Source organism: Chromatiaceae bacterium (assembly GCA_024235395.1).
In the GTDB taxonomy this organism is placed as follows: domain Bacteria; phylum Pseudomonadota; class Gammaproteobacteria; order Chromatiales; family Chromatiaceae; genus Thiosocius.
Genome location: JACKMK010000001.1, coordinates 807,401 through 863,172 on the forward strand (window position 1 = coordinate 807,401; position 55,772 = coordinate 863,172).

Here is a 55,772-nt window from a genome sequence, read left to right on the forward strand (position 1 = left end):
CAGCATCATCGTCGGTTATTACGCCGGCCAGTATTGGCAGCGGCGGCCACTGGAGGGTCTGTCGGTGCAGGTCTTCGACCAGGGGCGCCCGATCACCTACCCAGAGCAGTTCGGGATCGGGTTTGACAACCGACATTGGCGCCTGTTTCTGGCGGTCGACACGCGCCAACCGGCGTGTCGTGAACTGCTGCGGCATTTTGCGTTGGTCGTCAATCGCCTCGCCGCCTGGCCCAAGGTTCAGGCGAAGCTGCGTCTCACGCTGTTGGCCTACGATCGACCGGGGAGCGACGCGATCGCGGCGTTCACCGGCGGCGTGAACTGGGTCGACGTGGTGACTGCGGATGCCGGGTCCTTGGATGCGGTCACGCAACAGCTTGATATCCAGCCGCACGGCACCATCTGGTGCTCCGAAGGGACCGCGGGCGGCGTCCTGGTCGCGCCAAAGCACCGTGCCTGGGCGCGGATCCCGATGGAACCGGCCGCTGTCATGGCACGCAACATCGCCGGTGTCGTCGGCTTCGTGGAATAATTACCCAATGTCATCCTCCAAACCACCCGGTCTGCTCGACCATCTATCGACCGCGTTGTTGCGGGTCCTGCCACAACACCTGCTTGCTGCCGGGATGTACCGCCTCGCACGGGCACGCACGCCGTGGTTGAAAAACCTGCTCATTCGCCAGATCGGCCGCCGTTACGGTATCGACACGCAGGAGGCCGAGCAGCCGGATGCCACCGCCTACCCAAGCTTCAATGCGTTCTTCACGCGCGCGCTGAAACCGGACACGCGGCCGCTCGCCGAGGGGATGTTGATGTCGCCGGCCGACGGCAAGGTGAGCCAGATCGGCCCGATCGACGGCGTTTCGCTGCTGCAGGCCAAGGGGCATAGGTTCGACCTGTTGGCGCTGCTGGCCGGTGACCGCAGCATGGCGGCCTCATTTCAAGACGGGCTGTTCGCGACCATCTACCTTTCGCCGCGCGACTATCACCGGGTGCACATCCCGTTCGCGGGGACGCTCGAGTCGATGGTCTTCGTACCCGGCGATCTGTTCAGCGTCAGCGAGGCCACGACCCAGCTCGTTCCCGGCCTGTTCGCGCGCAATGAGCGCGTGATCTGCTATTTCCAGACCGATCTGGGCCCGATGGCGGTGATTCTGGTCGGCGCGATCTTCGTCGGCAGTATCGAGACCGTTTGGCATGGCGAGGTGCGGGAGCGCCGCGGGCAGCCGACCCGATGGGTCTATCAGGGCGCGCAGCGCCGGCACTTCGCCGCCGGCGAGGAGATCGGTCGATTCAACATGGGCTCGACGGTGATCGTCCTGCTACCGCGCGACGCCGCGAACTGGTCGGCCGACATCGGACCCGGAAGCAGCCTGCGCATGGGCGAAATGATCGGCGAACCGATCCGCAACGACTGAGCACCCGTCACAGCAGGGCGGCGATTTCCGGATGACCCTGGGCTGCCGCCCAGGCTTGCGCGGTACGGCCGTCGCGGTCCCGTACACGGCGATCAGCACCCAGTTCCAACAGCGCCTGTACCGTCTCCCGATGTCCGTTGACACTGGCCCAGATCAGCGCGGTCCAGCCACGTGTCGTTTCGACCTGATCGATCGCGGCGCCTGCCGCCGCTAGTTGGCGCACCACCTCGACGTGACCGCTGCCGGCCGCCAACATCAACGCGGTATATTCGCCGTGCTCGCGCAGATCGACACCTGCCCCGGCGGCCAGCAGCTGAGTGACGGTGTCGCGATGGCCATACTGAGCTGCCAGCATCAGCGGTGTGCGCGCGCAGACATCGCGGTGGTCGACCGGGTGTTCCGGATCGATCAACTGCAACAGCTGCTCGGTCTCGCCCTGTTGCGCCAGATCGTGCATGGAAAGCGGCGCCTGCGCGGGTGGCGTTTCACCGCATGCCGCCAGCGTCGCAACAAGGAAGATCGAGAGATATCGCAACATGCGCGAATGATCGCGCGGCCCGCCGTTCCAATGCATTGACGATCCGCATGCGACGCGGCTGGCGGCCGCCTGGCCAGCCGCTAGCAGCGTTGCAGGGAGAAGCTGATCACCTCGTCGATGTCCGTCCCGTCGATCCGCAGCAGCAGCACGCGGTCCAGGCCGACGGCAACGCCGGCACAGTCGGGTAGCCCGTGCTGCAGCGCGGCCAGCAGGCGCCGATCGACGACGACGGGTGGCCGCCCACTACCCCGCCGGTGGCAGTTGTCGGCCTCGAAGCGCGCCGCCTGTTCGTCGACATCGCTGAGTTCGAGGAAGCCGTTGGCCAGTTCGACGCCGCGGTGGAACACCTCGAAGCGTGCGGCGGTGCGACCGTCGGGATTGAGTTGCGCCAGCGCCGCCTGGCTGGCGGGGTAGTCCGTCACGAAGGTGAGACAGGTGCGACCGAGGTGCGGCTGGACCAGGTGGCTGAACAGCAGATCGAGCCAACCGTCGGCGTCCAGCTGCATGGACTCGGCACCGAGGATGTTGCGTTGCAATGCCACACCGCGCAGTTGTTCGGCGGTCGCCGCGAGCGCGTCGCAACCGGCCACCTCGCCGAGCAACTGGTCATAGGGGTGTCGTTCGACTGCCAGCTCGGGTTGTGCCAGCGCCAGGCGCAGCACACCGGCCACCTCGTCCATCAGGTCGCCGACACCGAATCCGGGGCGATACCACTCGAGGATCGTGAACTCCGGATTGTGCAGACGTCCGGCCTCGCCGTTGCGAAACGCCTTGCAGACCTGGTAGATCGGTCCGCTGCCGGCGGCCAGCAGACGCTTCATCGCGAACTCCGGCGAGGTCTGCAGATAAAGCTCTTTGCCTGCCGGATAAAGCGGTCCGCGATATTGCAGGGTCAGTGGCTCCAGCGACGGATCGGTCCCGGCGCTGGCACCCGCCAATGGCGTCTCCACCTCGAGCACCTGGTTCGCAGCGAAGTACCGGCGCAGCTCTGCAAGCATCGTGGCGCGCGTGCGCAGCGTGCGCAGGTCCGCGCCGGGACGCCACTCGCCATTGGTCAGGAGATTATTCGTCCTTGACGCGGCTGACATACTCGCCGGTCCGGGTATCGACCTTGATCTTTTCGCCGCTCTGGATGAACAGCGGCACGCGCACGACGGCGCCGGTCTCCAGCGTCGCCGGCTTGCCGCCACCACCCGAAGTGTCGCCCTTCAGCCCCGGGTCGGTCTCGGTGATCTCCAGCACCACGAAGTTCGGAGCCTCGACCGCGATCGGAGCGCCATTCCACAGCGTGACCATGCACAGGTCCTGCTCTTTGATCCACTTCACCGCATCACCCAGCGCATTCGCGTCCACCTGGTATTGTTCGAAGCTGCCGGTATCCATGAAGTGCCAGAATTCACCGTCGTTGTACAGGTACTGGAGATCGCGATCGACGACATCGGCCGCCTCGACGGTCTCGCCCGAACGGAAGGTCTTTTCGAGCACCCGACCGGTCTTCAGATTGCGAATTTTCACGCGGTTGAACGCCTGGCCTTTGCCGGGCTTGACGAATTCGTTTTCAATAATGGTGCAAGGGTCACCGTCGAGCAGCAGCTTGAGACCACCGCGGAATTCGTTCGTGCTGTAAGTCGCCATTCGATCCTCATCAAACGCTGAAACAACAAAGCCCACAATGATAAACCCTTCGCCCCTGCGCTTGGAAACAGAACCCTGGCAGCGCGAACTCGCCGACGCTGTCGGCGATCCCAGTGAACTGCTGAGACTGCTGGAACTCGTGCCGGACCAGCTGCCCGGCGTCCGCCTCGACCGGGCCGATTTCCCCCTGCGCGTCCCACGCCACTATGTCGGACTGATGCGCCGGGGCGACCCCGCAGACCCGTTGCTCGCCCAGGTGCTGCCGCGGGAGATCGAACAGCGAACCACGGCGGGTTACCTCGCCGACCCGGTCGGCGACTTGGCCGCCTCACGCGATCACGGTGTGCTGCACAAATACAACGGACGGGCATTGCTCGTGACCACCGGCGCCTGCGCGGTGCACTGCCGCTATTGTTTCAGACGGCACTTCCCGTACGCCGAACTGTCTGCGCTCGGCCAGTGGCAGCAGGCGCTGGAGACCTTGCAAGGCATGCCGGATGTCCGCGAGGTGATCCTGAGCGGAGGCGACCCGTTGAGTCTCTCCGACAGCCGGCTGGAGCAACTGGTCGACGGGCTGCGGGCCGTCCCGCACCTCCGCCGGTTGCGTATCCATACCCGTCTCCCGGTGGTCCTGCCGAATCGGGTCACCGAGCGGCTGGTCGCGACGCTGGCGGGCACACGACTGACGCCTGTGTGCGTGATTCACGCCAACCACCCGAACGAGATATCGCCGGAACTTGGCGACGCGATGCGGCGTCTCAAAGAGGCCGGCGTCACCCTGCTGAACCAATCGGTTTTTCTCAAGTTCATCAATGATGATGCCGATACGCTGGTGAATCTGAGCGAATCGTTGTTCGGCATCGGCGTGCTGCCCTACTACCTCCACCTGCTCGATCCGGTGGCCGGTGCGGCGCATTTCGACGTCCCCCAGGCACACGTGGCGCCGATCTACCGGGAACTGCGCGCGCGTCTGCCGGGTTACCTGGTGCCGCGTATCGTGCGCGAAACGGCCGGCGAGCCGTTCAAGGTTCCGATTTGACGTACCCGGGAGCTTGGCCGGGGCTGCATTAATCGGCGGCAAGTGGCTAGAATTGAGCGGTAGCAGAGACTTATGTCGCCGGACACTGCGGTGACATGATTTCGACGCAGCAGCACACCGGGCCGGATAAGACAATCAGATACCCAGTGTTGGCGGCCAATTTGACCGAAATCGACGAAAAACCTAACTCACCGGCATCGGCTCAGTCGTCCGATGCTGCGGCACGCCCGTTGCTCGGACTGCAGATCCCGCGACAGTCCGCTGCCAAACCTGACAACCTCTTGCTCGACCCCAAGGAGACCGAGGCCTGGTTCGAGGCGCTGCCGATGGCCAATATCGGCGAGACCGCGCGGCGCGTGTTCAGCACACTGGTCGAATTCAACCGCATCGAGGTGCCCGACCTGCTGCGCGCCAGGACCGTCGAAAAGTTCCGACCACCGGTGGAATACATCACCAGCAATCTCCAGAAGTATTACGTGGATGTCGGTCTACCACTGTCACCCAAGGGTGCAAAGACCTCGTCGCTGGCGCGTGAACTGCAGAAGGAGCTGGCGATATCGTACAAGGTGATCGTCGAGCGGATGATCTCCGGGGACAGCGCCAACTTCGATCGCCGGCTGCTGGTGATCGCGCTGCATCGAACGCTGACCTATCTTGGCCAGATCCTGTATCAGAACGCGCTGGTCTATGCGGGATGGCCGGAGGGCATCTGGCGCGAGATCAACAGCGTGTATGCCTACGCGTCGCAAAACCATATCCACGACATACCGGTCAAACCCGACGACGGCAGAAACGCTCAGGGCAGCACGACCATCGAAGACCAGTTCAAGGCGTTGATGCTGTTTGCGAGTGCGACACCCCATCGCCTGCGACAGAGCCACGCGCAGCTGCTGTTCTCACATCTGGCGGAGTGGTCACAGTACACCGTGATCCTCGACCGCGACGACGGCGGTACCAGCCTCGGCCGGTTCAACGTCGATCTCTGGGCCGATTCCTCACCGATGCACAATTCCCTGCGCACGCCGGTGCCGGGGAAACGGATCGCCATTCTCGACGTCCGCGAACTGTTGAAGAAACTGCGCAGCGACTTCGAACAGGCCCCCTGGGACAATCGCTCCGGGCTGCAAACCGGCAAGCAGGTGTTGACGCGGCCGCTGATTCGCCTGCTGATCATGGCCTGGAGCCGCCCACCGGATCGGCGTTTCGTGCGTACGAAACTGAACTTCGACCTGCACGTGGTAGCCGGACTGCACGCGATCTATGGCAACCTCCAGGCAGAGGACCAGCCCCCGTACGCCACGACCCGTGCGCCCCTGTTCACGTTGGAAGAGTCGGAGCCGCGCCCAGCCACGCCGCGCAATCGGCTGAAATGGTCCAGCGGCAGCCTCGAGAATGCGTCCCTGGCCCCGCTCGACAGCGAATTCGTCAACGACGAGATGTTTCACGACAGCTTCCTTGTCGGTAGCCGCGGGCCGGTGGTCCCACCACCCCAGCCGGAGGTCCGCCGGGAGCCCGATCCTCAGCCGGAAGCACCAGCGCCGGAGGAAAACCGCCACGCGGTGAAAACTGTGAACGAGAGCGCGGGCGGTTACTGCATACGCTGGCAGGGAGAGCAGATACCCAAGGTCAAGATTGGCGAACTGATCGGGGTCGAGTCACCCTCCGATCGGCGCCGTTATGGCCTCGGCGTCATCCGCTGGATGAAGCAGCAGCCTGATCAAGCCCTCGATCTGGGGCTCGAGGTGATCTCGACGCGCTGCGAGGCCGCCGACGTCCGCGAAGCAGGCAAGACGGCAGGACGCACCCGGACACCTTCTTACAAATGCCTGGTGATCAATGATACGGACCCCGCGAGCAATGCGACCGCCAGCCTGGTGATGAGCGCGATGAGTCTGGAAACCGGGGTTGATCTGTTGCTGTCGATGGCCGGCAGGGAACAACTGATCCGATTGACCAAGCTGGTCGAATTCAGCAGCGCTTTCGCGCGCTACCATTTCGAGCTGGTCCGCTTGGAGCAGGACGAAAACCAGGACGGTGACAGTCCGTTCGACGAATTCAGCGAACTGTGGAACAGTCTTTGATGCGATGCCCCGGCGCTGTTACCGTGGCCCGAAAGTTACTTTGCTGACCAGCAAGGACAATGGGATCTATGGCCGTCCACGCGGAACGCGCAATTCAAAGCTTTGAGAGCGGCGGTACGCCAGTCGAGATGCTGGTCGTCGGATGTCCGCTTAACGTGGCCGACGGATTTGCCAACGCGCTGCGCAATCAGGGCCAGGCCGCGCATCTGAAGACTGCCGACGACCTCGCCTCGCTCGACGAACAGCTGAGTGGCGAGATCTGCGATCTGGTCGTGGTGAATGCCGACTCCGCATCGGTTCCCGTCACTCAGGTGGTCGCGAAGGTACGGGCACTCAGCCCGCGGGCAAGCCTACTGTTGGTCGGCACCGACAGAAAGACGATGAAACCCCTGGCGCTCGACCACGCATTGCAGGATTTCATCGATATCGACGACCCGGACCATGTTGCCCTGGCGATACGCCGGGAGCACCAGAGCCATTTGTGGCAGCAGGAACTGGCGCGCCTGAAGCGCCAACTGAGCGAGGCGGAGGAACGCAGCAACCTCCTGGTGCAGAGCTCGCGCGATGCGATTGCCTATATCCACGAGGGCATGCACCTGACGGCCAATCATGCCTACCTGGAGCTGTTCGGCTACGAGACGGCCGACGAACTCGACGGCCTTCCGATCATGGATATGATCGACGCCGAATCCCGAACCCAGTTCAAAGCGGCACTGCGCAAGATCAACGAGACCGGTCGACACGCCGAGGAATTCCGTTGCGTCACAGCGGAAGGCGAGCCGTTCGATGCGCGGATGGAATTCTCCCCGGCCAGCATCGATGGCGAGCTCTGTACCCAGGTGATGATCCGCGACCAGAGCCAGAGCCTCGCGTTGCAGAAGAAGATCGAGGAACTGACCAGCCGCGACGCGCAGACCGGGTTTTTCAATCGCCAGTCGTTCATGGAACGCCTCGAGGCCATGATCAGCGGCCCGCAAGGCGTCGAAACAGGCCATTCGCTCGTGCAGCTGTCGATCACCAATTACTCGCATATGCGCGAGAACTGCGGTTTCGGCTGTGCCGAGCAGATGCTCACCGAAGTCGCCGGGGTCCTGTCTGCAACCGTAACCGACGCGCACACGATTGCCCGCTTCGGCGACCACGATTTCATGATTCTGTGCGACGACAATGAGCCGGCGCTGGAAGTCGCCGAGCGCTGCCTGCACAACCTGCGCAGCCATGCGTTCAAGAGCATTCAGGACTCACCGATCAAACCGGTCTATTCGATCGGCGTGACACGGTCCGAGAAAGGCACCGAGATCAGCGCACACGAATTGGTGAATCGCTCCTGCCGCGCGACCGGCATGGCCCGTGCCGAGGGTGAGAACCAGGTCGTTTTTTACAACGACCAGGTTCCGGGCGAGACGTCGCATCTCGGCGAAGCCGACGCCGCGGTGGTGAAACTGATCGACAATGCGCTGGCCAACGACGGCTTCCGACTCAAGTACCAGCCGATCGTCAGCCTGCAGGGCGACACGCGGGAGAACTACTCCGTGTACCTGCGACTGATCGACGAAGAGGGCCAGGAACTCGAGCCCGAAGGCTTTCTGTCACCGGCGCGCGATGCGAGCCGGCTCGCCGAGGTGGACCGCTGGGTGGTGCGCAACGCGATCCGCGAATTGGCCAATCATCGGCGTGACGGCAAGAAGATCATTTTCCACATCATCATTTCCCGCGCCGGTATCGAGGACGATTCGATGCTGTTGTGGATCTGTGACTGCCTGAGGGAATTCCGTGCCAAGGGCTCGTGGCTGGTGTTCCAGTTCCGTGAGGGAGACCTGCGCACCGCGCTGCAACCGGCCCGCGAGCTGATCACCGGATTGAAGAAGATCAATTGCCGCATCGCGGTGAGCAACTTCAACGATATCGAATCGGCCGACGCACTGCTGAAACACATGGAAGTCGACGTGGTCAAGCTATCACCAGATTTTATGCGCGACCTCGCGACCAACAATGCGCAACAGGAGCGCATGACCAAAACCAACACGACCCTGCAGGAAGCGGGCTACAAGACCATCGCCAGCGGCGTCGAGGATGCGGGCAGTCTCGCGATCCTCTGGAACATCGGGGTCAACTACATCCAGGGATATTTCCTGCAGGAGCCCTCGAGCACCATCTCGTTCGAAGGTGATCACGAAGAACAGGTCTGAGACGCCCGCGGCGGGGGCTCACGCAGCAATTGCCGTACGGTCCCGGGCGGCGCAGACCCTGTGTGCGCCGCTGTCCGCAAACCTGGGGAAATGAAAAGGGCCCGCACCGGGCCCCGCATGCCTGCCGACCAGATCGCGACCGGCTAGATCACCACGGCATGAACGCATTCATGAACGACATCGGTCGCCCGACGCTGTAGCTCAGGCGCCCCATGTCCGCCTGCATGTACTGAGTCGCCCGACCCATGGTGTGGGTCGCGTGGGTCATCGACTGGATCGCGCCGTCCATCGAGTCGAGATTCGCCAACATCGGCTCAAGGGTCGCCACCTTGTTGTCGATCGAATCCATGGTGACGGTCATCGCACGGATATTCGCGGTCAACTGACCCATGTTTTCCGAGACGTTCTGCATGTTGCCGGACAACGTGGTCATGTTCGAATCGACGCTGATCGCGAGGTAGTGGACGTCTTTGGCGAGGTTGTACACCAGATAGAAACCATATGCCGCGAGAATGATGAACGCGAACAGCGACGGGTAGACGATCAGCTCCCATCGTCTGGCACTGGATTCGAATACCTCGGACAGCTTTGCATATTCCGCGTTGGCATCGACGACGCCGTCCGCGACTTCTTCTGCGTTGCTCACGTCCACACCCTCTGGCACGTTTATCGGAACATGCTTAATTTACCATGAATACCTCAATGAAAGATATAAGCAGCGTTAATGAGCGCCCGTCGAGGCCAGGCGATGACTGTGGCCGGGACAGTCATTTCATTCCCTCAACTGTGCCGCGCGATCATCAGACTGTTCCTCCAAATAGCTGATAACCGCATGTAGTTTTTCGCTTTGCCCGGACAACTTGAGGCGCACGCCCGCCTCGTAGAACGCATCGCCGGCAGCTTGACGCCTGCCCATCGCGTGGTACAGGTTGCCAAGCTCCCCGAATGCATCGGCATCACCGGGAAAGTAGGTCAGCAGATCCATGTAAGTGGCTTCAGCGAGCTCGAATTCACCATTCCAGAAGGCGCGCCTCGCGGCCTGCACCAACTGCGCTCGATCCGGCATCGATGGGGCATCGGGCGTCTGTTCGCCCATGGGACGGAATCCGCTGTCCGGGTGCCGGCCCGCTGCTTCCTCCAGAGACCCGGCGCCATGGCGGTTTGACAGGCTGCCGCCTATCAGCTTCGGTTGTCTCGCAGCGGGCTCTCCCTTGTCGCCGGCGGCGCGCGATGCCGGCTCCGTGGTCACAACCGACGGTCGGTCTGGGCCCCGCAACACAGCGTGGGGGGCAATGTCTGTTTCGCCCGCCCCCTGCGATTGCCGCACCTCGGCGGGAAGGAACAGCGCGACACCGGCGAGCACGAACCCGAGCAGGGTCAATATCACCAGGTGACAGGCGAGCCAGTTCCCTACCCCGCCCAAAAAACTGCTGCCGCGCACCAACCGACTCACGAAAGCAGGTCAGCGTATAACACCGCCGCCAGGGCGTTCCATTCCGCAGCCCCTTTGCCGCGTGGTTCCTGTTCGAATACCGCCAGTCCCTCGCTGAACGCGCGCCGGTAGACGGTGCGCTGCGACAAACGAGGCTTGAGGTAGCGAATGCCGGGCAGAGACACCAAGGCGGCGGCCGCCTCGTCAGACTCCCTCACTGCACGATGAGTGTCGGCGCGGTTGATGAAACCCAGGACTTCGGGCCGGTCATTGCCGGTCAGGGAGTCCACGAAGCGGAGGAAACGCTGCGTCGACCAGATGTCGGCCTGACTCGGCGGTACCGGCACCAGCAGTCGATCGGCGATCGTCACCGCCTGCCTGAGGTTGTCCATCGACGCGGTACCCACGTCGATCAACACCTCGTCGCGTTCGTGCAGTTTCGAACGATCACCCATCATCGCCGCATCCAGGCTCTCGACCATGGGTAAATAACCCTCTTCGCGTCTGACCTCCAGTACATCGGTCAGGGTCGCCTGTGGGTCGGCGTCGATCACCGCGACGTCACGGTCGGCCATTGCCAGCCAGATCGCAAGATTGAAGGTGACTGTGCTCTTGCCCGATCCGCCCTTGAGAGTCCCGATTACCGTGATCATTCAGATCCTTAAAGACTAGATATCAAGTGCCCTCGCACCAGGCGCAACCAGCCGACACATCGGTCTCCTGATAGGTCGTCAACCAACCCGGCAGACCTTGCGACGCATCGCTCGAGCCGGCCAAGCGCGCGTTTCTGGCGGCGCTGCTTTGGCCGTAGCCAACCGGTCGAAACGAAGTGGAACGCCAGCCGACCTGGGTCGCAACGGGCTCGGGACGCCATTGCCCCGGGGCAGGACGCCCGACACTCGGCGCCGCTTGCGCATAATGCGGCACCGCCGTCGACCAACCGGTCCGATCGCCAGGCCTGAACGACGCCTGCCGACCAGCAGTATAGCCGGGCGCACGATAGCCGTAGGGTGCCGCCGGACCCGCGGTCGGCGTGCGCCAGCCGGCATACCCGGCCGGCGCATTGCTTGCAAAATCAGGCCGCAATGGATACCCGGTGGGCGGTGATGCGGCGTACGGTTGCCAGGCGGGCTGCATGGGCGGCATCGCATTCCCAGACCACGGCTGGGAATCCGCGGGGCGCCACGCGAACTGACGCGCAAACATCGGCACCTGCTCCTGCCAGACCTGAGCCATTCCGCTAAACGGCTGCGCCCATCCCGGTGCTCCGCTGGGCATGGGCATAGGCATAGGCATGACATAGGGTTGAGGCGGTGGCCCGTAGGCCGGGTATGCGGGTGCCGTGGCGTAACGTGGTGCCGCCATGGCCCAGTTCGGACGTGGCTCGGACCGCAAAGCGGCCACCCGATCACGATAGCGGTTGGGGCCAGATGCCGAATAGGGGCGGAATCTCGGTACATTCGCGATCCGCTGATAGGCCGCCGGCGTACCGGGGCCGCCTGCGGCGTAGCCGGTCGCCGGTCGCCATTCTGATCCGAACGCGAATGCCTGCCCGGAGACCAGCGACGAGCCGGTCAGCAGGAACGCGCCTCCTACTGCGAGTGCGTGTTTCTTCAAGTTCATGCGTCTTCTCTCATAGTCTGTTCATTAGAGGGCGTCGTGCAGACAGTCGCTGCCGACCCGCGGGACTCGTGGCAAACGCTCGACTCACCAGCGCGGCCAGAAGCCGCCTTGATAAGCCGTGACCATCGGTGCGCTCGACCAACCGTATGTCATCCCCGTCCCTGCGTGATGCGGCTGCCAACCCGATGAATAGGGGCTGCGGTACGCCGGTTTGCGCACCTGGGGAGGGCGGAATTGGGCGTGCAGGGCGTCGACCGAAACCGACTCTGTCGGCCGCTCGACACCTGACGACCTGTCCGTGCCCGAACGTTCGAGCGGCCGGAACCTGGCCGAACCTCGCGACACCGCTTCGCTGCGCGCGGCATTCGGAATCGGTGTCGTCGGCGCGACGATCAATCGGCTGTGCAAACGCGGCATCCCGGCAAATTGTCCCGGTACACTGCGTGACCTCGCGACAGCGATCGCGGCAGGCCGCCAACGCGCCGTTGTTGTCCTCTCCGAACGATGCACGGGTCGGAATTGCGGTCGATTGGCGGGCGCCGAATAGCTCGACCATCCCGGATACGCAGCCTGTGCCGAAGACAGCGGGGCGAGCGTGATGGCAGCCAGGTTTGTCAGCCCGAGCATCAATCCGAAGCCAAGCGTCCGCACCGCCACAGAACCCCCTCCAGGTCGCCCCACCCGCACGTATGTCCGGATCTGACCTTGAGGCACAATATATACGCTGTCCTTGGAGAGTCAACCACAATATCTTGTGTATAAAAGCTGTGGAAAACCGTGGGGAAACTGTTTGCGGTCTGTGGATTGTCAGGGATGGAATAAATTTCTATTTATTTTTCAGAAACTTATAATATTCGATTCGGCGGAAAGGACCTTGGTCACCCGCCCTCTGCCAGCCACAAAGTCGGGAATGCAACGCTGCTCGGCAGGCGCCGCACGACAGTGCGTCCAAATCTGCTCAGTTTGGCCAGAACGGAACGAACGCCGGCGGAGGCGGCAACGAGGGATAGGGCAATATCGGCGCCGGCATCGGCACCGGCTGGACATTTTCGGCCTGCATCTCCTCGTAGGTACGGCGGTGTTTCTTTTCGATCGGCCGAAACTGCGATTGCAGATCACGCGCGGCGGCGTCGCCCGGCGCATCGCCGGCATAGGGTGCGGGAACCGCATAGGGAGACTCGCGCTCATCCGGTCGAAAACGCAATCCCAATTCCTGTCCCCGCGTGATCGGCACTGCCTTGCGTGCACCGGCGCGCCGCTGCGGCAACGAGGACCGCGTATGCCCCACACCGCTGTCGCGCCGGACCGGCATCGGCGCGCCACGCAGGATGCGTGCGGCCTCAACGGGACGGAATGCGTGAGCGGTGCGCGCCCATTGCACCCCGCGATAAGCGGTGTGCGTGAGTGGCGCATGGTTCGCGAAAGCGGCTTCAGCGGGCAAAACCGCCCCCAGGCCCAGCATTACGAGCATCGAGCTTGCGTATCGGATAGCCAAGCTGTGTAGCTGCGCGAGCAAGGTGTGTCGCCTCCGCAACGTTTCCTGCCGCCAGCGTCTGGTGCGACGACATCGACGCCGACGGGCAAGACTCCACGCCTGCTCTTAGTTTAGACCGTCTCCGTCAGGTTTTCCCAGACTTTTCAACTGGATACCCCGCCTTCCGGAACCTTTTTTTCTAGTTGAGGGAATGCCGGTCTGAGTGGATGCCGGTGACGCCGCAGGTTTCTTGCCGGATGCCGACTCACGCGAAGGGCGCTTTGCCACCTGGGGCTCGTTGGCGTTGGCGCCGGAGGATTCCGGAGGCTGCTTTTTCAGCACGACGCGCGTACCGCCGGAACGCCGCGCAGTTGCTTTCTTCGCCGGCGGCTCAGTGCCCTTGGCCTTGCCAGCTGCGGGTTTGGCTCTGGACCTGGTCACTGCGGACCTGGTCGCTGCGGACTTGGCGGCAGTGGACTTGGCTGCGGACTTGGTCTCTGCGGACTTGGTCTCTGCGGACTTGGCCTTTGCGGATTTGGCCTCTGCGGACTTGGCCTCTGCGGACTTGGCCTCTGCGGACTTGGCCTCTGCGGATTTGGTCTCTGCGGATTTGGTCTCGACGGACTTGGTCGCTACGGATTTGGTCGCTGCGCGCTTGGTCGCGGTGGACTCGCCGGCAGCAGGCCTTGCGGCTGGCGCCTTGGTTTCCCCAGACCTGTGCACGGCGGCCGAGTCACCCGCCCGGCGTCCCGTTTGCACCTCGACACCCCGCGCCGCCGGCGGTCGTGCAGCCGACTCGGACGCAACGATAGCCTCTTTCGCCGCCTTGTCGCTCACCGGCTTTTTCCTGGAGCGCAACAATCGTGCAAGTCCGCCAAACAGCACCGCGAGCAGCCCGACCACGCCGAACAGCACGCTGGCGAATCCACTCCAGGCCTTCACCCAGAGCGGATCTCCGACCTTGGTACCGGCACCCTGTGGCCCGCCAGGGCCCCCTTCCGGACCTTGCCCTTCGGAAAACTTGCGGCACTTGTTGGTGCCGGCCACGGCGCAAAGCGAATCCGAGGCCGCCACGCAGCCCAGCGGAATCACGACCAGGGTCAACAGCGTGGAGACCAACACGCCTGAGGCGAGCGATATCGCCATACCCTGGAATATCGGGTCGAAAAAGATCACCGAAGAGCCACACACCAGCGCCAGCGCGGTGATCAGGATCGGCCGCGTCCGCGTCTTGCACGCGGAGATCACCGCATCGACCACCGAATCGCCTTCCTGGATGCGGTGGACCGAAAAGTCGACCAGCAGGATCGAATTGCGCACGATGATACCGGCCAGCGCGATCCAGCCGATCATCGACGTTGCGGTGAACTCGCCACCCCACCCCATCTGGAAGAACAGCGTGTGCGCCGGGATGATCCCGAGCAGGGTCAGCGGGATCGGAGCCATGATCAATGCGGGGATCCGGAAGTTGCCGAACTCCCAGACCACCAGGATGTAGATCAATATCAGTGCGGCACCAAACGCGATGCCCATATCCCGGAAGGTCTCATAGGTGACCGTCCATTCGCCCGCCCATTCGATCGCCGAATAGGCGTCGTCAGGGGGCGGGCCTGTATAGTAGATATGATCGCAGAGGTCGACCCCGTCGGGGGTACGGCAACCCAACTCGGCGAGCTTGTCCTCCACCTGCAGCATCCCGTAGATCGGCGCCGCGAGGCGACCTCCGACGTCGGCAACCACGTACTCGACCGGCCTCAGGTCTTTGTTGTAGATGATGTCGGCCTCGGTGCGCCGCTCGAACGCGCCGAGCTCGCGCAACGGCACACCGCCGCCGCTGAGTGGCGACTGAACGAGGATATCGCCCAGGCGGGAGATCTGCGAGCGCTCGGCGAGTGGCACCTGGATCACGATGTTGATCGGCTCGTGGCCCGCCCGCTGTTTGACATCGCCGAGGACATACCCGCCGAGTGCCATCGACAGCTCGCGGTTGATGCTCTCCACCGAGATACCGCGCCGCTGTGCCTTCTCCTGATCGACCTCGAAATGCCAATACTCGTAAGGCTCGCGCATGTAGTTGTCGACGTCGCGCAGGCTCTCGGTCTGGCTGAAGATGCTGGTCAGGTCCCGCGCGACCTGTCGACGGGTCTCCGGATCGGGGCCGTGCACTTCGGCGACCACGGATTGCAGCACCGGCGGACCAGGCGGCATCTCGACCACCGAATACTTCGCGCGTGTCCCTTCGACCAGTTGCTGGATCTGCTGACGCGCGTCGACCGCGATCTCGTGGCTGGACCTTTTGCGCTCGGTCTTGTCGAGGAGCTGCACCTGGATCTCGGCCTGCCAGGGGTGCTGCCGGAGGTAGTAGTGCCGGACCATGCCGTTGAAATCGAAAGGCCGCGCGGTTCCGACATAGATCTGTGCCGCCGTGACCTCCGGCATCCGCCGCAGCCGCTCCGCGATCACGTGCGCCATGTTGCCCGTGTCGGCAAGTGGCGTGCCTTCCGGCATATCGAGCACGACAGCAAATTCCGGTTTGTTGTCGAGTGGCAGCATCTTCACCGCCACCCATTTGAAATAAAAGAACGAGCACATCAGGATCAGCGCGCCCCACATCGCCAGCTTGAACAGGCGCGCCTTGTTGCGGTCGAGAATCATCGGCATCAGGACACGCCGGTAGAGCCTCTCGAGCCACTCGGCCTCCTTCAGCTCGCGAACCTCGGCGCTTTCCAGGTAGTGCATCGTCGGCCGGAACATGCCGTGGATAGCGAACCACGGGGTGAACACGAACGCCGCGAACAGCGAGATGCCCATCGCGACCGAACCCAGCACCGGGATCGGCAACATGTAGGGCCCCATCATGCCGGTGACCGCTCCCATCGGCAGTAGCGCGCCGATGACCGTCAGGGTCGCGAGGATGGTCGGGTTGCCGACCTCGCGCACCGCGTCGACCGCCGTGGCCATATCGGTCTGACCTTGTTCGAGCCAGCGCCGGTAGATGTTCTCGACGACCACGATTGCGTCGTCCACCAGGATGCCGATCGAGAAGATCAACGCGAACAGCGACACGCGGTCGATCGTGAAATCCAGCAGCATCGCGCACAGGATGGTGAACAGCAGCACGACCGGCACGACGAACAGCACGACGAACGCGGGTTTGAGCGCACGGAACGCGATCCACACCAGCAGGAATACGAACATGGTCGCGACGAACAGCTTGAAGATCAGTTCGTTGACCTTCTCCTCAGCGGTCTTTCCGTAGTTGCGCGTGATGCTGACGTGTACGTCGTTGGGGATCAGTCGTCCGCGCAGATTCTCGACCCGCTGGATGATCGCCTCCGCGACGTCCACCCCGTTGGTACCTTTCTTTTTCGCCACCGCGATGGTGACCGCCGGCACACTGATCGCCTGATCGGGATCCTCGGCCGCTGCGCCGGTGTAGTACGCGACCGTCTGTGTAGCGTCCTCGGGGCCCTGTCGCACATCGGCGACGTCATGCACATAGACAGGCGCACCGTTGTGGATCCCGACCTGGAGCCGGTTGATGTCTTCGACCGATTCGAGGAAAGCGCCCGACACGACCATCATGTGCGTGCCGCCCGACTCCACGTCGCCCATCTGCTGCTCGACGTTGGACGCGGTGATGGCCTGGGCGACCTGTGCCAGGCTGAGGCCAAATCCGGCCAGACGCTCGGGATAGACCTCGACGGTCACCTGTTCGGCGCGTCCGCCCACCACGAAGCTGTCGCCGGTGTCCGGTATCTCCTTGATGTGTTGCATGACCGATTGCGCCAGACGCCGCAACTGCGAGTCATCGACATCCGGCACGCCGTCGCCGTTGTAGTCCTTCTCCGACCACAGCGTCAGCGTGACTACCGGGACGTCGTCGATGCCCTTCGCCTTCACCAACGGCGGCATCACGCCCGGCGGGATACGGTCCATGTTCGATTCAAGTTTGTCGTTGACCTTGACCAGCGAGTTCTCCATCTCCTCGCCGACGTCGAACTGTACGGTCACGATACCCATGCCACGCTGACTCGCCGAGTAGACGTGGTCGACGCCCTCGATCTCGTACATGATGCGTTCTAGGGGCTGGACCGCGAGGGAGGCGACCTGCTCGGGTTCGGCGCCCGGGTACTGCACAATCAGATCGACCATCGGCACCGAGATCTGCGGATCCTCCTGGCGCGGCGTGGCCAGCAGCCCGAGGATGCCGAGCATCAACATCGCCAGATACAACAACGGCGACAACGGCGAGTTGATGAAGAAACGGGCCATGTTCCCGGCCAGGCCGAGACCGTTCGCCGGATGGCCGGTCGCCTCCGGGCCACCCGCTGGGGGACGCTGTTCAATGTCGCTCATGCGTTTCTGTCAATCCGTCAAGCCAGTACGGCACTGCCGCACGCCGCCGTAACCCGTGGGTCGCTGCCGTTCAGTCGCCGCGACTTCTGCTCATGATGTCGGGACCGGGATTGGGATACACCCGATCCCCGGGGGCGATGCCGGACAGGACCATCGTCATGCCGTTGTCCAGGCGCTTGCCCTGGCGAATCATGCGCAGCTCCGGCTCCCCCTGGTCGTTCTGGATGTACACCACCGGCAGGCTGCCCCGGTAACGGATCGCGGTGCTCGGTATAACCGGCAGCTGGTGCTTCGTCGGTCCCGTGATGTCCGGAATCTGCACCCTGGCGTACATGCCGGGTTTCGACACGCCCTGCGGAATGTCGAACTTCACCTTTATCGTGTGACGCTGCACATCCGCCATCGGGAAGATCTGCGCGACGCGCACCGCGACGGGTTCCGGATGATCATCGAAGGTGGCCGCATTCTGCAGAACGCCCATCGGCTGCAGGCCCTGTGCGAGGCGCGCCGGCACATCGACCTCGATCTGCAGCCAGGTCACGTCGGCGAGCTTGAGCATCGGCTGCCCCGGCTGCACGGTATCGCCCTCTTCGACGAATTTCTCGACGATCACCCCGTCGAACGGCGCCAGGCTCTTCGCATCCCGCAACTTCGCATCGATCGCCCTGATCTCCGATTGCGCCTGTAGCATCGCGCTGCGTGCCTGTTCCATGCGCGTGCTCGACGCATACAGATCCGCGCTGCGTTCGGCACCGCGATCGCGCTGGCCCATGAAATCCTCGGCCGGCCGGGTGAACATCTGGTCGAACAGGTTCGGGATCGCCATCCCGCCAGGGGCACTCTTCGACTGAGGCGACCAGAGTTCGCGCGAGTACTGTACCCCGGCGTTACGCAGCTGCGCATCGGCCGACGCCAACTGCGCATAGGCCGCACTGCGCTTGGCCAGCAACTCGTCTTCATCGAGCGCGATCAGCGTGGTGCCCTCCTCGAACGCCTCGCCCTCGATGCCGGCGATGAACTTGACCCGCCCCGGCAACTGCGCGGCCAGCGTCACCTCCTTGAAGGGGACGACGCTGCCGCTGACGACCACGGTGGGTATCTCGGTCGATTCCTTGACGACAAAAACATCCTGCACATCGCGGTCGCGCGCCGTGCTCGATGCAGCCGCGACGACGAGCGTTGCGGCAACGGTGGCGATCAGGGTCTTTCGCATTCTTTTTGCTAGCCTTTTAAAGCGTCTGACAACTCGAACGCCGGTGCGGCCGTACCGCCCGGCATAAAGTCGCTTCAGCAGGATTCGTGCGCGGAAGTGCCTGATTCGACGGATTCAACGACAAATCAGCGACCTCCCCGGATGCGCGTGCCGGCCGGCCTGGCCGCGTGGCATTCGATTCATTGACCATGCCACTTCAACTCCCTGATTACGCGCGATAATTTCGCTCGTTCGCATGTCGATTCGCAGCTTTCTGCGGACTGTCGCGAGCGTTTCTGAGTGGGACGATTATCTGCCAGCCGACACGTCGAATGCAATAAAGCAAAACCCTTTCCGAGGCATGCGAAGGGCCGTCCGGGCGGTGTCTGCAGGGACAGATGGAAGGCGATGGATTGTGTGCTCCGCAACCTACACCTCGCACCCCGCGAGGGGTACCATGCGCGAGACCGCCAAACATAAGGATACGAGGAGCAACGTCCAATGCGCGCCGCTGGGCCAGTCATAGAGACCCGTCTTAAACACCTCGAAGCCCACCTCGAGCAGGAGAACCCGGTGCTGCTCAATGCGGTGCAGAGTTTTCGCGAACTCGACACCGTCGCCTACAAGATGGGACTGTTCGATGCGGAACAGTCGTTTGCCACACAGATACCGTGGTGGCCCCTGATCTCGGTGCTCGGTACCTTTTCCGCCGGGAAATCGACGTTTATCAACCATTACATCGGCGACAGACTGCAGCGCAGCGGCAACCAGGCGGTCGACGACAAGTTTACGGTGTTGTGCTTCAGCAGCCACGCAACAACCCACGCCCTGCCCGGGGTCGCGCTCGATTCCGACCCCCGCTTCCCGTTCTACAAGATCAGCGGCGAGATCGAGAAGGTGGCGGCCGGCGAAGGATCGCGGATAGACGCCTACCTGCAGCTCAAGACCACGCCGAGCCAGGCGCTGCGGGGCAAGATCCTGATCGACTCCCCGGGATTCGATGCCGATGCACAGCGCACCTCGACGCTGAAGATCACCGACCACATCATCGATCTCTCCGATCTTGTGCTGGTGTTCTTCGATGCCCGCCACCCGGAACCCGGCGCCATGCGCGACACGCTCGACCACCTCGTCAGCAAGACGATCAGCCGGGCCGACTCTGGCAAGTTCCTGTACATCCTCAACCAGATCGACACCACCGCGCGCGAAGACAATCCCGAGGAGGTGGTGGCCGCCTGGCAACGCGCGCTCGGTGAACGCGGACTGACGGCCGGTCGCTTTTTCACGATCTACAACGAAGAGGCCGCAAACCCGATCACCGACGAGGCGCTGCGCCGGCGTTTCCGCGGCAAGCGCGACACCGACCTCGCCGAGATTCACGAACGCATGGAGCAGGTCGAGATCGAGCGCGCCTACCGGATCGTCGGGTCACTCGAAAAGACCGCGCGCAGCTTCGAGGAAAAGGCTGTACCCGCGGTCACGCAGATGATCGCGATGTGGCGCAAACGCACCCTGATCGGCGACCTGATCGCCGCGCTGCTGATCATCGGCGGGTTCGTGTTCGCCACGGTGCGTCTCGGGCAGTGGGATGGCCTGCATCTGAAGGCCGCCTGGTGGGACAAGATCAGCGAGTCACCGATGAGCCTCTATTTCACCGCCCTGGCGGTCTATCTCGTCTGGCTGGCGGTGCACTTCGGGGTGCGCCACCTGGCGGCGAAGTCGCTGTCTGGCACCGCCGACCGCCTGGCCCAGAAAATCGGTCTGCGCGGCAGTCTGCGCGACGCATTCCGACTCAACACCAAACCCTGGCACAGCATCTTCAGCCGCCAACCGGTGGGCTGGGGTCGGCGAAACCGGCGGCGTGTCCAGCAGGTGCTGGAGAACACCGACAACTACGTCCAGGATCTGAACGACCGTTTCACCGACCCATCGGGCCGCCCGACCCCGGAGATCTCTGCCACACCGGACGATGCGATCGATCCGCCGGAGGTACTGGACGAGACCGCGCCCGCCGCGGTACGCGCCGGCAGCAGCGACTGACACCACTGTCCGCATGCCGCGGATCGGGATCGACCTCGGTGGGACCAAGATCGAAGGGATCGTCCTGGAACGGGACGACCGGATCAGTCAGCGCCTGCGGATTGCCACCCCGGCCGGTGATTACCGTGCGACGATCGACGCGGTCGCCGGCCTGGTCCGCGACCTCGAGGTCGCACGCGGTGAACGCTGCAGCGTGGGCGTCGGGACCCCCGGCGCACCTTCACCGCAAACGGGCCGATTGCGCAACGCGAATTCGACCTGCCTGAACGACCGACCGATCGAGCACGATCTCGCGATGGCGCTCGACAGACCGATCCGTATCGCCAACGACGCCGATTGCTTCACATTGTCGGAGGCCGCCGACGGCGCCGCGGTCGATGCATCCTGCGTCTTCGGGGTGATCGTCGGCACCGGGACCGGTGGCGGGATCGTGGTGCGCGGCGAACTGTTGAACGGCCCCAATGCGATTGCCGGCGAGTGGGGTCACAACCCGCTCCCCTGGGCCGATCCCGATGAGACGCCCGGGCCACGCTGTTACTGCGGGAAGCACGGCTGCATCGAGACCTTTCTGTCCGGCCCCGGGATGGCACTCGACTTCGCACAGCACGGTGGCGAACGGCACTCGGCGATCGAGATCGTCCGCCTCGCGGATGCCGGCGATGCGCGCGCACTGGACTGTGTACGACGCTACGTAGACCGGATGGCGCGCAGTCTGGCCAGTGTCATCAATCTGCTCGATCCGGACGTGATCGTGCTGGGCGGCGGCATGTCGAACATCAGCCGGCTGTATCACAGCGTGCCGCAACGATGGGTGCGCTACGTGTTCTCCGACGTCGTCCGCACCCGGCTGATACCCCCGATGCACGGCGACAGCAGCGGCGTGCGCGGTGCGGCCCGCCTCTGGCCTGCTGAATGAATGCTCAGCGTGTCACGCGGCGCCGAGCGCGCCGGCGAGCGATGTCAACGCATCATAGCGGTTGAGAAAGGCGCCCGAGCGGTACTCGCATTGCGCCTCTTCCACGCCCGCGACGCGTAACGTCTCGACATGCCCGGCGGTAACGCCCACCACCCATTTGCGCGCCGCCCGCAGCATCCGAACCATCGGCGGATCGCTCGCCGCGGCCAGGGGGTCGCCGAGCCGGGTCACGCCCTCGGCGACGATCGCGGGCAGCTGCCAATGCCGCGCCAGAAAGGCGCCCGCAGCCCAGTGGTCGATTCCCATCAGGGCGCGTTCGGCCTCTTCGAGGCTGCCGGACGTACCGTCGGCGGTGAGTCGCAGCGCGGCGTCGAACTTGGTCGGCCACAGGTGCGCCATCAGCAGTTCGCCAAGATTGTGCAGCAGGCCGACCAGATAGGTGGCATCGGGGTCTGCCGACCGCGGCGGCGACGCGCTGCGCGCAAGGCCGCTCGCGAGGTCCGCGGTCCCCAGGGCGATCAACCAGTATTCGGTGAGGTCGAAACGTCGGCAGGCATCGGTCGACAAGGCCCCGGTCACCGCCATGCCGAACGCCATGTTGCGCACCAGATTGAGACCGAGCACGTGCACGATCGCGTCGTGCACGTTGACCACCGTCCGGCGTGGTGCGTAGAACACCGAATTGGCTATCCCTATGAGGCGCGCGGTCAACCCGGGATCACGCTCGATCGCCCGCGCGAGGTCACCGATCTCGACGTCGGGATCGCCGGCCAGCTTCAGCAAGGCGGCAGCCGTCACCGGCAGTGGCGGTATGGACTGCACACTGATCAGGTCGTGGTAGGTGGTGCTGTTCGAATCCAACGGCATTACCGAATGGAATGGGCCTTTCCCATAGATCGGCCGCGCGACCTAAAGCTTGACCGGGAAGAAGCGATACGCGGCCAGATCCGCGGATATCGATATTGAATTGGTGTACCGAAGACACTAGCATGAGTGTACCGACCACACTTACTAGAACGATGCGCGCACCGGAACAGACCTTCAGCTATCCCTACCCGCACCCCGCGGTAACCACCGACGTGGTCGTATTCACGATCCGCGAGGGGTGTCTGAGCATATTGCTGGTGAAGCGCGCCAACCCGCCCTACCAGGGATGCTGGGCGCTGCCAGGGGGATTCCTCGACGTCGACGAGGACCTGGACAACTGTGCAGCGCGCGAACTTCAGGAGGAAACCGGGATCGGCGGGCTGTACCTGGAGCAGCTCTACACCTTTGGCAAGACAGGTCGCGATCCCCGCGAACGGGTGATCAGCGTGACCTACTACGCGCTGGTCCCTTTGGATGCCATCGCGACACCACGCGCCGCCAGTGATGCGGCAGCCGTGGGTTGGCATGCATTCGATGCACTGCCGCAACTAGCATTCGATCACGCCGAGATCATCGCGATGGCCCACCGCCGGCTGGTCGCCAAACTGGACTACTCGACAATTGCACTGCAGTTCATGCCGGAGTCGTTCACGCTCGGCGAGCTGCAATGCGTCTACGAGTCGCTACTGAACCAACCGCTCGACAAGCGCAATTTCCGCAAGCGCATTTTGTCGTTGGAGTTGATCGAGGAAACCGGTAAACAACGCCGCAATGGCAAACACCGCCCCGCGAGGGAATATCGCGCACGGCACCCGAAACGGGTGGAGATCATCAAATGAGCGTACAACCCATTCATCCGCACCACAGGCTGCCGCACATCGAAGTGCCCAAGCATCCTGTATGGCCGATCCTCTCTGCAAAAGAGAAGGACGCCATCAAGGGCCGCATAAAGGACCTGCTGAAGGCCAACAACGCCGTGCTGGTCGCGCACTACTACGTGGATGGCGACCTACAGGAACTCGCCGAGGAAACCGGCGGTTGCGTCGCCGATTCGCTGGAGATGGCACGCTATGGTACGAAGACCGACGCCGATACGTTGGTGGTTTGCGGCGTGCGTTTCATGGGCGAGACGGCAAAAATACTCAATCCGGAGAAGCGTGTACTGATGCCCGACCTCGGTGCGACCTGCTCGCTCGACGAGGGTTGCCCGGCCGATCTGTTCAATGCGTTTTGCGACGCCCATCCGGACCACACCGTGGTGGTCTACGCAAACACCAGTGCCGCGGTGAAAGCGCGCGCGGACTGGATGGTCACTTCGGGGATCGCATTGCCGATCGTCCGTCACCTGCACGCGCAGGGTGAGAAGATCCTCTGGGCACCGGACAGGCACCTCGGGCACTATGTGCAGATGCAGACCGGCGCAGACATGCTGATCTGGAAAGGTAGCTGCGTCGTTCACGAAGAGTTCAAGGGCTTCGCGCTGGAACGCCTCAAGCGACTGCACCCGGATGCCGCCGTGCTGGTCCACCCTGAATCACCGCAGGAGGTGCTCGAACTGGCCGATGTCGTCGGCTCGACGACTGCGCTGATCAAGGCAGTCGCGCAGTTACCGAACGAGGAATTCATCGTAGCGACCGACGACGGCATCTTTTGGAAGATGCACCAGATGGCGCCGAACAAGAAACTGCTTTCCGCGCCAACCGCCGGGGCCGGTGCCACCTGTGAGTCGTGTGCACACTGCCCCTGGATGGCGATGAACGCACTGCAGAATCTGGAGCAGGTATTGATTGACGGCAGCAACACGATCAGCATCGACCCAGACGTGCGAAACCGCGCCGTGATGTCCATTCAAAGGATGCTCGACTTTGCCGCTGAACACGGCATCAGCGGCGCCCTTCCAAAAAAATAAGGAGATCCCATGTTCGCTACCGCCAAGATTGGCCGCACCCTCAGCAAGGAGGCCTACAAGGCCGAGGTGGATGATCTGCGCACCGCATTGCTGGAGGCGCAGATAGCGCTACGCGAGCGCAACATACCCGTGTACCTGATCATCGCCGGCATGGAAGGCGCCGGTAAGGGTGAGGTGGTCAACGCGCTCGACGAATGGCTCGACGCGCGTGGCGTGAACGTCTTTGCCTTCTGGGAAGAAAGCGACGAAGAAAGGCTCAGACCGCGGGCGTGGCGATTCTGGCGTGCCATGCCGCGTCGCGGTGAGATCGGCGTTTTCTTCGGCGCCTGGTATCTGCACCCCATCGAACAGCGATTCACCGGCAACTGGAACGACGCGAAGTTGGATCAGTGCCTGCGCGGTATCCGCGAACTCGAACGCATGCTCATCAACGACGGCGCGATGATCGTCAAGTGCTGGTACCACTTCTCGGAGAAGGATCAACGTCGCAGGCTGAAGGCCCTGGCGCGCAGCGATCGAAGCCGCTGGAAGATGCTGCCGAAGAAATCGAAGTTCAGCGAACAGTACCAGCGGTTCGAGGAGGTCGCCGACCGCGTGGTGCGCAGTACCGACATAGGCCGCGCGCCCTGGCACATCATCGAGGCAACCGACCATCGTTACCGCAACATGACCACGGGTCGGATCCTGTTGCGGGCCATGCAGGAAGCGATCGCCCAGGCGCCGCACGATGAACGGCGTGTCGAGGACACCCCCTCCGGCAACAATGGCGACATGTTGCCCAGCGCACCGGAGGCACGCATCTCACTGCTCGACCGGATCGATCTCGCTCAGACGATCGAACGGGAAGACTATCGAACAAAGCTGCGTACACTGCAGGCCGAACTCAACGAGCTGGCGTGGCACGCGTACTCGCAGAAGATCTCGACTGTGCTGGTATTCGAGGGCGTCGACGCGGCCGGAAAAGGTGGCGCGATACGCCGGGTGACCCAGGCGGTCGATTCGCGGTTGCGCGAGGTGATCCCGATCGCCGCGCCGACCGACGAGGAAAAGGACCACCACTACCTGTGGCGCTTCTGGCGACACATACCGCGCGCCGGAAGAATGACGGTGTTCGACCGCTCCTGGTACGGCCGCGTGTTGGTGGAGCGGGTCGAGGGATTCACCAATCACGCCAATTGGGCACGCGCCTACCTCGAGATCAACGACTTCGAGGAACAGATGACCGAGGCCGGGATCATCGTGCAGAAGTTCTGGTTGCAGATCAGCAATGAAGAGCAGCTGGCGCGCTTCAAGGCACGCGAGGACACGCCGTACAAACGCTACAAGATCACCGATGAAGACTGGCGCAACCGGGAAAAATGGGACCAGTATCGCGAGGCGGTCAACGAAATGCTGGCGCGCACAAGCGCAAGCCATGCGCCGTGGAATCTTATTGCCGGCAACGACAAGCGTTTCGCGCGCATCCAGGTGTTGGAGATCGTGACTGCGGCACTGCGTGAGGCGATGAAATCGAGCAAATGACGGCACCTCGCCACGCGTCGGCGTCACGCTGCCCGTGACGATCCCCGGGGGCGATCACCAGACGCTGCGAGTCATCCATCAGACGTGCGCGTTGCTGTCGATCGTAGGCTTCGCATGGCGCGGTGGATTGATGTTGGCGGGATCGTCGATGCTGACGCATCGCTGGATGCGTCGCTGGCCGCACCTGATCGATACGCTGCTGTTGCTCAGCGGCGTATGGATGGTGTTCGATCTGCATCTCCATCCAGGCAACAGCCCCTGGCTGGCCGCCAAGCTGGCAGCATTGCTCATCTATATCGCACTGGGATTCGTCGCGCTGCGCCTGGGCAAGACGTACCGGGTGCGCGCCGCCGCCTTCGTCGCAGCGATTTCCTGCTTCGCATTTATTGTTGCAGTGGCGGTCACGCGCACGCCCTGGCCGTGGTGATGGCTATTTCCGGTTCAGATCGTCGATCCTGATCGACACCTGCGGCACCTCGGGTTTGACCAGGCCCTCACGTTCGACACGGAAATAGCGGTGGCCGTTGATCATCGCCGAGGTATCGGCTGCCTGACCTCGCAGATCCTGCAACACCACGCTGTAGACGTGTGCCAGCGTCACGACGAACACCGCATTCGCCATCCACTGGTGCACGCGCGGCAGATAGAAAACCCCGACGACCGGTGTGTCCGGCATCAACCACCCGGTCAGCGCCGACAACGCCAGCAGCGCGAACCAGACCAGGTAGATCGGTTTCCACAGCGGGTTGTGGGCGTACCAGTTGGGCAGCGGGGCCTTACCGAGCGACAGATAAAACAGGGCGCTGTTCCGCAGGCCGGTCATCTCCGAAGGTTTCGGCACCAGGTGCTCCAGCCGTTCGGCGCCCTTGCCGGCAAAACCGAGAAACAGGCGCAGCGCCAGGCCGAACACCAACACAGCGGCCCCCAGGTAATGCACCTCGGCGGCCCCGGCAGCGACCGTCGGGGCATTGGCGATCAACCAGCCCGTTACCAGCATCAGCAGCGTGGCGCCGGCCAGCGCCCAATGCGCCACACGCAGCCAGCCGCTCCAAACCGGGACTCTGCGGATCTGTTCGGCCATCGGACGGTCCTCATTGGAAATCGGTGCGGCAGCATACCCCTTGGCGCCGAATCCGCAGCCATGACGGTTGTCAATCCCCTACCTTCCGCCGGGTCAAGCGCGGGTGGGGGCGTTACGTCGATGCCGCAGACTGCCGCGACATCCAGTCCGCAATGAAGGCCGTGACGTCTTCCGGCCGGTTCAGCGGCAACACCGGGATCGCCAGCGCGGGCTGTATTTCGGCGTCGGCCGCAACCGCGATGACATCCGGGTCGTGCCGGCACAACATCGGATTGCCGAGCGCCGGTCGACAGACCTCGATCTTCGCCAGGCGCGCCTCGCGAAACCCTTCGACGAGTACCAGGTCGAGGTGGGGAAGATCCAAGCGGGCGATCAGCTCGTCCAGCCGTGGCTCACTCACGCCGTCGCCCTCCTCGACCCAGAAGCGGCGATGGGGTGAGGCCAACAGCACCTGTTGGGCACCCGCGGTGCGCAGCCGGTGCGAGTCCTTCCCGGGGATATCGATCTCGAAGTCATGGTGCGAGTGTTTGACCACTGCACAGCGGATGCCGCGTTTGGTCAACAGCGGAAGCACCCCCTGCAGGAGGGTCGTCTTGCCGGTCCCCGAATAGGCGACAACGCCCAGCACTGCAACGGCCGCATCTGTGATCACAGGCAATTCCTCATCGGTCTCGGGCGCTCGAATATGCCGGCTCGCCGTGACTCGCGGCAAGGCCCAGACGCGGCGTCCGCAGCAACCGCCGGCGGGGACAGCCGACGCAGATCGGCTGCAGCCACGCCAGGTGAGGCTCCGACGGGAAGATAAAAAAGCCGCCGTTCCAAGGAGGTTGGGACGGCGGCATGGGCCAAGTCTGGCTATATCGACAGAGAGTTAGGAGAAATCACCGCGAAGCGATTTCAGTTATCCTGTTGCAGTTGCTATGCCAAAATTATTTTTGCTTTGCAACATAGGAACTTGGCAAAACGGCGACGCGTTGAACGGCACGACTGCACCGGCATAGACGCACCAGCTTTGGGTGCTCTCCGGGGTTTTGCACCAAGCCCGGGCGCTGCGTCGATGGGCGGTCGCCAGCGCTGCGTGCGGGATGGCGGGGTCACACGCGGACCCATGGTGGCGGCTTGTTCCCGGTTGCGCGCTGACGTTTAATCCACGCCTGGGTGTGGACAGCTACCGCCGCGCGATCGATCACCGCGGGCGCGGCATGCGGGACCATCGACCGACAAAACTTTTTTCCTCCGTGCCGGACTAACTGTTGCATGAACAGCCCCTACCGCCTGCTCCTGATCGCCTGCATGACGATGACACTCTGGCTGCAGGCCCAGGCCGATCCGGCGGATTTCAGTCTCAACGACCTGGACGGCAATCCGGTCAGCCTCGCCGATTTCCGCGGTCGCTGGGTGGTGGTCAACTTCTGGGCATCCTGGTGCAGCCCCTGCGTGCGCGAGCTGCCTGAGCTGTCTGCGTTCCAACGGCAAAACCCGGACGTTCAGGTGCTGGGTATCAACTTCGAGGAGACTTCGGCCGACAAGGCCCGCGAGTTCCTGCGGCCGTTCGGGATCAATTTTCCGATCCTGATGATCGGCAACACACCGCTGGTGCCGTTCGAGCCGCTCGAAGGACTGCCGACCACCGTGATCGTCGATCCGGGTGGCGAGATCGTCGAGCGACACATGGGTCCGGTAGGCGCGAGCTATCTGAAAAGCATCCTGCAGCGCCACCAGCCCTAGGCACGCGGGAGATCCCACGCCGTTCGGTCACCACCGGGGCCTGGGGCGGCAGTCCCGTCTCGCCCTTCGGACCCCTACCCATTGACCGCCGCAACGTCGGCAAATTGGCGGCATCCGCCAAGCCCCCTCGGCCACTCCGGGTAAGTCACTGAATCAGCGAAGGAACAGTCGCTTCCTACGCCGCCATCCACAGTTCCTGCACAGATTCCACACGGTTTTCCACAGCATTTTTGCACAAGATGTTGTGGTTGACACTTGAGAGACAGCGTATATATTGTGTTTCGAGCAGGCGTCAGGCAGTACCTCGGCGACCCCGCCAGATCGCGCAATGCGGTCAGCCCGCTCGACAACTACACCATCCCAGGAGGAGTCTTAATGACCATCGAAGTCACCCCATTGCATGGCGGCACAGAGAACATCGCCGCCCGCCCGAGCGAATCCGCAGACGCAGAAGCCGGGCCGGAACTCAACGCCAATGCACCGGGTGGGCTGCGGGTGATCCGCCGCAACGGCAAGGTCACCGGTTTCGATGCAAACAAGATCGCTGTCGCGATGACCAAGGCCTTCCTGGCCGTCGAGGGCGGCAATGCCGCCGCCTCGGGACGCGTGCACGACCTTGTCCAGGAGCTGACCGTCCAGCTCGCGGACGCGCTCAAGCGCCGCAATCCGGCCGGCGGCACCATCCATATCGAAGACATCCAGGACCAGGTGGAACTGGCACTGATGCGTTCCGGCGAGCACAAAGTGGCGCGCGCCTACGTGCTGTACCGCGAAGAGCAGACCCGCAAACGCGCCGAGGAATCCGCGAAGAAACAGACCAAGAAAGAAGAACACCTGGTCAATATCACGCTCGCCGACGGCTCCACTCGCCCGCTCGACGTGGCACGCCTGCGCAAGCTGGTGACCGAAGCCTGCGCCGGCCTGGAGGCGGTGACGTCCGAGTCCATCCTCGACGATACCTGCCGCAATCTGTTCGACGGCGTGAAAGAGCGCGATGTCTCGCAGGCATTGGTGATGAGTGCCCGCACGCTGATCGAGAAAGAACCAAACTACTCGCACGCCGCCGCACGCCTGTTGCTCGACATGCTGCGGCGTGAGGTCCTCGCATTTCTCGGCATGGATACCGGGATCGCCACCCAGCAGGAGATGGGCGAACGCTACGCCGAGTATTTCGCAACCTACATCAAGCGTGGATCCGATCTCGAACTGCTCGACAAGCGGCTCACGCAATACGACCTGGCGCGCCTCGGTGCGGCACTCAAGCCGGAGCGCGACCTGCAGTTCACCTATCTCGGCCTGCAGACGCTGTACGACCGTTACTTCATCCACTCCAATGGCACGCGGTTCGAGCTGCCGCAGGCATTCTTCATGCGTGTCGCGATGGGCCTGGCGATCAACGAGATCGACCGCGAGGGGCGCGCGATCGAGTTCTATGATCTGCTGTCGAGCTTCGATTTCATGAGTTCGACGCCGACGCTGTTCAACTCGGGAACGCTGCGTCCGCAGCTTTCAAGCTGCTATCTGACCACGGTACCGGACGATCTCGACGGCATCTACAGCGCGATCAAGGACAACGCCCTTTTGTCCAAGTTCGCCGGTGGCCTGGGCAACGACTGGACGCGGGTGCGCGGCATGGGCGCCCACATCAAGGGCACGAACGGCAAATCGCAGGGCGTAGTCCCCTTCCTCAAGGTGGCCAACGACACCGCGGTCGCGGTGAACCAGGGTGGCAAACGCAAAGGCGCCGTGTGCGCCTACCTCGAGACCTGGCACATCGATATCGAGGAATTTCTGGATCTGCGCAAGAACACCGGTGACGACCGCCGCCGCACGCACGATATGAACACGGCGAACTGGATACCCGACCTGTTCATGAAGCGGGTCGCCGAAGAAGGCACCTGGACCCTGTTCTCGCCCGACGAGGCCGGCGATCTGCACGACCTGACCGGTCACGCTTTCGAAGAGGCCTATCTGCGTTACGAAGACAAGGCCAAACGCGGCGAAATGAATGTCGCCAAGACGCTCAAGGCCAACGATCTGTGGCGCAAGATGCTCGGCATGTTGTTCGAGACCGGGCATCCCTGGATGGCGTTCAAGGACCCGTGCAACGTGCGCTATACCAACCAGCACGTAGGTGTCGTGCACAGCTCGAACCTGTGCACCGAGATCACCCTGCACACCAACGACAACGAGGTCGCGGTATGCAACCTCGGCTCGGTGAACCTCGCCGCGCACGTCGACGACAACGGTCTGAATGTCGCGAAACTGCAGAAGACCATCGGCACTGCGATGCGCATGCTCGACAACGTGATCGAGTACAACTATTACAGCGTACCGCAGGCGCGCAGCTCGAACCTGCGTCACCGTCCGGTCGGACTGGGCATCATGGGATTCCAGGATGCGCTGTACAAGCTGCGTCTGCCCTACGCGAGCGACGAGGCCGTTACCTTTGCCGACCGCTCAATGGAGGCGGTTTCGTACTTCGCGATCCAGGCATCGACCGATCTCGCCGAGGAGCGCGGCCGCTACAACAGCTTCGAAGGCTCGCTTTGGAGTCAGGGCATACTGCCGATCGATTCGCTCGGCAACCTCGCCGAACAGCGTGGCAGCTATCTGCAGGTCGACGACAGCCGCACGCTCGATTGGGAAACGCTGCGCGAGCGGGTCATGACGATCGGCATGCGTAACTCCAACACCATGGCCATCGCGCCGACCGCGACGATATCGAACATCTGCGGGGTCAGCCAGTCGATCGAACCGACGTACCAGAACCTGTTCGTCAAATCGAACCTGTCGGGCGAGTTCACTGTGGTCAATCCGTACCTGGTGCGCGATCTGAAGGCGCTCGACCTGTGGGATCCGGTCATGGTCAACGACCTCAAGTACTACGACGGTTCGGTGCAGCCGATCAGCCGCATACCGGATGAGGTCAAATCGCTGTACGCCACCGCATTCGAGACCGACCCGCGCTGGCTGGTGGAGGCCGCGAGCCGCCGACAGAAGTGGATCGACCAGGCTCAGAGCCTGAACCTCTATATGTCGGAACCGTCCGGCAAGAAGCTCGACAACCTCTACAAACTGGCCTGGGTGCGTGGACTCAAGACGACCTACTACCTGCGGTCAATGGGTGCGACCCATGTCGAGAAATCGACCATGGACGACAGCAGCCGCTCCAACAAGCTGAGTGCCGTCGGTGGCAGCTATCAGGGCCTGTCGGCCGCCGATACCGGAACTGGTGCGCCCAAGGCGTGCAGCATCCTCGACCCCGACTGTGAAGCCTGCCAGTAAGGCGGTTTGAACAAGCGCTCAGGAGATATCAGCATGTTGAATTGGGACGATCCACTCGCGCCGATCAAGCCAGCGGCCAAGACCCCGCCACCGTCGGTGTCAATGGAAAAGGAGTCGGGTTCACAGCCAGCCAAAAAGCCGGCTACCAAACCGACTCCCGAAGTAGACCTGCGTCCGGTGAATCCGGACGACAAGCGGGTCATCAACGGCATGACCGACATCAACCAGCTGGCACCGTTCAAGTATCCGTGGGCCTGGGAGTACTTCCTCAACGCCAACCGCAACCACTGGACGCCGCTCGATATCGGCATGGCCCAGGACGTACACGACTATCACCACAAGCTGACGCTCGAGGAGCGTCACGTGTATGAGAACGTGCTTTCGTACCTGACCACGTCCGACATCCTGGCGATGCGCAACATCGGCCTGGCAGTGATGGAAAAGATGTCGGCGCCGGAGCTGCAGATCTACCAGGCTCGTCAGGTGTACGAGGAATCGCTGCATACCTGGACCTACCAGCACTGTATCGAAACGATCGGTCTGAACCAGAGCGAGATCTACAACCGCTACCGCGTGGTGCCGGAAATCAACGGCAAGATCCAGATCGCCAATCGCCGGCTGAACTCGGTACTGCGCGCCGACATCGACCTGACCGATCGCGAAGAACTGCAGAACTTCCTGATGGCCTATATCTTCTTCGCCGGGGTGTTCGAAGGCTGCTGGTTCTACAACGGTTTCAGCCCGATCTTCGCATTGCAGCGCCGTGGCCTGATGAAAGGTACCGCAGAACAGTTGCAGTACATCATGCGCGATGAGGTATTGCATGCCTCGTTCGGTATCCGCGTCGCCAAGCAGATAATGCTCGAAGAAAACATCCGCCCCGACCCCAAGGCATTGGCCGAGATGTGGGCCGAATGCGAGGCCGCGGAAGAGGCCTACGCCAGCTACATCCTGCGCGACCCGATCCTCGGGTACAGCAAGGAGGACCACGTCGGCCAGTACCGCTTCATCGCCAACCGGCGCGCCCGCAATCTCGGTTTCGACGAGCCATACCCGGGTGCCGAGCCGACGTTGAGCTGGCTCGATGAGCAGGCCAACCTGCGCAAGGAGAAAAACTTCTTCGAGACCCGCGTAACGGAATACCAGGCCGGCGGGCTGAAGTGGGAATGATGTCATCGCAGATGACATGACAGGTCAATGCCGGAGGGGCCACATGAACTCTCGCGCGACATTTTCAGTAATGTCATAGACCACCACCCAAAGGGGGATTGAGGTCACTCCGGCACCAATTTGTTACGCGACGGTCTGCACACGACGACCGCGGCGCTATCGGAACCAGGCTGCCCAGCGGCGGCCCCTTAAAGACCGAGCGGAGGGGAAGGATGCTGAACTGGGACGATCCATTGCAGCCCGCGGCACGGCGACCCGACCGGCGATTCGGCGGACAGGCCGAACAAAGCATCACACCACGGCCTGGCACACCCGATCCTCGCGGCAGCCACACCCGCGAGTCCGATCGCGACGATCCGCGTGACGAACACCGCTCCGCGAACCTCGCCGGAGTCCCCGTCGCACCCGCCGGCGATGAAGCGCAGTGCATCGCCGAACCCGACAGTGAATATGACGACGGCACCGGATCGGGTGCGACCGGTCTCGAGTCGCTGGAAAGGGGCGCCGGCCGCATCCGGGTCGACGACAAGCGCATCATCAACTGCCGCGCCGATCTCAACCAGCTGGTACCGTTCAAGTATGAATGGGCCTGGAAGAAGTACCTGGACGGTTGTGCAAACCACTGGATGCCGCAAGAGATCAACATGCACGCAGACATCCAGCTGTGGCGCGACCCGAACGGGTTGACCGACGACGAGCGCACCATCATCAAGCGCAACCTGGGCTTTTTCTCGACCGCGGATTCGTTGGTCGCCAACAATCTGGTGCTGGCCGTCTATCGCCATATCACCAACCCGGAATGCCGCCAGTATCTGTTGCGCCAGGCCTTCGAAGAGGCGCTGCATACGCATGCCTACCAGTACGTGGTCGAATCGCTCGGCCTCGACGAGGGCGAGGTGTTCAACATGTACCGGGAGGTCCCAGCGGTGGCGCGCAAAGCGGAATGGGCGCTGCCGTTTACGCAGCACTTGGCCGACCCGAAATTCCATACCGGTACGCCGGAAAACGACCAGAAACTCCTGCGCGAACTGGTGGCCTTCTACGTGATCTTCGAAGGCATTTTCTTTTACGTCGGGTTCACCCAGATACTCAGCATGGGCCGGCGTAACAAGATGACCGGCACTGCGGAGCAGTTCCAATACATTCTGCGCGACGAATCGATGCACATGAACTTCGGCATCGACGTGATCAACCAGATAAAGATCGAGAATCCACACCTGTGGACGGACGCCTTCAAGGCGGACATCGTAAGGATGATCCGTGATGCCGTGCAGCTGGAGATTCAGTACGCCTACGACACCATGCCGCGCGGCATCCTCGGCCTGAACGCCCCGATGTTCGAGGAGTATCTGCAATTCATCGCCAACCGGCGATGTTCCCAGATCGGTCTCGCTGAACAGTATTCCGGCGCGACCAATCCCTTCCCCTGGATGTCGGAGTTACTGGATCTGAAGAAGGAAAAGAACTTTTTCGAGACGCGCGTCACCGAGTACCAGACCGGCGGCGCCCTGAATTGGGAATGAAGACATCGCACCGGCGTTCCTCCTGTGCACACTCGGGGCTGGGGAAAGCCGAGCCCGGCCCCCTTTTTTTCCGTACTGCGGAAGCGTCCCGCTGCGGACACCAGGATATGGGGCGCCAACCCGTCAAAAGCCCAATATATGGGGTTTTTGCGACGCCTAAACACATTCTATTGTGATGCGAATCACAACTCGCGTAGGCTGTTCGAAAATTCATTGCGACCGGAGGTGGGTATGCGTTGCCGACGCTGTCACAGCCCGATGATTCACACCGACTGCGTTGTCGAAAGGCATGCGCGACAGGACTGGTACCGCTGCCCGGTGTGTGCCACCGGGCAGACCGTATCGCGCCCCTACGAAGCACCCCTGCAACGGATCGGCTCGCTGCAACGGTGCAGCGGAGAACAGAACCGACCGCACACCGGGCGCGCCTCCCCCCGTTGAGCGCGGTCGCCGGACGGCTTCCAGGTTTGGTAGGCGTGGGCATCGGGAAATAAGCGGAAAGGATCGCCGCAACTCATAAAGGCTGGACCGGTCGGCCACCTCATCGCGAGGTGGCCGTTTTGTGTTCGACGACGTCGGCGGTGGACGCGCACGCCAAGCAGGGCGGCGCGTCTGGCCGGGCCTATTCAATTTGCCGTCAAACGGCCGCTATTCCTGTTCGGCACACATGCGAAAGCACGCCCGATCCCGGACCCAACAGGTATACACCCGACAACATGAAGAGCCCATCACTCCCCTGGACCGCGGTCGCCGCAATCCTGTTGCTGGTATTGGCCGTCGAGCCGGCTTTGGCGAACAAGTTCGAGACCATCGGCGGCGGCGTCTCCGGGTCTTTCACCATCAAGCGAATCTGGTTGGAGAAATTTTTCTGGGTAGCTGGCGGCATTTGTTGCTTTGCCGGCGTCCTGGCGATAGCGATACCGCACAGCAACCCTTTGTACCTCAACTATAGAACCTGGAAACAGTCGGCCATCCTGCTGTTCCTGGCGGCTGCGGTGATGTTCGTTGCCGCCGCTCTGATCTGAGTGCCATTACCCGCAGAAAACGCGGCATAGATTCGCCCCGGGTGGCCCGTTACAGTACACCCCATCAAGCTGTCGTCACCGACACGTCGCAGGGGTTCGCATGCAGATCGATCAAATTCAGTCCCACTACGCGGGGATCCTTGAAGGCATTGGAGAAGACCCGTCGCGCGAGGGCCTGATCAAGACGCCGGAGCGCGCGGCCAAGGCGATGGCCTATCTGTGCCGGGGCTACAATCAAGACCTCAATTCCGTCGTCAACGACGCCGTGTTCTCGACCGATAATGACGACATGGTGATCGTCAAGGATATCGAGCTGTATTCGCTGTGCGAGCACCATGTACTACCGTTCATCGGTCGCGCGCACGTCGCCTACCTACCCCGGGGCAAGGTGATTGGCCTTTCGAAAATCGCGCGGATTGTCGACATGTACGCGCGCCGCCTGCAGATCCAGGAGAATCTCACCGTGCAGATTGCCGACGCGCTCAGCGAGGTGATTCAGCCGGCAGGCGTGGCTGTTACGATCGAGGCGGAACACCTGTGCATGAAGATGCGCGGCGTCGAAAAACAGAACTCGACGATGAAGACATCGGTGATGCTCGGCACCTTCCGCGAATCCCAGGCGACACGCATGGAATACCTGCAGCTGATTGCGGATTGACGCGCCGGTTGCCCTCGCCCTCCCAGGGCCACCACAGGACCAGGACAGGCCGCACGATGCGACGCAGCGACGCCGACTTCGACCGGGTCGGCCGGCACCCGTTGACCGTTCGGATACACCGGCGTGTCTGCGAACTGCTGCTCCATGCGGCGCCGCTGTGCGCGGCACACCGGGCACCCCTGCCCGAACCGATACTGCGCTTCGACCTTACCGGCCAGGCTGCCGGTCAAGCCGTCTGGCGACCGGGCAAGGTGCCCGTGCTGCGCTTCAACCTCGTGTTGGCGCATCGGCATACCGCCGATTTCGTCGAACGCACCGTTGCCCACGAAGTGGCTCACCTGGTCACCGCCGCCTGCTTCGGCGCGACGCGTCCGCATGGCCGAGAATGGAAGGCAGTGATGGCGCTGTTCGGCATCCGCGATGCTTCCCGCTGCCATGACTACAGCCTCGACGAATCCCAGGTGAGACGCCAACGTCGCTGGTCGTACCGTTGCGACTGCACCGATCATCTCTTGAGCACCACCCGACACAAACGCGTCGAGGACAATCGGGCACGTTATCAGTGTCGCCAGTGCGGCAGCGTTCTTCGACGAGAACCCACCGCGAACCCCTAGTCCCGGGCTCGGCAAGGCATGTCCGACCCGGACCGCAAACGCGAGGCGGGCCGCTGTGCCTGCGCGAAGATGACCGCTCAGCCGATACCACCGTGGTGTCGCACCGGCGAATGGACCAGGCCGGTTGGCTCGGGTCCGGATGACTCCACCGGTAGAAGCGGTTTGGCCGCCGTATCCGCTATCGCTATGATGCGGCAGTCGAGACTACGCTTCGGCTTGTGTTACCCATGGAAATCGCCCTGCTCGTTATCCTGTTCCTGATCGGTAGTGTCGGCGGCGCGATGCAAGCATTGAAATACGTCGAGAGGCGCAATCCCGGGCGACGAGCCAAGCACGACGGTCAGGCTCCACATGCCGACGACCACGAAGGCTGAGCGATGCAACAGGTGCTCCTGTACGACATCGTCGAATCACCCGGCCATCCGGATCTCGCGGATCTGTGCCGGTCACTCGGTTATCGTCGACTGCCGTTCAGTTCGCAGCGCAAAGCACTGGGCAGCCTGAAGCGCCAGCCTCCCGACCTGGTCGTCGCAGACTTCTTCTACGGCTTCGGCAACAATTATGCGGGCGCCAACGTCAGCAATCTCGATGTCCTGCTGCGCAGCCTGCAACGCTTCGCCCCCGCTGCACGGACGGTGATCCTCGCGGATCGCGGACAACTCCCTCACGTACCGCAACTTGCCGCGCTGTTTGCGGTGCACGCCGTGGTCGCGCTACCGGCCAGCGACACCGAGCTGCGCGCGGCGTTGACCCGCTAGAAGGCTCAAGACGAGTTCCCCAGCTGCCGCTAACCTGCCGATGAGGCGATTGGACTTGCGTGGGAGCTGGACGAATGAATCAGGACATCAATCGGTTGCTGATGGAACTCGAACGCACCATCCGCGCGGTCAACCGGGAGGCGATCAACCCGGTGATCCCGGAACTCAGCATCGACGGTCTGGCACCAGTGCTGCGGCTGGTGGCGGATGCACGGGCGCGATATCTTCGGGCACTGGTCGATCTGGGCAGCTCGGCGAAGCAGCAGCCACCGACCGAGGCGCAGCTTGACGAGATTGCCAAACGGCGTCGCGAATACGACGAGTTGGTCAGTGGTGCCAAGGCACTGGAGGTTGCCATTCAACGCGGTTACCTCGACATCCTGCCCAGCCGCCGTTGACCCGGCCGCAGCCGCGGCCCACCGCCATGCACACCGGTTGAGCCCGGAACGAGCCACAGAGTGAAAGCCAATACCGGCAAGACAGAACCCGTCGGCGACCCCGCTGCGCCGAGCCCCGGCGACGAACGCCGCTGTGTACCGCGCTACGCGGTCGATACACGCTTGTTCGCCAGCATCGACGGGCGCACGGTACGCCTGCGCAACATCAGTCGACAGGGGGTGGCGATTCATTGCGGAGGTCTGGAAGCCGGTTCTGCCCACCTGCTCGAGGTGCATCTCAACCGCCAACATATGGCGATCCCGATCGAGATCCTCGACTGCTCCGGCCCACAGCTCGCACATGCCCGGTTTCTGGAGCTATCGCCCTACATACGCCAGGCGATCTTCGACTACATCAACGAACTCGCCTGACGCCTGGCGCCGCGCCGACTTTGCGCTAGTATCCAGGGATGGTCAGTGCACCGCGAGCAGCCTTACACCGTGCAGTCCTTCTTGGCATCGCCCTGGTGATGTTGCCCTGCGCCGCATTCGCGAGCCTGCGGGTATCGGGCGCAGCGGACTGGCGCAGTCACCGGCTGACCTGCCAGTATCCCATACAACTGGCATACGATTGTTCGATGTGGCAGGGCGCAACACGCCCGATTGCGGTCGGCAGATACCGAATGCATGTCGCCGCGGACCGAGACGGCAAGACGGTCCTGGTGATGCGGCTGCGCGTGCGACCCAGTCACAACGGTGGCGAATTCGCGGCTGGGGCCGATAGCGCATCGAACATGCCCACTTCGCGGGATGTTGTCGAATACCTGGGATCGACACTCGCCCGCCAGGGCATTCGCCTCGAGCGCATGCGCGAGGTCCTTGGCAATGGTCGGATCGACGGCTTTTTTCTGGATTTCTCTAGCAACGCCTACGACTATCTGCGTGGCCTGACAGTGCTGGAATCCGAGTATTGGATGCCGTCACCAACCGGGACCCATTGACTGCGCATGTGGTATCTCTATCTGGTGCGCTGCGCCGACGGCGCTCTGTATACCGGCATAAGCACCGATGTCATGCGCCGTCTTGCGGAACACGCGGCCAATCGCGGGGCGCGCCGATTGCGCGGACGCGGGCCGCTGCAACTGGTGTACGTCCAGCCACTCGGCGGCCGCGGCATCGCACAGCGCGTCGAACGCCGCGTGAAACGCCTGAGCAGGGCGGACAAGGAAAGGCTGCTGCGCGGCGAACTCGCCCTTCCGGTCACGGCTTAGCGCGATCGACCGGATCGACACCGAACTCGGCACGCAGTATCTGCAAACGCTCGGCCAGCGGTCCCGGCAGGTAGGGAATGCCGGGCGAGTGCCCCCATACCGGGCCTGGCCAGGCCGGGTCATCCTGAGCGCGGACCACATGATGCAGGTGCAGCTGTGGCACCAGGTTTCCGAGCGCCGCAATATTCAGTTTTTCACCGTCGAATATGCGCATCAGGCTGGCGCCGATGCGGCACGACTCGTCCAGCAGACCGACCCGGTCTTCCGAGGCGAGTTCGAAGATCTCGCGAACAGCCGGGCGGCGTGGCACGAGGATCACCCAGGGATAACGGCTGTCATCCGCCAGCAACACGCGCGACAGCGGCAGGTCGCCGATCAGATGGCTGTCGTCGGCCAGCCGCGGATGCAGCACGAAACCACTCACCTTTCCCTCCGTCGATTCCCGGACAGCGACCGTTGACACGGTAAGATCTTGCGAACTCGCGGCCACACCGGTCAAGCATGCGCTGATGCGGCACTCCAGGATCCGCATCCACCGATGGACTAGACTTGTGCGGGTACCCAAGCAGCCGGAGAGAACCCATGTCACCCAACGCAGAGGGGGTCTGCTGGTCCTGCGGTCACCGGCTGGCTGCGGTCGACTACCAGCGCGAGGGTGAGTGCCCCGCGTGTCGCAAACAGACCCATGTATGTCGCAACTGTCGCTTCTACGAGCCGGGGCGGCCGAATGACTGCCAGGAACCGGTCGCCGATGCGGTAACCGAAAAGCAGCGGGCCAACTTTTGCGACTATTTTGATCCCAGCGACAAGGCCTTTCGGCCCGGCGCAGATCCCGAGGACCTGAAGGCGGCGGCCGAACAACTGTTTGATTTCTGAATGATGACTGGCGAACAAATGCGTCGCTGGCAGTACCGCTTCTACTGATCCAGATCAAGGTTAAGTAGCGAGACGGGTCGAAAAATACGCCCAGCCGAACAGGAGACCGCCGTGGATATTGCAAGTTTTCTTCTCTCGGTGGCGCTGGCCGCGCTGCTGCTTTATCTGCTGGTGCGCCTGCCACTCGCGATTCTCGGTAACCTGCGCGCGGGCCATCGCTTCCGTCAGGGACTCGCCAGCACGCTCGGCAAACTGCGCCTGTCACGGATGTTGCGATACCTCGGAATAGACGAGGCCGCCTATCTGCACAACCAACAAGCGCTCGATATTCGACAGCACATGGCGCGTTGCGACGCCTGCGATGCAAAGGAGCGCTGCGATCAGGTGCTGGCGGAGGAACCACCGGCCGACAAGGAGTCGCTCGGTTTCTGCGCGAATATTGACGAACTCGACAATCTGCGGCAGTCCCGCTGACGGATGCCAGTCACGCGCTCCGCTGCGATTGCCCGTCGAGCGCGGCACCCAGGCCCTCCAGCTGGCGCGCGGTGAGCGCCGACAGGGCCGATTCCGTTTCGATATAGAAATTGCGCACGAATTCCGTCGGGGCACCCTGGTGACGCAGTTGGTGCAGAAGCGTCGTCAGCTGGGTGCGTGCCGCGCTGACCTTGCCGACCGCTTCGAGCTGGCGCGCCTTGACCAGATGATAGCGGGCCAAGGTCTCCGCCCGACGGTCGCCGAGTTCGCGGCGAAATATCGCCCGTACGTCCTGAGGGATGGGCTGCAATGTGGTTTCGCGCGCAAGCAGGACACGCAACGAATCGATTGCCGCGATCAACTGATGCAGTTGGCGTTCGTTGTCGATGGGCCCAACGCCGTTCGATCGCGTCGGTCCTTCCGATTCGAGGGCACTGCGCGCCGCCGCCACGCGCTCGCCTAGCTGCGGAAATCGACGGTGCAGACTGCCGACCTTATGCAGACGCGCCAGCACCTCGGCGCGCAGCGCGACCCGCAACTCGCGCGACAGGGGCACGCTGCGCAGGGTATCGAGCGCCCCCGCGATACGATTCAGCCCCGCCTCGAGGTCGTGCACCGCAACCCGCACGAGCGCCAGGTAGGCTTGATATCGCGTCATCAACCCGGCCACCAACAATGCGGCCGCCAGCATACCCGCGACCGCGAGCGGTACTCCCCATTCTGCCAACATCCCCGGCCGATCCCGTTTCGCCGCACCTGTTCGCGGTTATCGGCGACGGTCCTTGAAACCTGACGACGGGCCGCAGCGCGGGTGTCGACGGATTTTACAGGCGCGACCGGAACAAATCGCCTATCATAAAATAAATCGTTGTTTTCGCAGTGCTAATCGAAGGCGGCAGGTTTATTGCACCGCTATTGTTCAGGTCCTAGCAACGGGGAAAGAGCATGCCCAACAACAAAAAACTGTGGCTGTCCCCAACGGTGCTGCTGCCCATCGCAGCACCGGCGGTTGCCGCACCGATCGAGGGTGAACTCGGCAGCAACGCGGCGGCACTGCTCGTGCTGCTCGGTATCGGCGCCCTGCTGATGGGCCTGCGCAATCTGCGTGAACTGCGCCACAAACGGTTGATTCCGAGTCGCGAGTCGTCGACCGACGAAGGCGAACACGACGCGCCCCGCTGAGCGCGGTCGGGCCAGGGCGTTTTCCCGACTATCCCGCGCCCGGGCCTGCGGCTACCCTTGGGTTAGTTGCGGGTTTTCACTGAGGGGCGCAGTCGTTTGTGAATCTGTTCGTGTACGCGGTGCTGGGGCTTTCCGCCACCTGGATCGCCTATCTGCTTTACATGCATGTCGCGACACGCGCGGCCGAAGGACGCCCGGCGGAACCGCTGTTCAGTGTGTTCCCGGCGTTGGCCCAGGTATCCGGACGGGCGCTGGTATATTGCTTCAGTCCACAGTGCGGACCCTGCAAACCCATGTCAAAGGAGGTCGACAACCTGGTGTCGAACGGTGCACCAGTGTTCAAACTCGATGTGACACTGCATCCGCAGATCAGTCGCGAATTGGGTATACGCGCGACACCGACATTGATCGTCATCGAGGACGGCACGGTAGCGCGCATGGTGCTCGGCGCGAAGTCCGCCGGCTTCATGCAGCAACTGATCACCCCCGGGGCACATTGACCACCGCAGGTATGCAGCCGACTGTCGCGTCCTAGATCCGATGTTCGAGTCCATCGTACGCGCCCTCTGGTTGGTGCTGGGGTGGCTGGAGCTGGCGCTGTTCACCGCCCTGCTCTACCTGTTGAGCTTCCTGCCGAAGACCTGGCGTGGCGATTGGTACCGTACGCTGTTTCGGCGCTGGAGCCGTACCTGGGTCCACGCGCTCGGCGTGGACCTTCGATTGCACCACAAGAATATCCACCCGCTCCCCGCGCGTTTCATCCTGGTGGCGAACCACCCCTCGTCGTTCGAGGACATCGGCATCCCGGCGCTGTTCGACGTCGACAGTGTCGCCAAGGTGGAGGTGCGCGACTGGTGGCTGGTCGGCCGCATTGGCGCCGCCGCCGGGACGATCTTCGTGAAACGCGAGTCGCGTACGTCGCGCGCCGAGGCGGCCAAGTCCATCATGCGCCATCTCGAAGCAGGCCGCAGCGTTGCCCTGTATCCCGAGGGCGGCATCAAGGGCCCCCGCCTGCAACCGGCGTTTCGATACGGGGCGTTCGACGCCTCGCTCAGGACCGGCGTACCGATCGTCCCGGTCTACCTGCACTACGAGGCACAGCACGATTTTCACTGGGGTCCGCACAGCCTGCTCAGAAACCTGCTGAATATCATGAACGCGACCAACAACCGCGCGAATTACTATCTGTTCGACGCGATCGATCCTCGGCTGTTTCATGACAAAATCAGCTATTGCAACCACGTCCACCAGTTGTACCAGCACTGGCAGGACCGCTACCTCGATTGACCAACAGCGAGACGACCGAATGTCCTTTCCCGACCCAGCAGCCGCCGAAGCGGCGTTCTATGCCGCGTTTCGCGACCTCGACCTCGACACGATGCGCTCCGTGTGGGTCGACTCGGACAACACCAGTTGCATCCATCCGGGCGGCGCCCTGCTGCAGGGCAGTGCCGCGATACTGGCCAGCTGGGAGGAGATCTTCCGCGACAGCCAGCCACCGCGCGTGGAACACCGCCTGATCCAGGCCAGCGCGGACGGCGGACTCGCCGTGCACACCGTGGAGGAAAACGTCAGCACCGGCACCGGAAATCGGCGCGCACTGATACTCGCGACCAACGTCTACGGCTATCTCGATGGGGGCTGGCGGATGTTGGCGCACCATGCCTCACTGCCATTGGTCGAATCCGCCGAAGGCGACTCGCGCCGCGCCTCTTTGCACTGATCGCACCCGGGCCGCGCGAAGCCAACGAAAAACGGCGGACCGAGCCGCCGTTTTCCACTCCCAACGGACGATTCCCGATCGCGTCACGGAAACGCAGGGATCTGTGCCTCCTGCCCCTTGGCCTGGGCCTCGGGATGATGGCTCATGATCAGATCGCGGATCTCACCGACCCGTCTGACCGGAACGTCGACCATCAGCAGGATCTGGCCACGATCGATGGCCGGCTGGAATCGCCGCAGACGCGAGTTGGGGATGCTCACCGCGATCATGCCCGACACCCAGGAGCCGATCATCGCGAACACCACGGCCAGTATCAGGATGCCGCCCAATCCGATCGAATCTCCCAATTGCGGATAAAACGACAGACCGACGCCGGCGAGCGCACCGGTGATGCCGCCGCTGACCAGGCCGATCCCGATCCCGTGCAGCAGGTCCGATCGCTGCAACAGGTTGGCGAGGTGCAGGCGCCCCATGTTGCTGCCGTCTCTGGCCAGGAAATGGATGTGCGCGTCTTCGATCTTCGCCAGCAACAGCTCTTTTTCGATGGTTTCTGCGGACCGCAGGTCCGGTACGACAAAGTACAACCGTCTACGCATTTTCAGTTGCCTCCTCCGTTGCCAGGTCTCCGCGGGCAGTGCCGGCCGGCGTCCCGCGACCGATCCCTCAAGTATAGAAAGCCCAAGAAAAATAGTAGGTTTTGATAAATTCTTTTGAACTGGAGCGGCGAAATCCGGACCATAGAGGTGAAGACTCATCACCTGTTTTTATGCGGCGGTGACGCCGTGGAGATTGCGACGATGAAGAAGTTTCTGCTGATCGCGGCCGTCGTCCTGTTCACCGCCTGGCGACCTGCGCAGGCGGATGTCCTGGTGCTGGTGCACGGTTATCTCGGAACCGCACACAGCTGGGCTGAATCCGGCGCACTGGGCCGATTGCAACAACGCGGTTACCAGCTGGTCGGGATTCTCGGCTACAGCCCGCAGGGCGTCCTGGTGCAACGCCTGCAAACCGGTACCAGCGAGCGCCCCATGTACGCCGTGAACCTGCCGTCGCAGGCGCCGGTCGTGATACAGGCCGACTGGCTGGCGGCGATGTTGCGCGAGGTACGCAAGCGCCATCCGGACGAACCGATCAACCTTGCGGCCCACTCGGCCGGCGGCATCGTGGCGCGGATGATGCTGGTACGTCACGGTGCGCTCGGTGTGCAGCACCTGATCACGATCGCCACGCCTCATTTCGGGACAGGACGGGCCATCCAGGCGCTCGAGGCGACCGACAGCAGCGGCATGTTCGGATTCATCAAGAGCTGGCTGGTCAGGCGCTACACCGGTGACGCCCTGTATGCGACCGCCAAGATCAGCCGCGGCCTGTTGCTCGACCTGACCCCGCCCACGCCGGGTAATCTGCTGTTCTGGCTGAACCAGCAGCCGCATCCGAAGATCCGCTACACGAGCATCATGCGGATCGGCACCTTCTACATGCCGGGCGACCACATGGTGCCGCCGATCAGTCAGGACCTGAACCGGGTCCCGGCCCTGTACGGGCGCGTCAAGACCTACTCGATGGCCCAAGGTCACCTGTTGACGCCACAGGACGGCGACCTGATCGGCAACCTACTGGCCGCCCGCAAGCCGGCCGCCAAGTAGTCCCGCTGTGCGGATGCAGGCTGGGCTAAGCTTTGCGGCATGTTGGACGCCCTGCAACGCATCGAGACTTTGCTGCGCGCCTACGGCCACACCTACGAGGCGAACCTGGCGGCAATCGCCCAAACGCGGTTCGCGTGCGATCCGCTGGCCGGTTGTCGCGCGGTGAACAACGACGAATGGTGGGACGACCAGCATTCGGTTGCGGCGATCGATCTGGCGATCGACGGCGGCTTCACGGCGCAGGCCCGCAGCGACGCCCAGACGCTGCGCGCCGCCCTCATCGAGGTGTACACCACGATGCTGGCATACGGCGAACGCCACCCGACCGGCGAACTCGAGGTGGCACAATTCCGCAAATGGATGGAATCGCATATCTGAGCGGCCGCGGACATAAGGTTCGGCGCGCTTTAGCCGACACATCGACAGGATACGGGTCGTACCGCACGGTGGTTCGGCCAGTGGCATCGGACGGATCGGAGGACTAGCCGGGTGGAATCATTCGACGTGTATTTTCTCGGCGAGATGCTGCCGGACGTGGACCCGGCCGAAGTCCGCGATGGCGTCGCGCGCCTGTTCAAGGTCGGCGGAGACGGGGTGGACCGCCTGTTCTCCGGTAAGCCCCTGCGCGTCAAACAGGGTGTCGACGCCGATACCGCAAGCCGTTATCGGGCAGCGTTTCGCGAGGTGGGCGCCCTGGTCCAGATCGTCGTCGGTGGCGCGCCCGCGCCGACCGCAAAAGCCGCGGCGGCGAAACGCCCGGCCGACGGCGCCCCTGCGGCACCGACGGCTGCAGCGGCCCCGGACGCGATCGGGGACGCCAGCCTGGCCGAACCGGGAGCGATCATCGACCATACCCCGCCGGTACCGCCGGCCGACATCGACACCAGCGGACTCGAGGCGCTTCCAGCGAACACAGGCAGCCTGGAAGACTGCCACATCGAAAAACCGCCGCATCCGATCCCGGACATCAGCCATATGAAGCTGGTGGACGACTGAGGAGCCGCGCCGGGTCTCAGTCCGTCGCGGCAGCCAACCTGTCGTCGTCCGAGGGCCGCAGTTCGACCCGGAACAGACCGATCGGGTGGCGGCTGTCCACGCGCAACGGAAGGTGTCGCGCATCCCTGCTCAGCCACAGGTATACCGGGCGGTGTACCGGTTCCTGTGCGCCGGCATGGTCGACTCTGCTGCCATCCATGCGCAGTTTCCACGCGGCGTAGGCGCCGCCGTCGAGGTGTAGCGTCTGGGCCGCCTCGACGCGCACCCGGTAGACCAGATCGTCCTCGCCATTGGTCACCGGGAGGCGAAATTCCGCACCCTCGCTCAGTCGCTGCGCGCGCAGCCATTGCAGCAAACCCAACCGGTCGAACAACTCGGCTTCCGGCGGCACCGAATCGGGGCGCCCCCCGGCGATCAGCTGTGCCAGCTGTTCGCGCCCGGCTCCGGATTCCAGGTCGAGCCGGACCATCGCGCGGCCGGTACTGCGCAGGTATAGGCGGTGACGGCGCTTGCGCGTGTGCTCGTACGACTCGAACGCCACCAGGTCGCCTTGTCCCGGTTCCGCCCAGCTGCGCAGGCGATAGCGGATCGGGTACAGCGACTCGACCAGCGCGTACGGCGCCGACGTCGCGTCCAGCGAGACCGCGGCGAGGCCGTGTTCGCCGTCAGCGGCATCGGCACGCAGCGTCAGGTCAGCGATCGGCATCGCCTCGCCAAACGAGAACACCCCCTTGTAGCTGACCCGGTACGCCAGCTGTTCGCCGCCAGCAAACGTGGAATACGCCGCGAGCAGACTGCCCGCGAACCACGAAAGGCACGCGATACACAACCCAGGTCTCATCTTCCAATCACCATCTGCGTTAAATTCATCATTAGGCCGAAGCACGAAAACTTGGTTCCTTGGCATGCAATCTGCTTCGATTACGGACGAAGGGGATTTCACGGCGAAATCGCCAAATGATTGACGAATTTCTGGAATAAGACGTGCCCAACCCCATAGACAACGCCAATTATTTGGCGAAAGCGGCCATCGAAGGCCGGAACCTTGACACGAAGCGCCAGAACGCCGGCGAACGTGCCGCGGATGCACAACGCCCACCCACCGGCGAAGATGCCCCGGCACTGGATCGCGCCCAGCAGCGTCTCGTCCAGGAAGCGGAGGCAGACGGCGCCACGACGGGGCTCACCAGCCTCGAACAGGCGCGCGAGCGCGTCCAGGCGCTGCGCCAACAGATCGCGAATGACCCGCAGGCGGCGTTGCGCGCCCACGCGGGCATAGACGCCACCCAGTTTAGTGCGGCCACGGCGCGTCCCAACGCAGCCTGAGCCCCGACCGATCTCGGCACAGGCGAGAACCTTTCTCGCCATTGACCCGGCCCCGCCCTGCGGACGCCGGGTTTTTCTTTGCCGCGAGGAGGCCGATTGCAAACCGCGTTTGCCCATTGGAAACTGACGCGATGCGCCTGCCCTTTCTGCTGCTGACCGCGATCGTGCTGCTCAATATCGGCGTTGCCTGCCGCACCCCGACGGCTGTCCCGGCAGATTGCACGCCAGTTGCCCCGGGACTGGTGCACTGCCCGGGCGACGTCCCGCACCGCAATGACTGACATAGCGATCAACACCCTCAGCGCGATCGGCTTTGTCGACCTTCCACAGGCCGAGTCGCTCAACCCGGCGCTGTCCGCCGCGTACTACCGGGAACACAACCGCGCCGAGGTGCGACGCAGCCACCACTTCGGCGGCCGGTACGAGAACATCTACGTGTCGGCAGATCGGCTACCGGAACTCGCCCCGGTGCGTGAATTCGCACTGTCCGCGGCGGCACAGATGCTCGGGCGCGAATCGCTGCACCATGGATTCTGGTTCAACGAGATGCAACCGGGCCAGCGGACGACACTGCACACCCATGAGGAACATGACGAGCTGTTGTCTGCCGTCTATTACCTGAGCTGCACGGCGAACAGCGGCCGCCTGATCCTGCACGACGACGATGCCTTGATCAGCGTCACGCCACGCCCCGGGCTGCTGGTGCTGTTTCCGCCCGACCTGCCTCACGAGGTCGAGGAAAACGCAAGCGATCAGGTCCGCCTCTCGATCGCGTTCAATTTTGGTCCAGCACGCCGCCCGACCGGATCGTAGAGGTCTCGAGCCGCTCGGTCTCGGCAAGCACGACCCGGCGGCCGTCGGTGGTGACAAATTCGCGCTCCCCGATGTCGCCCCGCTGAGCGCGATACTCGGCGGCGCGCCCACTGCCCGCATCGACCACGCGGATGAAGATCACCTCGCTGCGGTCGCGCCAATGCTCGTACAGCACGAAGGCCGATGCGGCGAGCATCAACGCGACCACCGCCAGCGCCAGGCCTTTCAATGGCCAGCGGCGCGCAGGTGGGTTGACAAGGCGCGGTTCGACGCGGGGCAGATGGCGCGCGCTGCGCGTACGCCAGATCAATGCCACCACTGCAATCACCGCCAGGGTGAACAGTATCTTTCCAGTCATCCGCGGATATTATCAGGCCGTCGGGTCCGGTGCTGTGCGGCTGGGGATCGACAGCATGCGGCATCGCCCGACCGGGAAATGCGCGTCGTCCCGGACGTCCTTTATCCGATATCATGCACGGCATGCGAGATATTCAGCACTGGCAAATCGTCAAAGCGAGCGGCCGCTTGTTGGCCGGTATCGTCGTGTCCCTGACGCTGGCAACCGATGCGCTGATGGCCGAGGAGCTCGCGGTCAAGATCACCCCGGAACTCGAAGGCGTCACGGTCCGCCACCAGGGCCGGGCGGTGCGCGTCCAGCGGGCGCAGGACCAGACGAATACGATCAGTCCCGCATTCGCACGCACCTCGCGGGCCTGCCCGCCATTCTGTATTCAGCCGAGTCGGATGCCCGAAGGGGTCGAGACGATCGGCGAGATCGAGATGCTCGACTACCTGCGCCGGATGTCGGAAGGCGACGACTCGATCCTGGTCATCGATTCCCGCGGACCGGATTGGCTGCGACGTGGGACCATCCCCGGGGCGATCAACATCCACTACAAGCGACTCAGCCTGAAATCCGCAGACGAAGCCGATATCGCAGCGATCCTGCGCGATCAGTTTGGCGTCGAGCGGACCGAACAGTTCTGGAACTATCGCGATGCCAAGACCCTGGTGTTGTTCTGCAACGGCCCCTGGTGCGGGCAATCCCCTACCAATATTCGCGCACTGCTGCGCATCGGTTATCCGCCATCGAAACTCAAGTGGTACCGCGGCGGTATGCAGGCCTGGGAAATGCTCGGTCTGACCACCGTGGTACCTGATTGAAGGCAGCATGAAGGACGTGCGGCTGGCCCTTGTAGCCCTGCTGATCGCGCTGACACTGACCACGGTCGGTTGCAGCGAGCCCGATCGCCCCTCGATCTCGCTGTTTCTCGCCGTGCAGCGCGGCGACCTCGACCAGCTCGAACGACACATCTACTGGGGCACGGACATCAATGCCGCGCTGCCCAATGGCGAGAAGCCGTTGCAGACGGCCGCTGCCAACGGTCGGATCATCATGGTACGCACCTTGCTCAAACACGGCGCCGAACTCGACACCGGCAGCCCCGCGGGCGACACGGCGCTGGATCTTGCCATCCTCAACGGGCGTACGCAGATCGCCGAGCTGCTGCTCGCGGAAGGCGCCCGGCTGGACGCCTCCGCGCTGTTGCTCAAGGCCGCGGCCCAGGGCGTGACCGATCGCGACAGCATCCGTTTTCTGATCGACCACGGCGCCGACACCGAGCGTCGCAACGCCGAAGGCGACACCCCCCTGCTGATCGCGATCCGCCAGGACAACCACCGGCTCGCCACGCACCTGGTCGGCCACGGGGCGGACGTCAACGCGCAGACCGCCGACGGTGAGTCCGCATTGGCGCTGGCGCGCAGGCTCCAGGTCCCGGAGCTGATCAGTCTGCTGCAGCGCCAGGGCGCTCGTTGATCCAGGGGTTTCCGCGCCCGGACAGCTTTGCTATGTTCGCGCGCCTCAGTAATCGTGCGATCGGAGGATCATTCATGGCGAGCAGCCCCGACGAACTGACCATCAACTACAGCGAAGGCGGCGTAGACGTCGTCAAGGAACTGGACAAGGCGGTATTGTCCAAAGGCGCCTGGACCACGATCGTGTACCGCTACCAGGACTGGGATCCGCGCAAAGAGGAATACAGCAAGGACAAGTATTCGATCCGCCGTTACCAGAAACGCAACGGCGAATACCAGCAAAAATCCAAGTTCAACATCTCGAGCCCGGACCAGGCGCAGCAGCTGATCGACACGCTGCGCAAATGGCTCGAAGGCTGACGACGCACCGGGACATGGGCGGTCAATCGGCAGCGTCGCGGGTATCGGCCAGCGCGCGCGCCTGAGGGATCCATTTTTCGCGCTCGACCCTTCCCTTGAAACGCAGGTGATCGTTGATCCAGGCGATGTTCTGCGGTGTCCAGGCGGCAATCTGCTCGAACCGCATGATGCCCAGCTCATTCAGGATCGTCGCGATCTTCGGTCCGATACCCTTGATCTGCTGCAGGTCGTCGGCCCGCCCGTCGTCGGGCGCCGTGCGCGGCGGTGCTGCCGGTTCCCCGTCGGGCGCTGCCGCCTCCCCGACCACTGCCGCATCCATCAACGGCGCCACCTGCGGCGGATCCGACTGCACCGAGGCATCCGACAGCTGCGCACGACAGGCGTCCAGCTCGGCGCGCAGTTTGACCAGCATCTCGGATTCCGCGTCGCCCGCAGCGGCCTGCAATTCGGCCAGCGCTTCCGCCAGCTGTTTGCGTTCGGCCTCGCAGGTACCGCGCGCATTGACCGCGTCATCCAACTCGGTGCGCAACGCGCGCGCATCCGCTTCCGCGTTCTTCACCCGTGTCTGCAGCGAGGCACGCAGACTGGCTGCGGCCATGCGGGTCAGATACCAGCCCAATACCAGCCCGAGCAGAGCTGCGATCAGCAACAGGATGAAGGTTTGGATGATCAGATAGGTCATGTCCTGCTCCGCTGGATCATTCGGTGGGAAGCACGTCGAAGGTGATGCGGCGATTGGCAGCGCGCCCTTCGGGCGTCGCATTGCTCGCGATCGGCTGGCTGTCGCCCCACGCGACAATTCGCATCCGCTCTGCCGGGATGCCGGCCAGATAGAAGAAACGCTCGACCGCTTCGGCGCGTGCCTGGCTCAGGCGCAGATTGAAATCGCGGTCGCCGCTGGCATCCGTGTGACCACCGATCACGATGCGCGTTGCCGGGCACTGGTAGGCGACTGCCGCGAGGTCGTTGAGCAAGGGGTAGCTCTCGATCATTGGCGACGCCGCATTGGTTTCGAAGCGCACGCTGCTGGAGGCGGCCAGGCGGGCCATGGTGCGCTGACAGGCGCCTGCGTCCATCGGATTGGTCAGGTCACCTCCGAGACGGATGATTCGGCTGGGTTCGAACCGCGGATTGAGCGGATCATCCGCATCCAGCAGCGATGCCCGCGGCTTCAGGCCTTGCGCGTCAACGACGCGGACCCCCCAGACCTCGCCGGCGAGATCGGCCACGTAGTCGGCGGTGACCGCCCGGGGGATCTCCCCGATCAGCCGCAGGTCGCGCCCGACCGCCTCGATCTGCAATCCGTCGATTGCATAGCCCGCCAGTTCGCGCTCGACGCGCGCCGTCAGATCGGCCTCGATGGCCGTATGACGCATGGCCACGGTGATCCAGGTAAGCAACAACAGGCTGCCCACCCCGACCAGGATGGCAGTGCTCCTTGACACTCGGTCCCCCTTCGGCGCGCTGGGCGCTTGATTCCTTGTTCCCGCTCAACGGCGTTAGCGGCTGCTAATTTACCCGATTTCGGCCCCGATGTTGCGACAATGTGTCTCGCACACGCGCAACAGGGCGAACACGGCCGGGCCGGCAGGCGGGAACGACAGCCACAGGTGGCGGGGATGGTCGGTCCAGGCGTGGCGGCGCAACCCATCGGCCACCTCGCCGCCCCGGGCCGGATCGAACAGCGGGCCGAATGCGGGTCGCATCCATGCCGCACCGGGGCATACGTCGCGCGTCCAGTCATCGGCAACTGTGGTCGACGAAGACCGGCCCGCGCGCAAACGCGTCTCGCAACCGGTGGCAATGCGCGGCCAGCACCGCCGATCCAGTGCATCGCCATCGACGACAACTTCACGCCGCGGGACCACCTAGCCTCGCGCATGCGGTCTGCTACGCTTTGCTAGCGGCCCGTAAAACCCTGGAAAGCCCCGGCTCTATAACCACTACACAGGCGGGGGTGTTTCCTGACAACACGCGCAGTGAGGAGGGATTATGAGGAGTAGAAAAACGCTGGTGGCAGCGGCGGCCTGTGTGGCGCTGTCGTGCGCCACGGGTAACGGGTTCGCGAAGGGCGACGATCGCAACCTCGAAAGACTCGGGCAGTTCAAACGCACCGACTCGGCACCGATGCGAAGCGTCGAGCAGGGCGGCGCCTACGCGGCCAATATCGAAAAGACTCTGCAGAACATCCGGCTTCCGCCGGGCTTCAAGATCGAGTTGTTCGCACTAGCCCCCGATGCCCGCCATATGGCGGTCAGTCGCAACAAGGGCACCGTATGGATCGGAACGCGCAAGAATACCGTCTGGTCGGCGACCGATCGCGACATGGACAACGTGGCGGATACGGTCGAGGAATTCAGTCCGAGCGTGAAGTTCGATATCCCCAATGGCGTCTGTTATTCGGACGATGGCTTCCTGTTCATCGCCGAGCGAAACCGGGTGATGATGTTTCCGGCGGCCGAGTTCTTCATGGAAGGTTCGGACACGGTGGCGATACCCATCGTCAAGCAGGGCGAACTCATCCCCTACGACGAGGAATCGTACAACCACACCGCACGGGTGTGTGCGATCGGCCCCGACAACAAGCTGTACATCAGCCTGGGACAACCACACAACGTGGCGCCCCCGGACAAGCTGGAGTTGTATGCCAAGTGGGGTATCGGCGGCATCATCCGCATGAATCGGGATGGCACCGAACGCGAGGTCATCGCGACCGGCGTTCGCAACTCGGTGGGGCACGCATTCAATCCGCAGGACGGCAGCCTGTGGTTCACGGACAACCAGGTCGACGGTATGGGTGACGAGATACCGCCGGGTGAGTTGAACAGGATGCCCGAGGTGGGGATGTGGTTTGGCCATCCCTACTACGGCGGTGGGGATGTGCGGACCGACGAGTACAAGGACCAGGAGATCCCGGCCGACCTGGCGGCACGATACGTCAAACCGCAGGTCGAGATGATCGCCCACGCGGCCGACCTGGGCATGATGTTCTATACCGGCAACAAGTTTCCGGCCAAATACAAGAACGCGATCTTCAGCGCCCAGCATGGCTCGTGGAATGCCACCAAACCACGCGGCGCCCGGGTGATGGTCACCTACCTCGACGACCAGGGCAACGCCGCGCAGACCGAACCCTTCGCCGAGGGCTGGCTGACCGACGACGGCTACTACCTGGGTCGACCGGTCGACGTCAAGCAGTACATCGATGGCTCAATCCTTGTCTCCGACGACAAGGCCGGTGCCGTGTACCGGATCTCCTACCAGGGCGAATAGCCGTAGGGCACAAGACGGGCCGGCAAACGCCGGCCCGTTTCCGGCCACACCCGAGCACCGGCGACACGCATCGCTGCTCCGGTGGTGACGTACAGCTTGAAGAAAGGCGTTGATCGATGAACCACTTCCCCGGATGGCCGGCGCTGACGATGCTCGTCGGCCTGATTTCCATCTCCGGCAGCCTGTTTGCCGGTGATATCGCGGCCGGCAAGGCCAAGGCCGAGATGGTGTGCCAGACGTGTCACGGGCTCGATGGCCGCGGTACCCAGGCAATGGTCGCCAACATCGGCGGCCAGCAGAAACAGTACCTCATCAAACAGCTCAACGATTTCCGCGACGGCAGACGCGAGCATCCACAGATGAGCCTGATCGCGAAGATGCTGAGCGATACCGATATCGACAATGTGACCGAATGGTACGCAGGTGTCGTGGCGAGCTTCACGATCCCGGAGTAACGGTCCAGCGCCACGCCCGATGCGTCTACGGGCGCGCCTTCGGCCGACGATGCACCTTACTCGATCGTGAAACGCAGTTCGTAGACGGGTGCGCCGGAGACGATTTTCTTCAGCGTGATACGACGACCCGCGTCGGTCCATTCGCCGGCGGTTGCGGCGAGAATCGCCGACTCGATCTCGCCGGGAAGGCCGCGTTGCAGCGCCGCTTGCATCAACGAATCGGCGTGCTCGACCAGCGACCGATGAGCGCGCTGCACCGCCTCGCGGGAATTCACAATCAGTTCGAGACGCAGGCTGGTCACCCGGTCCTGGTCGCCTCGAGCCACGAACCGGATGCTGTTGTTGACCAAGCCACCGCCGATCAGGACCTTGCGCTGGCTGTGGCAGGCATAGGCACTGCCGGTCTGTCGGTAACCGTCGCGCGCCTTCAGCCCCTGTGTGTCGAGATAGTCGCACGCCACCGCCGGCGCACCCAGCCCGTCCGCCGAGGCCGTACCTCCGGCGAGTGTCAGCAACAGACCCGTGAATACCGCGGCCCGGAATGACGCACCCTGCATCGCGCAGCCCTCCCTGTGTCGAACGACCCGTTACCGCGTGCCGCCTTCGGTCGGCGGCACGCGCTGCGTTTCATTCTCCCTCGCCGGAGCCGACAGGGGAACCCCGCCGGCTGCCGATTGCGGAACCGACTCAGAACTTGTAACGGTAACTCACCCCGACAAAGGTCGCCGTTTGTTTTGGATCCTGGATCACCATGGTGCCGTCGGCACTGGTACCGTAGACGAACGGAGAGCCGTCGCTGAACTGCCAGGACCAGTCGTCGGTGTCCCAGATCTCATGGATCAGATCGAAGCGCACTGTCGAGTTTTTCTCCAACGCGTACTCGGCAAACAGGTTGAACTTGGTTGCCTTGCTCTCGATATCCTCCAATGGAGAGACACCGTCCGGGTAGCCGGTATCCGGATCGCCGTTCTCGCCGACCGCGATCACCTGGTCGTCGTACTTGCTGACGGTGCGCGTCCATTGCAGGTCCGCACCGACCTTCAGCCTGCTTGTAGCCTGACCGACCAGGCCGAGTCCGATCGACAAGCCGGTGTCCTTGAGGTCGCT

Annotated in this window: 63 protein-coding genes (2 of these 63 running past the window's edge); 41 read left to right on the forward strand and 22 right to left on the reverse strand. The window is 63.2% G+C overall.

Translation table 11 applies throughout. From position 1 onward, the window contains the following. Together H6955_03705 and psd are read left to right on the forward strand one after the other, a co-directional pair. Positions 1–529: the 3' portion of a hypothetical protein gene (locus tag H6955_03705; GenBank protein MCP5312634.1), read on the forward strand. Its footprint begins 62 nt before the window's first position; 529 of the gene's 591 nt are visible here — the last part of the coding sequence; the start codon falls outside the window, past its left edge; it ends in the stop codon at positions 527–529. Positions 530–536: 7 nt separating this feature from the next. Beyond that, complete coding sequence (gene psd / locus H6955_03710; protein ID MCP5312635.1) at positions 537–1,415, forward strand: phosphatidylserine decarboxylase; 879 nt, start codon at positions 537–539, stop codon at positions 1,413–1,415. A 7-nt stretch (positions 1,416–1,422) separates the two neighbouring features. On the opposite strand, the gene H6955_03715 is transcribed toward psd, so the two are convergent. The 3 genes from H6955_03715 to efp form a co-directional block, all read right to left on the reverse strand. Next, positions 1,423–1,953: an ankyrin repeat domain-containing protein gene (locus H6955_03715; GenBank protein MCP5312636.1), complete on the reverse strand. Its 531-nt coding sequence runs from the start codon at positions 1,951–1,953 to the stop codon at positions 1,423–1,425. A gap of 80 nt (positions 1,954–2,033) precedes the next feature. After that, positions 2,034–3,041: an EF-P lysine aminoacylase GenX gene (gene genX, locus H6955_03720; protein ID MCP5312637.1), complete on the reverse strand. Its 1,008-nt coding sequence runs from the start codon at positions 3,039–3,041 to the stop codon at positions 2,034–2,036. Then, entirely contained in the window at positions 3,016–3,588 is a 573-nt protein-coding gene (gene efp / locus H6955_03725; protein ID MCP5312638.1) for an elongation factor P, read from the reverse strand. Before efp ends, genX begins: the two co-directional genes overlap by 26 nt. Positions 3,589–3,625: 37 nt before the next feature. Here efp and epmB point away from each other — a divergent pair, with 37 nt between their 5' ends. The 3 genes from epmB (at position 3,626) to H6955_03740 (ending at position 8,897) form a co-directional block, all read left to right on the forward strand. After that, positions 3,626–4,627, forward strand: coding sequence for an EF-P beta-lysylation protein EpmB (epmB, locus tag H6955_03730; protein MCP5312639.1), 1,002 nt, complete (start codon positions 3,626–3,628; stop codon positions 4,625–4,627). A gap of 161 nt (positions 4,628–4,788) precedes the next feature. Further along, positions 4,789–6,708: a hypothetical protein gene (locus H6955_03735; protein MCP5312640.1), complete on the forward strand. Its 1,920-nt coding sequence runs from the start codon at positions 4,789–4,791 to the stop codon at positions 6,706–6,708. Between the two features lie 68 nt (positions 6,709–6,776). Further along, complete coding sequence (locus tag H6955_03740) at positions 6,777–8,897, forward strand: EAL domain-containing protein (GenBank protein MCP5312641.1); 2,121 nt, start codon at positions 6,777–6,779, stop codon at positions 8,895–8,897. Between the two features lie 148 nt (positions 8,898–9,045). Here H6955_03740 and H6955_03745 read toward each other — a convergent pair whose 3' ends face one another. From H6955_03745 to H6955_03770, 6 genes are all read right to left on the reverse strand, one after another. Beyond that, positions 9,046–9,543, reverse strand: coding sequence for a hypothetical protein (locus tag H6955_03745; protein MCP5312642.1), 498 nt, complete (start codon positions 9,541–9,543; stop codon positions 9,046–9,048). 126 nt (positions 9,544–9,669) lie between these two features. After that, positions 9,670–10,338 (reverse strand): hypothetical protein, encoded by a 669-nt coding sequence (locus H6955_03750; GenBank protein MCP5312643.1) that lies wholly within the window; start codon positions 10,336–10,338, stop codon positions 9,670–9,672. An 8-nt stretch (positions 10,339–10,346) separates the two neighbouring features. Further along, a complete protein-coding gene (locus tag H6955_03755; protein MCP5312644.1) occupies positions 10,347–10,982 on the reverse strand; it encodes an AAA family ATPase in 636 nt (211 codons plus the stop codon). A 1,928-nt stretch (positions 10,983–12,910) separates the two neighbouring features. Continuing rightward, entirely contained in the window at positions 12,911–13,423 is a 513-nt protein-coding gene (locus H6955_03760; protein MCP5312645.1) for a hypothetical protein, read from the reverse strand. 129 nt (positions 13,424–13,552) lie between these two features. Beyond that, the gene (locus H6955_03765) at positions 13,553–17,785 is read right to left on the reverse strand and encodes an efflux RND transporter permease subunit (GenBank protein MCP5312646.1); all 4,233 of its coding nucleotides are present in this window, start codon (positions 17,783–17,785) and stop codon (positions 13,553–13,555) included. A 70-nt stretch (positions 17,786–17,855) separates the two neighbouring features. Then, the gene (locus H6955_03770; protein ID MCP5312647.1) at positions 17,856–18,998 is read right to left on the reverse strand and encodes an efflux RND transporter periplasmic adaptor subunit; all 1,143 of its coding nucleotides are present in this window, start codon (positions 18,996–18,998) and stop codon (positions 17,856–17,858) included. Between the two features lie 480 nt (positions 18,999–19,478). Here H6955_03770 and H6955_03775 point away from each other — a divergent pair, with 480 nt between their 5' ends. Together H6955_03775 and H6955_03780 are read left to right on the forward strand one after the other, a co-directional pair. Then, positions 19,479–21,017, forward strand: a complete 1,539-nt coding sequence (locus tag H6955_03775; GenBank protein ID MCP5312648.1) for a dynamin family protein — start codon at positions 19,479–19,481, stop codon at positions 21,015–21,017. 13 nt (positions 21,018–21,030) lie between these two features. Then, positions 21,031–21,933 carry an ROK family protein gene (locus tag H6955_03780; GenBank protein ID MCP5312649.1) on the forward strand — a complete coding sequence of 301 codons (903 nt, stop codon included), beginning with the start codon at positions 21,031–21,033 and terminating at the stop codon, positions 21,931–21,933. Between the two features lie 12 nt (positions 21,934–21,945). Here H6955_03780 and H6955_03785 read toward each other — a convergent pair whose 3' ends face one another. Continuing rightward, entirely contained in the window at positions 21,946–22,794 is an 849-nt protein-coding gene (locus H6955_03785; protein ID MCP5312650.1) for an HDOD domain-containing protein, read from the reverse strand. 158 nt (positions 22,795–22,952) lie between these two features. Here H6955_03785 and H6955_03790 point away from each other — a divergent pair, with 158 nt between their 5' ends. Genes H6955_03790 through H6955_03805 form a run of 4 tightly spaced genes read left to right on the forward strand, consistent with a single transcriptional unit; the run spans position 22,953 to position 26,657 of the window. After that, complete coding sequence (locus H6955_03790) at positions 22,953–23,639, forward strand: NUDIX hydrolase (protein MCP5312651.1); 687 nt, start codon at positions 22,953–22,955, stop codon at positions 23,637–23,639. Next, the gene (gene nadA, locus H6955_03795) at positions 23,636–24,709 is read left to right on the forward strand and encodes a quinolinate synthase NadA (protein MCP5312652.1); all 1,074 of its coding nucleotides are present in this window, start codon (positions 23,636–23,638) and stop codon (positions 24,707–24,709) included. The genes H6955_03790 and nadA overlap by 4 nt, the downstream gene beginning before the upstream one ends. A gap of 9 nt (positions 24,710–24,718) precedes the next feature. After that, a complete protein-coding gene (pap, locus tag H6955_03800) occupies positions 24,719–26,230 on the forward strand; it encodes a polyphosphate:AMP phosphotransferase (protein ID MCP5312653.1) in 1,512 nt (503 codons plus the stop codon). Positions 26,231–26,270: 40 nt separating this feature from the next. Continuing rightward, positions 26,271–26,657 (forward strand): SirB2 family protein, encoded by a 387-nt coding sequence (locus H6955_03805; protein MCP5312654.1) that lies wholly within the window; start codon positions 26,271–26,273, stop codon positions 26,655–26,657. Between the two features lie 3 nt (positions 26,658–26,660). Here H6955_03805 and H6955_03810 read toward each other — a convergent pair whose 3' ends face one another. Both H6955_03810 and mobB read right to left on the reverse strand, forming a co-directional pair. Continuing rightward, complete coding sequence (locus tag H6955_03810) at positions 26,661–27,311, reverse strand: cytochrome b/b6 domain-containing protein (protein MCP5312655.1); 651 nt, start codon at positions 27,309–27,311, stop codon at positions 26,661–26,663. A gap of 112 nt (positions 27,312–27,423) precedes the next feature. Beyond that, on the reverse strand, positions 27,424–27,960 hold the full coding sequence (gene mobB, locus H6955_03815) for a molybdopterin-guanine dinucleotide biosynthesis protein B (GenBank protein ID MCP5312656.1): 537 nt from the start codon (positions 27,958–27,960) through the stop codon (positions 27,424–27,426). 608 nt (positions 27,961–28,568) lie between these two features. Between mobB and H6955_03820 the strand changes: the two genes are divergently transcribed. From H6955_03820 to H6955_03880, 13 genes are all read left to right on the forward strand, one after another. Continuing rightward, positions 28,569–29,039, forward strand: a complete 471-nt coding sequence (locus tag H6955_03820; protein MCP5312657.1) for a TlpA family protein disulfide reductase — start codon at positions 28,569–28,571, stop codon at positions 29,037–29,039. A 375-nt stretch (positions 29,040–29,414) separates the two neighbouring features. Then, positions 29,415–32,327, forward strand: coding sequence for a ribonucleoside-diphosphate reductase subunit alpha (locus tag H6955_03825; protein MCP5312658.1), 2,913 nt, complete (start codon positions 29,415–29,417; stop codon positions 32,325–32,327). Positions 32,328–32,360: 33 nt separating this feature from the next. Beyond that, the gene (locus H6955_03830; protein ID MCP5312659.1) at positions 32,361–33,497 is read left to right on the forward strand and encodes a ribonucleotide-diphosphate reductase subunit beta; all 1,137 of its coding nucleotides are present in this window, start codon (positions 32,361–32,363) and stop codon (positions 33,495–33,497) included. A 212-nt stretch (positions 33,498–33,709) separates the two neighbouring features. After that, on the forward strand, positions 33,710–35,020 hold the full coding sequence (locus H6955_03835) for a ribonucleotide-diphosphate reductase subunit beta (protein ID MCP5312660.1): 1,311 nt from the start codon (positions 33,710–33,712) through the stop codon (positions 35,018–35,020). A gap of 716 nt (positions 35,021–35,736) precedes the next feature. Beyond that, complete coding sequence (locus tag H6955_03840) at positions 35,737–36,045, forward strand: hypothetical protein (GenBank protein MCP5312661.1); 309 nt, start codon at positions 35,737–35,739, stop codon at positions 36,043–36,045. A 100-nt stretch (positions 36,046–36,145) separates the two neighbouring features. Further along, positions 36,146–36,703 (forward strand): GTP cyclohydrolase I FolE, encoded by a 558-nt coding sequence (folE, locus tag H6955_03845; protein ID MCP5312662.1) that lies wholly within the window; start codon positions 36,146–36,148, stop codon positions 36,701–36,703. 56 nt (positions 36,704–36,759) lie between these two features. Further along, the gene (locus H6955_03850) at positions 36,760–37,317 is read left to right on the forward strand and encodes a SprT-like domain-containing protein (GenBank protein MCP5312663.1); all 558 of its coding nucleotides are present in this window, start codon (positions 36,760–36,762) and stop codon (positions 37,315–37,317) included. Between the two features lie 227 nt (positions 37,318–37,544). Continuing rightward, entirely contained in the window at positions 37,545–37,691 is a 147-nt protein-coding gene (locus H6955_03855; GenBank protein ID MCP5312664.1) for a hypothetical protein, read from the forward strand. Between the two features lie 3 nt (positions 37,692–37,694). Next, complete coding sequence (locus tag H6955_03860) at positions 37,695–38,075, forward strand: hypothetical protein (GenBank protein ID MCP5312665.1); 381 nt, start codon at positions 37,695–37,697, stop codon at positions 38,073–38,075. 74 nt (positions 38,076–38,149) lie between these two features. Beyond that, positions 38,150–38,473, forward strand: a complete 324-nt coding sequence (locus H6955_03865; GenBank protein ID MCP5312666.1) for a hypothetical protein — start codon at positions 38,150–38,152, stop codon at positions 38,471–38,473. Between the two features lie 60 nt (positions 38,474–38,533). Beyond that, positions 38,534–38,884: a PilZ domain-containing protein gene (locus tag H6955_03870; protein MCP5312667.1), complete on the forward strand. Its 351-nt coding sequence runs from the start codon at positions 38,534–38,536 to the stop codon at positions 38,882–38,884. 251 nt (positions 38,885–39,135) lie between these two features. Beyond that, positions 39,136–39,453, forward strand: a complete 318-nt coding sequence (locus H6955_03875; protein ID MCP5312668.1) for a hypothetical protein — start codon at positions 39,136–39,138, stop codon at positions 39,451–39,453. After that, entirely contained in the window at positions 39,454–39,723 is a 270-nt protein-coding gene (locus H6955_03880; GenBank protein ID MCP5312669.1) for a GIY-YIG nuclease family protein, read from the forward strand. It begins immediately after the preceding gene. On the opposite strand, the gene H6955_03885 is transcribed toward H6955_03880, so the two are convergent. Beyond that, positions 39,713–40,255 (reverse strand): HIT domain-containing protein, encoded by a 543-nt coding sequence (locus H6955_03885; GenBank protein MCP5312670.1) that lies wholly within the window; start codon positions 40,253–40,255, stop codon positions 39,713–39,715. The genes H6955_03880 and H6955_03885 overlap by 11 nt on opposite strands. A gap of 50 nt (positions 40,256–40,305) precedes the next feature. Between H6955_03885 and H6955_03890 the strand changes: the two genes are divergently transcribed. Further along, on the forward strand, positions 40,306–40,599 hold the full coding sequence (locus H6955_03890) for a hypothetical protein (protein MCP5312671.1): 294 nt from the start codon (positions 40,306–40,308) through the stop codon (positions 40,597–40,599). A 111-nt stretch (positions 40,600–40,710) separates the two neighbouring features. Then, on the forward strand, positions 40,711–41,073 hold the full coding sequence (locus H6955_03895; GenBank protein MCP5312672.1) for a hypothetical protein: 363 nt from the start codon (positions 40,711–40,713) through the stop codon (positions 41,071–41,073). 10 nt (positions 41,074–41,083) lie between these two features. Here H6955_03895 and H6955_03900 read toward each other — a convergent pair whose 3' ends face one another. Further along, positions 41,084–41,803, reverse strand: coding sequence for a hypothetical protein (locus H6955_03900; protein MCP5312673.1), 720 nt, complete (start codon positions 41,801–41,803; stop codon positions 41,084–41,086). 215 nt (positions 41,804–42,018) lie between these two features. Between H6955_03900 and H6955_03905 the strand changes: the two genes are divergently transcribed. From H6955_03905 to H6955_03920, 4 genes are all read left to right on the forward strand, one after another. Then, positions 42,019–42,255 carry a hypothetical protein gene (locus H6955_03905; GenBank protein MCP5312674.1) on the forward strand — a complete coding sequence of 79 codons (237 nt, stop codon included), beginning with the start codon at positions 42,019–42,021 and terminating at the stop codon, positions 42,253–42,255. Between the two features lie 98 nt (positions 42,256–42,353). Then, positions 42,354–42,755 carry a thioredoxin family protein gene (locus tag H6955_03910; GenBank protein ID MCP5312675.1) on the forward strand — a complete coding sequence of 134 codons (402 nt, stop codon included), beginning with the start codon at positions 42,354–42,356 and terminating at the stop codon, positions 42,753–42,755. Positions 42,756–42,795: 40 nt separating this feature from the next. Beyond that, positions 42,796–43,542, forward strand: coding sequence for a 1-acyl-sn-glycerol-3-phosphate acyltransferase (locus H6955_03915; GenBank protein MCP5312676.1), 747 nt, complete (start codon positions 42,796–42,798; stop codon positions 43,540–43,542). 19 nt (positions 43,543–43,561) lie between these two features. After that, positions 43,562–43,978 carry a nuclear transport factor 2 family protein gene (locus tag H6955_03920; protein MCP5312677.1) on the forward strand — a complete coding sequence of 139 codons (417 nt, stop codon included), beginning with the start codon at positions 43,562–43,564 and terminating at the stop codon, positions 43,976–43,978. An 83-nt stretch (positions 43,979–44,061) separates the two neighbouring features. Here the strand turns inward: H6955_03920 and H6955_03925 are convergent, their stop codons facing one another. Continuing rightward, positions 44,062–44,574 (reverse strand): DUF1269 domain-containing protein, encoded by a 513-nt coding sequence (locus tag H6955_03925; protein MCP5312678.1) that lies wholly within the window; start codon positions 44,572–44,574, stop codon positions 44,062–44,064. A 201-nt stretch (positions 44,575–44,775) separates the two neighbouring features. Between H6955_03925 and H6955_03930 the strand changes: the two genes are divergently transcribed. The 3 genes from H6955_03930 (at position 44,776) to H6955_03940 (ending at position 46,620) form a co-directional block, all read left to right on the forward strand. Further along, positions 44,776–45,624, forward strand: coding sequence for an alpha/beta fold hydrolase (locus H6955_03930; protein ID MCP5312679.1), 849 nt, complete (start codon positions 44,776–44,778; stop codon positions 45,622–45,624). A gap of 39 nt (positions 45,625–45,663) precedes the next feature. Continuing rightward, on the forward strand, positions 45,664–46,002 hold the full coding sequence (locus tag H6955_03935; GenBank protein MCP5312680.1) for a hypothetical protein: 339 nt from the start codon (positions 45,664–45,666) through the stop codon (positions 46,000–46,002). A 111-nt stretch (positions 46,003–46,113) separates the two neighbouring features. Then, the gene (locus H6955_03940; protein ID MCP5312681.1) at positions 46,114–46,620 is read left to right on the forward strand and encodes a hypothetical protein; all 507 of its coding nucleotides are present in this window, start codon (positions 46,114–46,116) and stop codon (positions 46,618–46,620) included. Positions 46,621–46,636: 16 nt separating this feature from the next. Here H6955_03940 and H6955_03945 read toward each other — a convergent pair whose 3' ends face one another. Then, positions 46,637–47,461, reverse strand: a complete 825-nt coding sequence (locus H6955_03945) for a DUF3108 domain-containing protein (GenBank protein MCP5312682.1) — start codon at positions 47,459–47,461, stop codon at positions 46,637–46,639. 143 nt (positions 47,462–47,604) lie between these two features. Here H6955_03945 and H6955_03950 point away from each other — a divergent pair, with 143 nt between their 5' ends. The 3 genes from H6955_03950 to H6955_03960 all read left to right on the forward strand — a co-directional run bounded on the left by H6955_03950 (position 47,605) and on the right by H6955_03960 (position 48,759). Continuing rightward, positions 47,605–47,946 (forward strand): hypothetical protein, encoded by a 342-nt coding sequence (locus H6955_03950; GenBank protein MCP5312683.1) that lies wholly within the window; start codon positions 47,605–47,607, stop codon positions 47,944–47,946. 131 nt (positions 47,947–48,077) lie between these two features. Then, entirely contained in the window at positions 48,078–48,227 is a 150-nt protein-coding gene (locus H6955_03955; protein ID MCP5312684.1) for a hypothetical protein, read from the forward strand. Continuing rightward, positions 48,220–48,759, forward strand: a complete 540-nt coding sequence (locus H6955_03960; protein ID MCP5312685.1) for a 2OG-Fe(II) oxygenase — start codon at positions 48,220–48,222, stop codon at positions 48,757–48,759. Before H6955_03955 ends, H6955_03960 begins: the two co-directional genes overlap by 8 nt. Here H6955_03960 and H6955_03965 read toward each other — a convergent pair. Continuing rightward, positions 48,722–49,117, reverse strand: a complete 396-nt coding sequence (locus H6955_03965; GenBank protein ID MCP5312686.1) for a hypothetical protein — start codon at positions 49,115–49,117, stop codon at positions 48,722–48,724. The genes H6955_03960 and H6955_03965 overlap by 38 nt on opposite strands. 122 nt (positions 49,118–49,239) lie before the next feature. On the opposite strand from H6955_03965, the gene H6955_03970 reads away from it, so the two are divergent. The 3 genes from H6955_03970 to H6955_03980 all read left to right on the forward strand — a co-directional run bounded on the left by H6955_03970 (position 49,240) and on the right by H6955_03980 (position 50,937). Beyond that, on the forward strand, positions 49,240–49,923 hold the full coding sequence (locus tag H6955_03970; GenBank protein ID MCP5312687.1) for a rhodanese-like domain-containing protein: 684 nt from the start codon (positions 49,240–49,242) through the stop codon (positions 49,921–49,923). Positions 49,924–49,930: 7 nt separating this feature from the next. Beyond that, the gene (locus H6955_03975) at positions 49,931–50,578 is read left to right on the forward strand and encodes an ankyrin repeat domain-containing protein (GenBank protein ID MCP5312688.1); all 648 of its coding nucleotides are present in this window, start codon (positions 49,931–49,933) and stop codon (positions 50,576–50,578) included. A 74-nt stretch (positions 50,579–50,652) separates the two neighbouring features. Next, positions 50,653–50,937, forward strand: a complete 285-nt coding sequence (locus H6955_03980) for a hypothetical protein (GenBank protein MCP5312689.1) — start codon at positions 50,653–50,655, stop codon at positions 50,935–50,937. Positions 50,938–50,959: 22 nt separating this feature from the next. Here the strand turns inward: H6955_03980 and H6955_03985 are convergent, their stop codons facing one another. The 3 genes from H6955_03985 to H6955_03995 all read right to left on the reverse strand — a co-directional run bounded on the left by H6955_03985 (position 50,960) and on the right by H6955_03995 (position 52,643). Continuing rightward, on the reverse strand, positions 50,960–51,619 hold the full coding sequence (locus tag H6955_03985) for a hypothetical protein (protein ID MCP5312690.1): 660 nt from the start codon (positions 51,617–51,619) through the stop codon (positions 50,960–50,962). Positions 51,620–51,635: 16 nt separating this feature from the next. Continuing rightward, positions 51,636–52,382, reverse strand: coding sequence for an OmpA family protein (locus H6955_03990; GenBank protein ID MCP5312691.1), 747 nt, complete (start codon positions 52,380–52,382; stop codon positions 51,636–51,638). A 69-nt stretch (positions 52,383–52,451) separates the two neighbouring features. Then, positions 52,452–52,643 (reverse strand): hypothetical protein, encoded by a 192-nt coding sequence (locus tag H6955_03995; GenBank protein ID MCP5312692.1) that lies wholly within the window; start codon positions 52,641–52,643, stop codon positions 52,452–52,454. Between the two features lie 286 nt (positions 52,644–52,929). On the opposite strand from H6955_03995, the gene H6955_04000 reads away from it, so the two are divergent. Both H6955_04000 and H6955_04005 read left to right on the forward strand, forming a co-directional pair. Beyond that, positions 52,930–54,210 (forward strand): PQQ-dependent sugar dehydrogenase, encoded by a 1,281-nt coding sequence (locus H6955_04000; protein ID MCP5312693.1) that lies wholly within the window; start codon positions 52,930–52,932, stop codon positions 54,208–54,210. A gap of 116 nt (positions 54,211–54,326) precedes the next feature. Beyond that, complete coding sequence (locus H6955_04005) at positions 54,327–54,665, forward strand: cytochrome c (protein ID MCP5312694.1); 339 nt, start codon at positions 54,327–54,329, stop codon at positions 54,663–54,665. Between the two features lie 56 nt (positions 54,666–54,721). Here the strand turns inward: H6955_04005 and H6955_04010 are convergent, their stop codons facing one another. Continuing rightward, entirely contained in the window at positions 54,722–55,222 is a 501-nt protein-coding gene (locus H6955_04010) for a hypothetical protein (GenBank protein MCP5312695.1), read from the reverse strand. Positions 55,223–55,352: 130 nt separating this feature from the next. Then, positions 55,353–55,772, reverse strand: partial view of an MtrB/PioB family decaheme-associated outer membrane protein gene (locus tag H6955_04015; GenBank protein ID MCP5312696.1) — the end only. Its footprint extends 1,737 nt past the window's final position; 420 of the gene's 2,157 nt are visible here — the last part of the coding sequence; its start codon lies off the right edge, out of view — the gene reads right to left on this strand; its stop codon occupies positions 55,353–55,355.

What these genes read in the sequence shown, in the direction of transcription:
- psd (MCP5312635.1), top strand. Translation starts at nt 537, where the DNA reads ATGTCATCCTCCAAACCACCCGGTCTGCTCGACCATCTATCGACCGCG.
- H6955_03715 (MCP5312636.1), bottom strand. Translation starts at nt 1,953, where the DNA reads ATGTTGCGATATCTCTCGATCTTCCTTGTTGCGACGCTGGCGGCATGC.
- genX (MCP5312637.1), bottom strand. Translation starts at nt 3,041, where the DNA reads ATGTCAGCCGCGTCAAGGACGAATAATCTCCTGACCAATGGCGAGTGG.
- efp (MCP5312638.1), bottom strand. Translation starts at nt 3,588, where the DNA reads ATGGCGACTTACAGCACGAACGAATTCCGCGGTGGTCTCAAGCTGCTG.
- epmB (MCP5312639.1), top strand. Translation starts at nt 3,626, where the DNA reads ATGATAAACCCTTCGCCCCTGCGCTTGGAAACAGAACCCTGGCAGCGC.
- H6955_03740 (MCP5312641.1), top strand. Translation starts at nt 6,777, where the DNA reads ATGGCCGTCCACGCGGAACGCGCAATTCAAAGCTTTGAGAGCGGCGGT.
- H6955_03755 (MCP5312644.1), bottom strand. Translation starts at nt 10,982, where the DNA reads ATGATCACGGTAATCGGGACTCTCAAGGGCGGATCGGGCAAGAGCACA.
- H6955_03760 (MCP5312645.1), bottom strand. Translation starts at nt 13,423, where the DNA reads ATGCTCGTAATGCTGGGCCTGGGGGCGGTTTTGCCCGCTGAAGCCGCT.
- H6955_03765 (MCP5312646.1), bottom strand. Translation starts at nt 17,785, where the DNA reads ATGAGCGACATTGAACAGCGTCCCCCAGCGGGTGGCCCGGAGGCGACC.
- H6955_03770 (MCP5312647.1), bottom strand. Translation starts at nt 18,998, where the DNA reads ATGCGAAAGACCCTGATCGCCACCGTTGCCGCAACGCTCGTCGTCGCG.
- H6955_03775 (MCP5312648.1), top strand. Translation starts at nt 19,479, where the DNA reads ATGCGCGCCGCTGGGCCAGTCATAGAGACCCGTCTTAAACACCTCGAA.
- H6955_03780 (MCP5312649.1), top strand. Translation starts at nt 21,031, where the DNA reads ATGCCGCGGATCGGGATCGACCTCGGTGGGACCAAGATCGAAGGGATC.
- H6955_03790 (MCP5312651.1), top strand. Translation starts at nt 22,953, where the DNA reads ATGCGCGCACCGGAACAGACCTTCAGCTATCCCTACCCGCACCCCGCG.
- nadA (MCP5312652.1), top strand. Translation starts at nt 23,636, where the DNA reads ATGAGCGTACAACCCATTCATCCGCACCACAGGCTGCCGCACATCGAA.
- pap (MCP5312653.1), top strand. Translation starts at nt 24,719, where the DNA reads ATGTTCGCTACCGCCAAGATTGGCCGCACCCTCAGCAAGGAGGCCTAC.
- H6955_03810 (MCP5312655.1), bottom strand. Translation starts at nt 27,311, where the DNA reads ATGGCCGAACAGATCCGCAGAGTCCCGGTTTGGAGCGGCTGGCTGCGT.
- H6955_03820 (MCP5312657.1), top strand. Translation starts at nt 28,569, where the DNA reads ATGAACAGCCCCTACCGCCTGCTCCTGATCGCCTGCATGACGATGACA.
- H6955_03825 (MCP5312658.1), top strand. Translation starts at nt 29,415, where the DNA reads ATGACCATCGAAGTCACCCCATTGCATGGCGGCACAGAGAACATCGCC.
- H6955_03830 (MCP5312659.1), top strand. Translation starts at nt 32,361, where the DNA reads ATGTTGAATTGGGACGATCCACTCGCGCCGATCAAGCCAGCGGCCAAG.
- H6955_03835 (MCP5312660.1), top strand. Translation starts at nt 33,710, where the DNA reads ATGCTGAACTGGGACGATCCATTGCAGCCCGCGGCACGGCGACCCGAC.
- H6955_03840 (MCP5312661.1), top strand. Translation starts at nt 35,737, where the DNA reads ATGAAGAGCCCATCACTCCCCTGGACCGCGGTCGCCGCAATCCTGTTG.
- folE (MCP5312662.1), top strand. Translation starts at nt 36,146, where the DNA reads ATGCAGATCGATCAAATTCAGTCCCACTACGCGGGGATCCTTGAAGGC.
- H6955_03850 (MCP5312663.1), top strand. Translation starts at nt 36,760, where the DNA reads ATGCGACGCAGCGACGCCGACTTCGACCGGGTCGGCCGGCACCCGTTG.
- H6955_03855 (MCP5312664.1), top strand. Translation starts at nt 37,545, where the DNA reads ATGGAAATCGCCCTGCTCGTTATCCTGTTCCTGATCGGTAGTGTCGGC.
- H6955_03860 (MCP5312665.1), top strand. Translation starts at nt 37,695, where the DNA reads ATGCAACAGGTGCTCCTGTACGACATCGTCGAATCACCCGGCCATCCG.
- H6955_03865 (MCP5312666.1), top strand. Translation starts at nt 38,150, where the DNA reads ATGAATCAGGACATCAATCGGTTGCTGATGGAACTCGAACGCACCATC.
- H6955_03875 (MCP5312668.1), top strand. Translation starts at nt 39,136, where the DNA reads ATGCATGTCGCCGCGGACCGAGACGGCAAGACGGTCCTGGTGATGCGG.
- H6955_03885 (MCP5312670.1), bottom strand. Translation starts at nt 40,255, where the DNA reads ATGCGGATCCTGGAGTGCCGCATCAGCGCATGCTTGACCGGTGTGGCC.
- H6955_03890 (MCP5312671.1), top strand. Translation starts at nt 40,306, where the DNA reads ATGTCACCCAACGCAGAGGGGGTCTGCTGGTCCTGCGGTCACCGGCTG.
- H6955_03900 (MCP5312673.1), bottom strand. Translation starts at nt 41,803, where the DNA reads ATGTTGGCAGAATGGGGAGTACCGCTCGCGGTCGCGGGTATGCTGGCG.
- H6955_03905 (MCP5312674.1), top strand. Translation starts at nt 42,019, where the DNA reads ATGCCCAACAACAAAAAACTGTGGCTGTCCCCAACGGTGCTGCTGCCC.
- H6955_03915 (MCP5312676.1), top strand. Translation starts at nt 42,796, where the DNA reads ATGTTCGAGTCCATCGTACGCGCCCTCTGGTTGGTGCTGGGGTGGCTG.
- H6955_03920 (MCP5312677.1), top strand. Translation starts at nt 43,562, where the DNA reads ATGTCCTTTCCCGACCCAGCAGCCGCCGAAGCGGCGTTCTATGCCGCG.
- H6955_03925 (MCP5312678.1), bottom strand. Translation starts at nt 44,574, where the DNA reads ATGCGTAGACGGTTGTACTTTGTCGTACCGGACCTGCGGTCCGCAGAA.
- H6955_03930 (MCP5312679.1), top strand. Translation starts at nt 44,776, where the DNA reads ATGAAGAAGTTTCTGCTGATCGCGGCCGTCGTCCTGTTCACCGCCTGG.
- H6955_03935 (MCP5312680.1), top strand. Translation starts at nt 45,664, where the DNA reads ATGTTGGACGCCCTGCAACGCATCGAGACTTTGCTGCGCGCCTACGGC.
- H6955_03945 (MCP5312682.1), bottom strand. Translation starts at nt 47,461, where the DNA reads ATGAGACCTGGGTTGTGTATCGCGTGCCTTTCGTGGTTCGCGGGCAGT.
- H6955_03955 (MCP5312684.1), top strand. Translation starts at nt 48,078, where the DNA reads ATGCGCCTGCCCTTTCTGCTGCTGACCGCGATCGTGCTGCTCAATATC.
- H6955_03960 (MCP5312685.1), top strand. Translation starts at nt 48,220, where the DNA reads ATGACTGACATAGCGATCAACACCCTCAGCGCGATCGGCTTTGTCGAC.
- H6955_03965 (MCP5312686.1), bottom strand. Translation starts at nt 49,117, where the DNA reads ATGACTGGAAAGATACTGTTCACCCTGGCGGTGATTGCAGTGGTGGCA.
- H6955_03970 (MCP5312687.1), top strand. Translation starts at nt 49,240, where the DNA reads ATGCGAGATATTCAGCACTGGCAAATCGTCAAAGCGAGCGGCCGCTTG.
- H6955_03975 (MCP5312688.1), top strand. Translation starts at nt 49,931, where the DNA reads ATGAAGGACGTGCGGCTGGCCCTTGTAGCCCTGCTGATCGCGCTGACA.
- H6955_03980 (MCP5312689.1), top strand. Translation starts at nt 50,653, where the DNA reads ATGGCGAGCAGCCCCGACGAACTGACCATCAACTACAGCGAAGGCGGC.
- H6955_03985 (MCP5312690.1), bottom strand. Translation starts at nt 51,619, where the DNA reads ATGACCTATCTGATCATCCAAACCTTCATCCTGTTGCTGATCGCAGCT.
- H6955_03995 (MCP5312692.1), bottom strand. Translation starts at nt 52,643, where the DNA reads ATGCGACCCGCATTCGGCCCGCTGTTCGATCCGGCCCGGGGCGGCGAG.
- H6955_04000 (MCP5312693.1), top strand. Translation starts at nt 52,930, where the DNA reads ATGAGGAGTAGAAAAACGCTGGTGGCAGCGGCGGCCTGTGTGGCGCTG.
- H6955_04005 (MCP5312694.1), top strand. Translation starts at nt 54,327, where the DNA reads ATGAACCACTTCCCCGGATGGCCGGCGCTGACGATGCTCGTCGGCCTG.
- H6955_04010 (MCP5312695.1), bottom strand. Translation starts at nt 55,222, where the DNA reads ATGCAGGGTGCGTCATTCCGGGCCGCGGTATTCACGGGTCTGTTGCTG.